A 56292-nucleotide genomic window follows, 5' to 3' on the forward strand; every position below is an offset into this window, starting at 1 on the left:
TGGCGGTGTTTCTGGGCACGGCGGCGCTGCCGGCGCTGGCCCAGCAGGGGCCGCTGGCCCCGGTCGCCTATGTCAACAACTCGGCCGTCACCCGCTATGAGGTGACGCAGCGTGTCCGCTTCATGCAGATCCTGCGGGCGCCCGATGCCGACCCGGATTCGGCGTTGCAGGCGCTGATCGACGACCGGCTCAAGATGCAGGCGGCCGAGCTGATGGGCATCCGCGTGACCGACCAGGGGCTGGACTCGGGGCTGGCCGAATTCGCGGGCCGCGCCGGTCTGGACACCGCCGGCTTTACCGCCGCCTTGGCGGTCGAGGGCGTCGAGCGTCAGGCATGGCGCGATTTCGTCCGCGTCAGCGTGGCGTGGCGCGAAGTGGTGCGCCAGCGCCTCGTCCCCAATATCAGCGTCAGCGACCGCGAGATCGAGCAAGAGCTGAAACAGGAAATCCAGACCCCCATCGTCACCCAGGTGCTGCTGTCGGAACTGGTGATCCCCGCCCCCCCGGGGCAAGAGGCGCAGGCCCAGGCCATCGCGCAGCGCCTGTCGGAAACCGTGCGCAGCGAAGCGCAGTTCGCCGCCGCCGCCCGCCAGTATTCCGCCGTGCCCACTGCGCCTGAGGGCGGGCGCCTGCCCTGGACCTCGATCGACAACCTCGCCCCCGGCCTGCGCGAGATCCTGCTGCGCGTCCCCGAAGATTCGATCAGCGCGCCGCTGAGCGTGCAGGGGGCGGTGGTGCTGTTCTATCTGCGCGACACCCGCGGACGGCTGCGCGCCGGCGCGGGCGATCAGACCGTGGAATATGTGGAACTGGCGCTGCCCTCGGCGGCCGAGGGCGCGCAGATCCTGTCGGTCGCCGACAGCTGCGATCAGGTCTATGTGCAGGCGAACCGCTTTGCCGGCGACGTGATCCAGCGCCACAGCCTGCCGCTGTCCGCGGTGGCCCTGGACGTGGCGCAGCGCCTCGCCTCGCTCGACGCGAACGAGGGCGCGGTGATCGACTACGGGCGCGGCGCGCGGCTGGTGATGCTGTGCAAGCGCACGCCGACGCTGATCGTCGAACCCGAGATGGCCACCACCCTGCCCGGCCTGCCCACGCCCGCGCGGCGCGAGGACATGCAGCCGCCGCCCTCGGCCGCCGATGCCCCCAGCGCCGAAAACGCCGCCAGCGACGCCGCTGCCGCCGCCGGGCTGTCGCGGGGCGAGCCGCCGCTGCGGTCGCGCGACGAGGTGCGGGCCGCAATCTTCAACCGCAAGGTGAACGCCGCCGCCGAGGCCTATCTGGCCGAGCTGCGCGCCGACGCGCTGATGCGCCGCCCGTGAGCGCAGCGCACCGGCCCCCCGCGCCGCTGATCCTGACCTGCGGCGAGCCCGCCGGCATCGGCCCGGAACTCGCGCCCAAGGCACTGGCGGCAGACGTGCCCTTTGTCTGGATGGGCGATCCGCGCCACCTGCCCGCCGGCACCCACTGGGCCGAGGTCAGCACCCCCGCCGACCCCGCCCCCGCGGGCGCGCTGCCGGTGCTGCGCCACGACTTTCCGGCCCCCAACACCCCCGGCCGCCCCGACCTCACCAATGCGCAGGCGGTAGCCGATGTGATCGCCCGCGCCGCCGCCATGGCGATGGCGGGTCAGGCAGGCGGTATCTGCACCCTGCCGATCAGCAAACAGGCGCTGAAACAGGGCGCGGGCTTTGCCTTTCCGGGCCATACCGAATATCTCGCCGATCTGGCCGGCGGGGTGGATGTGGTGATGATGCTGGCCTCGACCAGCGTGACCCCGCCCTGCCGGGTGGTCCCGGCCACCATCCACATCCCGCTTGAGGATGTGCCCCGGACCCTGACCCCGGCGCTGCTGGAACGCACCATCCGCATCACCCATGCCGGGCTGATCCGCGATTTTGGCATCCCCGCACCGCGGATCGCGGTGGCCGGCCTCAACCCCCACGCGGGCGAGGGCGGCACCATGGGCTGGCAGGAAACCGACTGGATCGCGCCGCTTTGCGAACGTCTGCGGGAACAGGGGCTGGCGGTCTCGGGCCCTCATCCCGCCGATACCATGTTCCACGCCCCCGCCCGCGCCCGCTGGGACGCGGCCATCGCCTGCTACCACGATCAGGGGCTGATCCCGATCAAGACGCTGGACTTTGCCGGCGGCGTCAACGTCACGCTGGGCCTGCCCTTCGTGCGGACCTCGCCCGACCACGGCACCGCCTTCGACATCGCGGGCAGCGGCGCGGCGGACCCGTCCAGCACCATCGCGGCGCTGCGCATGGGCTGGGACATGGCGCGCAAAAGAGCCGCTGCATGAACTTTCTTCCTTGCAGAAATATCCCACGGGGGTCTGGGGGTGTGAAACCCCCAGCTGCGGGGGCATGAGCGCGATCGACGGGCTGCCCCCCCTGCGTGAGGTGATCGCCCGCCACGATCTGCGCGCCAAAAAGCAGCTGGGCCAGAATTTCCTGCTGGACCTGAACCTGACCGCCCGCATTGCGCGCGCCGCCGGCGACCTGACGCAATGCGACGTGATCGAGGTCGGACCCGGCCCCGGTGGGCTGACCCGCGGGCTGCTGGCCGAGGGCGCGCGCCATGTCCTCGCCATCGAAAAGGACGCCCGCGCCATCCCGGCATTGCAGGAAATCGCCGCCCATTACCCCGGCCGGCTGACCGTGATTCAGGGCGACGCGCTGCAAATCGACCCGCTGGCGCATGTGACGCCGCCGATCCGCATCGCCGCGAACCTGCCCTACAACATCGGGACGGAACTGCTGGTCGGCTGGCTGACGCCGCCGCAATGGCCGCCCTTCTGGCAGTCGCTGACGCTGATGTTTCAAAAAGAGGTCGCCCAGCGCATCGTGGCCAGGCCGGGGGGCAAGGATTACGGGCGGCTTGCGATCCTCGCGCAGTGGCGCTGCGAGGCGCGGATCGTGCTGACCCTGCCGCCTCAGGCGTTCGTGCCTGCGCCCAAGGTCGAATCGGCGGTGGTGCATCTGACCGCCCTGCCCGAGCCGCGATTTCCCGCCGATGCGCGCGTGCTGGGGGAAATCACCCGCGCTGCCTTCAACCAGCGCCGCAAGATGCTGCGCGCCGCGCTGCGGGGGCTGCACCCACAGGTCGAATCGCTGCTTGAGGCGTCAGGCATCCTGCCCACGGCCCGCGCCGAAGAAATCGACCTGGAACGTTATTGCGCGCTGGCCCGCGCGCTGTCAGCTGCGCGGGCAACGGCTGCGGCCGGGGCGCGGCAGGAATGACGGGGCGCGCGGTCACCCGCGCGCCGTGGCAAAAGCTCAATCCTCGGCTTTTGCGCCGGGGGCGGGTTTCGCCACCGCCTCGGCCTCGGCTTCGCCCTCGGCATCGCTGCGGCGACGGCGCGGGGCGGCGCGCTTGGGCGCTGCGGCGCTGCTGGCTGCCGCCCGCGGCTTGCGCGGACGCGGAGGCGCGGCTGCGGGTTTTTCCGCCGGCGCGGGGGCCTCGGCGGCCTCGGGGGCATCAGCCTCGGGGGCCGCATCGGCCGGCGCGTCGGTTTCCGGCGTAGGGATCCGGTCGGTATCGCCGGCCTGCGGACGAGCCTCGGGCAGCCCCTGCACGCCCCCTTGCACGCCGCCCTGCGCGACCGGGCGCACAAAGCGCGGCAGGTCTTCAAGCTCGGACGGCTCGGCCCCGTTCACCTGCGCCGCCTGTTCATTGTCATGGGCCGCAGGGCCGCCGTCGCGCGGGCGGTCGTCACGCCGGTCGCTGCGGTTATCGCCGCGCTCTTGCCGGTCGCCCCGGTCATCGCGGCGATCGTCGCGCCGGGAATCAGGGCGGGAATCTGAGCGGTTGTCGGAACGGCCGTCCGCGCGCGTGTCGCCACGACCATCGCCGCGGTCCTCGCGGGCATCGCCGCCATGGCCGCCCTGCGGACCGCCGAACTGGGCCTGCCGCTCGGCCTGCTCGCGCTGCGCCTCGCCCAGCAGGCGGGTGTAATGCTCGGCGTGTTGCAGAAAGCTCTGCTCGGCCACCCGGTCGTTGGACAGCTGCGCGTCGCGCGCCAAAGCCAGGTATTTCTCAATGATCTGCTGCGGGGTGCCGCGCACCTTGCCCTCGGGGCCCGAGCTGTCGAAAACGCGATTGATGACGTTGCCCAGCGACCGCGGATTGCGGGACTTGTTGCGCGAACGGGATTTGGAAGATCTCATCGTGCCAATGTTCTGGTCCGGCGCTGCGCGCCTGGATGCGGTTGGGGTCACCATCCTGCAAAGGAATGGGCCTGCAAAGGAAAGGGCCTGCAAATGGCAGGGGCCTGAAAACCGGCCCGGGATTTGGCGGAGCGTTCCTGCAGCAAGCTGTGCGGATGACCCGTGAGGGGCATCATGCCCACATCACGCGGCCTGCTAACCACGCCAGCCGGATCAAGGCAAGCAGAATCGAAAGAATTTTCGACATAATCCGCAGGATGCGTGGCAATCAGGGGCCAAACTGCCCCATTACCACGCGATCCCGGCCGTCCAGATCGGACCGCAGCGCGATTCGGCGAAACCCCGAGGCCGCCATCAGCCCGGTGACCGCCGCGCCCTGCGTGGGGCCGATTTCCACCGCCAGCCAGCCCTTGGGCAGCAGATGCGCGCCGGCACCTGCGACGATGGCGCGATAGGCGCCCAGCCCGTCGCCTTCGTCGGTCAGCGCCGCCCGCGGCTCCCATTCGCGGACCTCGGGCGACAGCGCCGCCATTTCGTCCAGCGCGATATAGGGCGGGTTGGAGACGATCAGCCCGAACCGCCCCTGCACCCCCGAAAACCAGTCCGAGCGCCGGAAATCCGCGGTGATGCCAAGCGCCCGCGCGTTGTCCTGCGCGACATTCAGCGCGGCCTGCGACATGTCCACACCAAGGCCCCGCGCCCCCGGCCGCTCGGCCAGCAGCGACAGCAGGATTGCGCCGGTGCCGGTGCCCAGATCCAGCACCGAATCCCACGGCAGCTTCAACGCCGCCGCCACGAGGGTTTCGGTTTCCGGGCGCGGGTCCAGCGTGTCCGGGGTGACGCGAAAGCGGTGTTTCCAGAACTCGCGCCAGCCGAGGATCTGGCTGACCGGCTGGCGCGCGGCGCGCGACCCGATCGCCGCGGCAAAGGCCAGCTGCGCCTGCGCGGACAGCGGCTGCGACAATTCGCCGCGCACGGAATGCCGCGGCACCCCCAGCGCGAATGACAGCAGCGCCAGCGCATCGCCCGCCGCATCCGGCACGCCCGCCGCGGCCAGTTGCCGCACCGCCTCGGCCAGCGCCTGGTGGCCGGTCTGGCTCACCCCTCGGCCTCGGCCAGCCGCGCGGCCTGATCGTGGGCGACCAGCGCGTCGATGATTTCGGACAGGTCGCCCTCGATCACCCGGTCCAGCGCATACAGCGTCAGGTTGATGCGGTGGTCCGTCACCCGGCCCTGCGGGAAATTATAGGTGCGGATGCGTTCGCTGCGGTCGCCCGACCCGACCTGCGACTTGCGGTCGGCGGCGCGTTCGGCGTCGGTGCGCTGGCGTTCCGCGTCGTAAAGCCGCGCACGCAGCACCGCCATGGCGTTGGCGCGGTTCTGGTGCTGCGATTTCTCGCTGCTGGTCACCACGATGCCGGTGGGCAGGTGGGTGATCCGCACCGCCGAATCGGTGGTGTTCACATGCTGCCCGCCCGCGCCGGATGAGCGCATGGTGTCGATGCGGATATCGCTGGCGGGGATGTCGATATCGACCTCGGCCGCCTCGGGCAGCACGGCGACGGTGGCGGCGCTGGTATGGATGCGCCCGCCCGATTCGGTGTCGGGCACGCGCTGGACGCGGTGAACGCCCGATTCGTATTTCAGCCGCGCGAACACGCCCTCGCCCGCGATATGGGCCACGGCCTCCTTGACGCCGCCCAGTTCGGACTGCGCCAGTTCAAGCAGGCGGAAATCCCAGCCCTGCTGCTCGGCATGGCGCTGATACATGCGCAGCAGGTCGCCGGCGAACAGCGCGGCCTCGTCCCCGCCGGTGCCGGGGCGGATTTCCAGGATGGCGGGGCGGGCGTCGGCGGCGTCGCGGGGCAGCAGAGCCAGCCGCAGCGCCTGTTCCAGTTCGGGCAGGCGTGCGCGCAGTCGGGCGATCTCGTCCTCGGCCAGCTCGCGCATGTCGGGGTCGGACAGCAGCGCCTGCGCCTCGGCCAGCCCGTCGTTTGCCGCGCGCCATTCGTTGATCTGGGCGACGACCGGGCCAAGTTCCGCATATTCGCGGCTGACACGGGCGATTTCATCGGCGGCCGGGCCGGCATTCAGCCGCGCCTCGAGATATTCGAAGCGGCTTGCGATCTGGGCCAGGCGGTCGGCGGGAAACATGAGCGGCAGTTAATCGCCCCATGACGCGGCGGCAAGCCCGGACAGTTTGATCCACATCAGTGACAGGCGTCTTAAGGATTTGGATACTATTGCCTGATAAGCGGTACCGACCCAATGCAAAGGGAAGCAAACATGAGCCTTCGTCCCGTCTTCTTACTCACCACGGCCCTGGCGTTCGCAGCGCCGGCCGTCTTCGCACAGGAAGCGGCGGATCCCGGCGCAACCCCCCAGGCCGGCGTCGCCGCGGCCCCTGATTCGCCCGATGCGGAACTGCGCGCCGAAGCGGCAGAGTGGTTCGAGCCGATCCCCCGCGCAGCCGAGCTGCCCAGCGGCCGGCCGATGACCCAGCCGCGCATCGAGCTGGGCAAGACCCTGTTTTTCGACCCGCGGATGTCGCTGTCGGGCGTGTTCTCGTGCCAGTCCTGCCACAACGTGGGGCTTGGCGGCACCGACATGCTGGAAACCTCGGTCGGCCACGGCTGGCAGATGGGGCCCCGCAACTCGCCCACCATGCTGAACGCGGTGTTCAACGCCGCCCAGTTCTGGGACGGAAGGGCCGAGGACATGGCCGAACAGGCCAAGGGTCCGGTTCAGGCCGGGGTGGAAATGAACAACACCCCCGACAACCTGATCGAGACGCTGGAATCGATGCCGGGCTATGGCGAGCTGTTCGCCGCGGCATTCCCCAGCGAAGAGCAGCCGATCACCTTTGACAACTTTGCCCTGGCCATCGAGGCGTTCGAGGCGACGCTGATCACCCCCAACTCGGCCTTTGACCAGTGGCTGATGGGCATCGACGGCGCGATGAACGAACAGGAAAAGCGCGGCTTGCAGGCATATCTGGATGCCGGTTGCCAAAGCTGCCACGCGGGGGTGAACTTTGGCGGGCAGGAATACTATCCCTTTGGCCTGATCGAGGCGCCCGATGCCGATGTCCGCCCCGAGGGCGACGTGGGCCGCTTTGAAATCACCCAGACCGACGACGACCAGTATGTGTTCCGCGCGGCCCCCCTGCGCAACGTGGCCCTGACCCCGCCCTATTTCCACTCGGGCGTGATCTGGGAACTGGAAGACGCGGTGCGCATCATGTCCTCGGCGCAGCTCGGCACCGAGCTGACGGATGAGCAGGCCATGGACATCACGGCCTTCCTTGGGACGCTGACCGGCGAACAGCCGCAGATCGTCCACCCGATCCTGCCGGTTCGCGGGGCCGAGACGCCGCGGCCGCAGCCGATCACCCTGCCGGCAAACGCCCCGGCGGAATAAGCCGGGGGCGATGCAGGCGGCCCACCCACCCGGGCCGCCCGCAGGCCGCAGACCACAGGGAGGTGGTGCGCAAACCACGCGCACCGCGCGGGGTCGCCGGTTGGCGGCCCCGTTGTCGTTGGCGCGCGCGCAGCAGCCATGCCGGGGGTCGCCCTGCATCCCGGGACATGCGGCGCGCGGGCGGCGCGGTAGGGACATGCCGCGCCCGGGCGGCGCGGCTCAGCCCTTTTGCGCCTCGACGGCAATGCGGATCTTCAGCTCGTCCGACACCGCGGGGGCAAAGCCGCCCATGCCGAAATCGCTGCGCAGGATGCTGGTTTCGATGTCGAAGCCAACCGTCGGCTGCTCGGTCATCGGGCTGGGGCCGGCCTTGTTCAGTTCGACCTCAAGCCGGATCTCGCGCGTGACCCCGTTCAGGGTCAGATCGCCGAACACCTCGGCCTCGTCATCGTCCTTGACCTCGACCCGGGTCGAGCGAAAGCTCACCACGCTTTCGGGGGTCGAGGCATCGGCCAGCCCTTCGCCATAGATGTCCTGATCCAGCGCGGGGGCGATGGTGCGGACCGCGCTCATCGGGAAACTGGCCTCGACGGTCGAGTTTTCGGGGGCTGCCGCGTCCAGCGTCACGCTGCCCTCGATCCCGTTGACGAAGCCGTGGCTGACCGAGAACCCCATGTGTTCATAGGAAAACACGATCTGGCTGTGTTCGGGATCGAACGGATAGGTGCCGCCGATCCCGTCCGGCGAATCCTGCGCGGCGACGGGGGCGGCCAGCAGCGCGGCAAGGGTAAGGGCAAGGGGGGAAAGCTGATGTTTCATCTTCATCTCATCGCTCCGTGGGGGGACAGCACGACAACCGCCACCGCGCCCCGGTCGTTCCCCCGCGCGAGTCGTCGTTCCCCGCGCGGGGCGCTGCGAATCACCTTGCGCCGCGCCGCCCAGACCGTATAAGGCCCCATTCCTTTCCGCAGTTTTTGCGAAACCGGCGAAGCCTCTCGTGGCGGGGCGCGGAAAGGCTGACCCGCCTATGAAGCCCGCCCGAGACGAAAGGGATGCCATGCCGCTTTACGAGCATGTGCTGATCGCCCGCCAGGACCTGTCGAACGCGCAGGCCGAAGGGCTGATCGAACATTTCTCGACCGTGCTGGCCGACAACGGCGGCACCGTCAAGGACAGCGAATACTGGGGCGTGCGCACGCTTGCCTACAAGATCAACAAGAACCGCAAGGGGCATTACGCCTTTCTGCGTTCGGACGCGCCCTCGGCCGCCGTGCAGGAAATGGAACGTCTGGCCCGGCTGCATGACGACGTGATGCGCGTGCTGACCATCCGCGTGGACGAGCACAAGGACGGCCCCTCGGTCCAGATGCAGCGCCGGGACGACCGTGACCGTGGCGATCGTGGCGACCGCCGCGATTCGCGTGGCGATCGTGACCGTGGTGGTGACCGTGACCGCGGCGGCGACCGTGACCGCGACGACCGCGCCCCCCGCAGCGACCGCTAGGAAAGGAACGACACCATGGCGACCAAACCGTTTTTCCGCCGCCGGAAGGTCGATCCGTTCGGGGGCGACAACGCCCCGGCGATCGACTACAAGGACACCCGCCTGCTGCAACGCTATATCAGCGAACGCGGCAAGATCGTGCCGTCGCGCATCACTGCGGTTTCGGCCAAGAACCAGCGCAAGCTGGCGCAGGCGATCAAGCGCGCGCGTTTTCTTGCGCTGCTGCCTTACGCCGTTAAGTGAGGAGCTGACCCATGCAAGTCATTCTGCTGGAACGCGTGGCCAAGCTGGGCCAGATGGGCGAGGTGGTGAACGTCAAGCAGGGGTTCGCCCGCAACTACCTGCTGCCGCAGGGCAAGGCGCTGCGTGCCTCTGACGCCAACATCGCCGCCTTTGAGGCCCGCAAGGCCGAACTGGCCAGCCGCAACGACGATACCCGCGCCGAGGCGCAGAAGATCGCCGAGACGCTGGACGGCAAGAGCTTTGTCATCATCCGCTCGGCGTCGGACGCCGGGGCGCTGTATGGCTCGGTGACGCCGCGCGACGTGGCCGAGGCCGCCGAGGCCGAGGGCTTTGCCGTCGAGCGCCGTTCGGTGGTGCTGGCCGGCCCGATCAAATTTCTGGGCCTGCACGAGGTCAGCATCCACCTGCACCCCGAAGTCGAGGCGCAGGTCACGCTGAACGTCGCACGCTCGCCCGAAGAGGCCGAGTTGCAGGCGTCGGGCAAGTCCATCCAGGAACTCGCCGCCGAAGAGGACGCCGCCGCCGAATTCGAGATCGCCGAACTGTTCGACGACATCGGCTCGGCCGGGCGCGACGACGACGAAGGACCGCTGGGCGAATAAGCCGCGCCCCCCGGACCATCACCTGAAACCGCGCCGCATTCCGGCGCGGTTTCTTTTTGCGTATGCGCCTGGGGTTCGGGCGGGAACGATCCCGGCGGCCCAAGGGTTGAAAGGGCAAGAAACGGCCACAACCATGGCCTCAGCAAGGATTTCTTTCATGGCCGACAGCGACCATCTGCCGCATAATACCCATATTCCCGCGGGTGGCGGGCAGCGCGCCCCGCGTCTGGAATCGCGCCGCATCCCGCCGCATGGCGACGTCTCGCCCGAAGGGGACCGGATCTGGCCGCAGCCGTCGAACACTGCCCGGCTGCTGGTCTATGGCGGCACGGCGCTGGGGGTGGCGGCGGCGACCGCGGCCGGGGTTCTGGCCGTTCGCAAGATTGCGGATCTGGTCTCGGGCAACGACGCCCTTGATCGCGAGGCTGATCGCGCCGCGGAACAGGCGGCAGAACGCGCCCGTGCGCGGGTCTATGCCGCGGCGAAATCCGCGCCCTCTGCCCGCGCCACGGCCGCGCCCCGCTTTTCCGCCATGCCGGAACCCGCCGCTGACGAGCTGCGCGCCCGCCGCCGGATGCGCCAAGATGCCCCCACCCGCCGCCCGCCGCATGAAAAACCCCGCGCACAGGGTGGCCCGCCCCGCCCCGACCCCTCGCCGCGAACCGCGCGCAAACAGGGTTTTCTTGACGAGGTCGAAAGCAACGCCCAGCGGGTGACGCGCACCATAAACGAGGTCGCGGGCGCGGTCGGCGCGGCCATCACCGGGTTTCGGTCGGTCGCCGCACAGGCCGACAGCATCATGCGCGAATTCGGAGGCGCAGCCGACCAGCTGCGCAGCTTTTTGGGCAGCCACGCCGCAGAATCCCCGGAACGCCGCCGGACGGGGACCGCAGGCTTTCGGCCCCGACCCGGACACAACGGGCCGGACGCCCCCATCCCCCAGAACCCCGTCCCTCAGAACCCAGCCCCGCCGGACGATCCCCGAATCCATCGTCTGTGACGGGCCGGACATCATGCCACAGGCCCCCTTTGGTCCCGCCGGTTCCGGGACGGACAAAAGCACCGACATCCTTGGCGCGCTGCTTGGCCCGCTGCCCGAGGGCTGGCGCGAGAGCCGGCCCACGGCCGCAGCCCCCGGGGCGGCCAAAACCCACCCGGCCCCGCCGCCCCGAGCGCCCGGCGCCCCCGAAACCCCATGGCAGCTTGGCCGCGACAGCTGGATGGCGGTGGTCAAGCGCGTGATCCACCAATTCAGCAGCGACCGGGTCACCTCGGTCGCGGGCGGGGTCACGTTTTTCGGCCTGCTCGCGCTGTTTCCCGCGATCACCGCGCTGGTGTCGATTTACGCGCTGCTCGCCGATCCCTCAACCATCGCCGGCAATCTGGAAATGCTGGATCAGGTGCTGCCCGAGGGCGCGATGGAGTTGATCGAGGGACAGGTGAGCGCGATCGCCTCGGCCTCGGGCACCTCGCTGTCGATTGCCGGCGTCGTGGCGATCCTGGCCGCGCTGTGGACCGCCAACGGCGGGATGAAGGCGCTGATCGAGGCGATGAACATCGCCTGGTTCGAGACCGAGAAACGCGGCTTTATCCGCCTGAACCTGATGTCGATGGCGATGACGCTGGGCGCCATTCTGGGTATTGTTGTCATGCTGGCGATGATCGCGGTGCTGCCCATCCTGCTGAACACGGTGCTGGCCGGGGGCTGGGGGGAAACGGTTGTCGGGCTGCTGCGCTGGCCGCTGCTGGTGGGGCTGCTGCTGGTGGGGCTGGCGGTGCTTTATCGCTTTGGCCCCAGCAAGGACGATGCGGTGTGGCAATGGATTTCGCCCGGCGCGCTGCTGGCGACCGCCGGGCTGCTGGTGGCCTCGGCGCTGTTTTCCTTTTACGCGTCGAATTTCGCCAATTATAACGAGACTTACGGCTCGCTCGGCGCGGCCATCGTCACCATGATGTGGCTGTGGATCGCGGCCATGGTGGTGCTGGTCGGGGCAGAGCTGAATTCCGAGATCGAGCGCCAGATCAAGATCGAGAACGGGGTCGAGCCAAAGGACGACGGCGACCTGTCCGGGAACTGAAAAGGGCCGCCCCGATGGGCGGCCCTTTCAGAGGTCGGATGCAGGAATCTCAGATTTCGTCCAGAGATTCCATTGCTTTTTCAAGCTCTTCCTTGGTCACGGCGCGCTCGGTCACCTTGGCGCCGGCGATGATGTGGTCGACAACCTTGTCTTCAAAGATCGGGGCGCGCAGCTGCTGGCGGGCGGCCTCGTTCTGCTGGATGAATTCAAAGAAGGCGCGTTCCTGACCGGGGAAGTTGCGGGCCTGGTTCAGCACCGCCTGGGTCATTTCCTGATCGCTGACGGTGATTTCGGCCTTTTGCCCGACATCGGCCAAAAGCAGCCCCAGACGAACGCGGCGCTCGGCCAGTTTCTTGTGCTCGTCGGTCGCCTCGATCTCGCCGTGGTTGTGGCCCTGTTCCTCGGGGTGATCCTCGTGCCACAGCTGGTGGGCGATCTGCGCGGCCTCGGCCTCGACCAGCGATTCCGGCAGCTCGAAGCTGACCAGCTCGTCCAGACGGTCGAGCAGCGCGCGCTTGACCAGCGCCCGCGCGGCGCCCTGATATTCGGCGCCCAGCCGGTCCGAGATCTGGGTTTTCAGCGCATCGAGGCTTTCGGCGCCGAAACGCTTGGCCAGCTCGTCGTCGATTTCCGCGGCTTTCGGCGATTTGACGGCGTGGATTTTCGTTTCAAAGACCGCAGCCTTGCCCTTGAGATGGGGGGCGCCGTAATCCTCGGGGAAGGTCACGTTGACGTTGATTTCGTCGCCCGGCTTGGCGCCGGTCAGCTGGTCCTCGAAGCCCGGGATGAAGGAACCCGAGCCCAGCACCAGCGGATAACCCTCGGCGGTGCCGCCCTCGAACGCCTCGCCGTCGACCATGCCCTTGAAGTCGATGGTGACCTGATCGCCCGACTGCGCGGGTTCGCCCTCGGCCCGATCCTCGAAGTTCTGGGCGTTTTTCGCCAGATTTTCAAGCGCTTCGGTGACGGCGGATTCTTCCGGTGCGACGGTCAGGCGTTCCAGTTCCACGCCGGACAGGTCGGTTTCGGGGATCTCGGGCAGCAGTTCGTACGAGACGTTGACGACGACATCGTCGCCCTCGGTCCAGTTCTCGCCGTTTTCCATCTCGATCTTGGGCTGCATGGCGGGGCGGACGTTGCCCTCGGCCATGTGAGCGTTGATCGCGTCGTCGATGGTTTTCTGCATCGCGTCGCCCATGACCCGCTGACCATAGGTCTTTTTCAGCAGCGCCATCGGCACCTTGCCCTTGCGGAACCCCTTCATCTCGATCTGGGGCTGGGCCTCGGCCAGCTGGCGGTCCACCTCGGCGGCAAGCTCGGCCGCGGGCAGGGTGAAGCGGTAGCCGCGCTTGAGACCTTGGTTCAGGGTTTCCGTGACCTGCATATCCGTTCCTTCGTTTCCATCCTGGTGCGGGTGGAGGGACTTGAACCCCCACGCCTTGCGGCGCCAGAACCTAAATCTGGTGCGTCTGCCAGTTCCGCCACACCCGCAATTCCTGCCCGGACGGGCCTGAGGGGTCCGCCGGGAAATCCGGGGCGTCTTAGCAAAGCCTGCCGCCGCGTGCGAGGGGATTCTTGCGTCGGGCGCCGGACCGGGGCGCTGCCCCGGACCCCGGGATATTTACGGACAGAAGATATTACAGGCCGAGGTCGCGAAACACCGCGGGCAGCGTGTCGGGCAGGTCGTCGGCGATCAGCCCGGGCCCGAAGCGGCGGGCGGCTGCGGCGTGCAGCCAGGCGCCGGTGCTGGCGGCGTCGAGCGGCGCCAGGCCGCGCGCCAGCAGCCCGGCGATGATGCCCGCCAGCACGTCACCGGTCCCGGCGGTGGCAAGCCAGGGCACATCGAAGGCCGAGTGGATGCGCAGCTGTCCGTCGGGGGCCGCAATCACCGTATCGGGGCCTTTCAGCAGCACGATGGCCCCGCAGCGTTCGGCAGCCTGACCCGCGGCATCGAGCCGGGACAACGCCGGCCGGCCGGCTGGCTGCGGCGCCAGCTGCGCGGCAAGGTCGGGAAAGAGCCGCGCGAACTCTTTGACATGGGGGGTGAGGATGCAGCGATCATGCAGGCGCGCGGGCTTTTCAGCCATTGCCGTCAGGGCATCGGCATCCAGCACGCAGGCGCGCCCCGAGGCGATCAGCGCTGCAAGCAACCCAGCCGCACGTTCCACCCCTGCGCCCGGCCCAAGGCAGACGGCGTTGATCCGCCGGTCCTCGAGGATCGCGTCGAGCGCGGCGGGATCGTCCACGCCCCTTCGCATCAGCGCATCGGGCGGCCCCGAATGTTCCGGCAGCGCCGAGTTCGGCGGCGCCAGCGTCACCAACCCGGCGCCCACGCGCAGCGCGGCGCGGGCGGCAAGCCGCGCCGCGCCGCCGCGGCCGATGCAGCCCGCCACGACCAGCGCGTGGCCGTGGGTAAACTTGTGCCCTTGTCGCTTGCTCAGGGCCGGGATGCAGGGGGTTTCCACCCGGATCGTCCTGCCGATGCCTGCAAGGCCGATATCGATGACTTCGACATCACCGCAGTATTCCGGCCCGTCCCCGATCAGATGCCCGGGCTTGAGGCTATGAAAGGTGACGGTCAATTCAGGCAGCGGAATCGCAGCCGCCCCCATGAACGGCTGCCCCGGCTGCAACGGAAACCCCGTATCGAGATTCAGCCCCGACGGGCAGTCCAGCGACACGATGCCGGGCGCATGTTTCCCCCAGGTGCCGGTGCGCAGAAAGGTGGTTTCCTCAAGCACCGCCGCCAGCTCGCCTTGTGCCGGACGGCTGAGTCCGATGCCGAAAATCGCGTCCACCACGATGTCGGGGGGAAAATCGCGGTCCGTCAGGAATGCGGTATCGAGCGGCTGCACCGGGCCCAGCGCGCGCCAGCGGTCGCACATGGTCCGGGCCGGCTCGGGCAGGGTCTCGGGCGTGCCCCATGCCCCCACCCGCACGGTCAGCCCCATGGCGCCCAGATGGCGCGCCACCACGAACCCGTCGCCGCCGTTATTGCCGGGACCGCAAAGCACCACCGCCGTTCGGGCCTGGGGAAAACGTCGGCGGATGGCATGGGCGGCACCGGCGCCGGCGCGCTCCATCAGCGACTCGGCGCTGACACCGCCGCTGGCGATGGCCTGGGATTCGAGCGCGCGCATCTCGGCGCAGGTCAGGACAGTCGCTCCGAACATCATTTCATTGCCCAATTATTGTGCAGAGTGTTCAATATCGCCCCAAGCCGGCTTGGCGTCGTCCATCTTGCCGGCCGCAGGCCGCAGCTTGCATTTACCCCGGCCATCAAACCAGCCACCACCATCATGATACAACCGCAACCATGGAGCCGACGGATGAAAAAGCTCGAAGCGATCATCAAGCCCTTCAAGCTGGACGACGTGAAAGAGGCGTTGCAGGACGCCGGGGTCCAGGGAATGTCGGTGACCGAGGTCAAGGGTTTCGGCCGTCAAAAGGGCCACACCGAACTGTATCGCGGCGCAGAATATGTCGTGGATTTCCTGCCCAAGGTAAAGCTGGAGATGGTGCTGCCCGACGACATGGTGGACGCCGCGATCGAGGCGATCATCGGCGCCGCCCGCACCGACAAGATCGGCGACGGCAAGATCTTTGTCTCGCCCGTCGAACAGGTGATCCGCATCCGCACCGGCGAGACCGGCGACGACGCGCTGTAAGCCAACCGAACCCGCCGCAAGACGCGGCAAAGGAGACGACACCGATGAAAACCGTCGCCGAAGTGCTGGAACTGCTGGCCGCCGAACAGGTGGCCTATGTCGATATCCGCTTCACCGACCCCCGCGGCACGCTGCATCACGTCACGCTGGACGTGGATCTGGTGGACGAGGATTTCTTTGAGGAAGGGCTGATGTTCGACGGCAGCTCGATCGCGGGATGGAAGTCGATCGACCAGTCGGACATGAAGCTGATGCCCGACCCCTCCAGCGCCTATCTGGATCCGTTCTACGCCGAAAAAACCCTGTGCCTGCATTGCTCTGTGGCCGAGCCCGACACCGGCGAGCCCTATTCCCGCGACCCCCGCGGCACCGCCGTCAAGGCCGAGGCCTGGTTGAAGGCCAGCGGCATCGGCGATGTGGCCTGGTTCGGACCCGAGGCCGAATTCTTTCTGTTCGACGACGTGCGGTTTTCCGTCACTCCGCAAAAGGTGGCCTATCAGGTCGATGCGGTCTCGGCCGCGTGGAACACCGACACAAGTTATGACATGGGCAATCAGGGACATCGCGCGCCCTTCAAGGGCGGCTATGTGCCGGTGAACCCGGTCGATGACGGCCAGGACATCCGCAGCGAGATGCTGTCCACGCTCAAACGGATCGGCATCAAGGTCGACAAGCACCACCACGAGGTCGCCACCTGCCAGCACGAGCTGGGCACCATCTTTGGCGGGCTGGTGGAACAGGCCGACAACCTGCAAAAGCTGAAATACGTCATCCACAACGTGGCCCATGCCTATGGCAAGACCGCGACCTTTATGCCGAAGCCGATCAAGGGCGACAACGGGTCGGGGATGCACGTCAACATGTCGATCTGGAAAAACGGCAAGCCGCTGTTTTCCGGCGACAAATATGCAGACCTGTCGCAAGAGGCGCTGTGGTTCATCGGCGGTATCCTGCGCCACGCCAAGGCGCTGAACGCGCTGACCAACCCCTCGACCAACAGCTACAAGCGGCTGGTTCCGGGGTTCGAGGCGCCGGTGCTGCGGGCCTATTCCGCGCGCAACCGTTCGGGCGCGGTGCGGATTCCGTGGACCGAAAGCCCCAAGGCCAAGCGGGTCGAGGCGCGGTTTCCCGACCCTTCGGCCAACCCCTATCTGGCCTTTTCGGCGCTGCTGATGGCGGGGCTGGACGGGATCCGCAACAAGATCGACCCCGGCCCGGCCTCGGACAAGGATCTGTATGACCTGCCCCCCGAGGAACTGGCCGGCATCCCCACGGTCTGCGGCAGCCTGCGCGAGGCGCTGGACGAGCTGGAAAACGACATGGATTTCCTGCTGGCCGGAGACGTGTTCACCCGCGACCAGCTGGAGGCCTATATCCGGCTGAAACGCGGCGAGGTCGAGGCGTTCGAGCAGACCCCTCACCCCATCGAATACGCGATGTATTTCAGCTGCTAGGCGTCAACGGCAGGCACGCCCCCCGCGTGCCTGCCCCCACCTCATAACCCGCCCAGCTCCTGCGCCAGCAGGTAATACATCACCGCCCGGTGCTTGTTGCGGTTGGCCGAACCATAGGTCTCGACCGCCTTTTTCAGCGCCGCGTCGATCCTGGCCTCATCGGTCGCGCCCAGCTTTTTCTTGCAGAAATTCTCGCGCACCCGCTCCATCTCTTGCGGATCGGATGACGCGACGGTCGAGGCGTCGGCAAGGTAGATCGACGGGCCGCAGGCCTCGGTCGCCTTTTCCAGCAGCGCCATGTCCGGCTGGATCCCCAGATTGCGCAGGTCGCCCGCGTATTTCTCGATCAGTTCCTCACGCCGTCCCATCGCCTACTCCTTTGCTATGCAGGTCACTTGGGATACGGCAGGCGATGGACAAACAAATGTCAAGCGGCAGAACCGCCAGCCTGCAAGAGTTGCGACTTGCCGGGCCGGGGGCTAACAGACCGCAGGTCTTGAAAGGAAACCCCCGGATGATCCCGCGCTATTCCCGCCCCGAGATGGTGGCCATCTGGTCGCCGGAAACGAAATTCCGCATCTGGTACGAGATCGAGGCCCATGCCTGCGACGCGCAGGCCGATCTGGGCGTGATCCCGCGCGAAAACGCGCAGGCCGTGTGGAAGGCAAAGGACGTCGAATTCGACGTGGCCCGCATCGACGAGATCGAGGCGGTGACCAAGCACGACGTGATCGCCTTTCTGACCCATCTGGCCGAGCATGTGGGCGCCGATCAGGCGCGCTTTGTCCATCAGGGGATGACCAGTTCCGACGTGCTGGACACCACGCTGAACGTGCAACTGGTGCGCGCCGCCGACATCCTGCTGGCCGACATGGACCGCGTGCTGGCGGCGCTGAAAACCCGCGCCTTTGAACACAAGGACACGGTGCGCATCGGCCGCAGCCACGGCATCCACGCCGAGCCGACCACCATGGGCCTGACCTTTGCCCGGTTCTACGCCGAGATGGCGCGGGGCCGCGAGCGGCTGGAACGCGCCCGCGAAGAGGTCGCGACCGGCGCGATTTCCGGCGCGGTCGGCACGTTCGCCAATATCGACCCCGCGGTCGAGGAACATGTCTGCAAGATGCTGGGCCTGCGCCCGGAACCGATTTCTACGCAGGTGATCCCGCGCGACCGCCACGCGATGTTCTTTGCCACGCTGGGCGTGATCGCCTCGAGCATGGAAAACATCGCCGTCGAGATCCGCCACATGCAGCGCACCGAAGTGCTAGAGGCCGAGGAATATTTCTCGCCCGGGCAAAAGGGCAGCAGCGCGATGCCGCACAAGCGCAACCCCGTGCTGACCGAAAACCTGACCGGGCTGGCGCGGCTGGTGCGCATGGCGGTGGTGCCGGCGATGGAAAACGTGGCGCTGTGGCACGAACGCGACATCAGCCATTCCTCGGTCGAGCGCGCCATCGGGCCGGATGCGACGATCACGCTGGATTTCGCGCTGAACCGGCTGGCCGGGGTCGTCGAAAAACTGGTGATCTATCCCGACAACATGCTGGCGAACATGAACAAGTTTCGCGGCCTCGTGATGTCGCAGCGGGTGCTGCTGGCGCTGACGCAGGCCGGCGTGTCGCGCGAGGATGCCTATCGGCTGGTCCAGCGCAACGCGATGAAGGTCTGGGAACAGGGCGCCGATTTCCGCGAGGAACTGCTGGCCGATGCCGAGGTGACCGCGGCGCTGTCGCCCGCCGAAATCGACGAGAAATTCGACCTCGGCTATCATACCAAACACGTCGACACGATCTTTCGCCGGGTGTTCGGCGAAGCCTGACCCGTTCACCGAAGATTAAGGGGTCGCGTGCCAGATTGCCCTGACGATGATTCGACGGGGACAGGCATGATCAGGGCAACGCCGGGGCTGACGCCGCGGCAAAAGGCGGCAGTGGTGGTCCGGGTGGTGCTGGCCGACGGCGAAGGGCTGGACCTTTCGCAGCTGCCGCCGGAACTTCAGGCGCTGCTGGCGCAGGAAATGTCGGTGATGGAGCTGGTCGACCGGGAAACCTGCGACCAGATCCTCACGGAATTCTGCGACATGATCGAGGCGGTGGGGGTGACCTTTCCCGGCTCGATCGACGGGACGCTGGATTTCCTGGGCGCGCATCTGTCGCCCGACACCACGCTGCGGCTACAGAAACTGGCGGCGCTGAACGGCGCGGGCGACCCATGGGACCGGATTGCGGCCCTGCCGCCCTCGCAGCTGGCTGAACTCGCCCGGACCGAGGCGATCGAGGTGGCGGCGGTGATGTTCTCGCGCCTGCCAGTCGCGCGGGCGACACAGGTATTCGAGCTGCTGGATGCGGAGCTTGCCCGGCGGATCGCCTATGCAATGTCGCTGACCGCCGGGATCGAGGCGCCGGCGCTGCGCCGGATCGGGCTGGCGCTGATGCGCGCGGTGGAATCGCTGCCCAAGCCCGCGATCGACGCGCAGCCGGTGGAACGGCTGGGCGCGCTGCTGAACCTGGCGCCGGCGCAGACCCGCGACATGGTGCTGGCGGGGTTGGATCAGGACGACGCCGCCTTCGCCGTGCAGGTGCGGCGGACCATCTTTACCTGGGCCAATATCCCCCGCCGGCTGGACCCCCGCGACATTCCCCGCGTCATCCGCGAGGTCGATGCCGCCACCGTCGCCCGCGCAATGGCCGGCGCGACGGGCGACGACGCCCCGACGGTAGAGTTCCTGCTGAACGGGCTTGGTTCGCGGCTGGCCGATTCCATGCGCGAAGAAATCGAGGCAGCCGGCAAGGTGCCGGCCCGCGACGCCGAGACGGCGATGACCGCGGTGGTCTCCGCGATCCGCGAAATGGAACAGGCCGGCGAATTGTTCCTGCTGACCGAAACCGACGAAGAAGGGGACGGAGACGACACCACGGGCACAGCAGCAGCGCCGGACCCATGATGCCCGGACCTGCCCCATTGCCGGCGCAGGCTTGCAACTGCCGGGAACGGCTGTCTATTCAAAGCGCATTTTACGCATTTTCTTCACGAGCCGGGGCTTTCCATGACCAACCTGATCGCGGCGGTGCTGGCGCTGATGATCCTGGCGCTGCTGGCGCTGGACGCCGCCGTGCTGAATTGGGAACTGTCGCTGTTTCTGGGCCGGCAGACGCTCGCGCTGATCGAGCTGGTCAGTTTCTGGCGCTGAGCCTCGGGCCCGGGCGCGATTGCGCGCGCCCACCGGCGCCCGCCCGATCGCGCTTGTTGTCGGCGGCATTTCCCGCGGCCGATTGCAATCCTCCGCCATATTGGGCATTGCCTTGCGCGCGGAACCAGCGGTTGGAGAGGATTACATGGCTGTCAAGGTAGCTATCAACGGCTTCGGCCGGATCGGGCGCAACGTGCTTCGGGCGATCATCGAATCGGGCCGGACCGACATCGAGGTCGTGGCGATCAACGATCTTGGCCCGGTGGAAACCAACGCACATCTGCTGCGCTACGATTCGGTGCACGGGCGTTTCCCGGCCGAGGTCAAGGTTTCGGGCGACACCATCGACGTGGGCCGCGGCCCGATCAAGGTGTCGGCGGAACGCAACCCGGCCGACCTGCCCTGGGGCCATGTCGATGTGGTGATGGAATGCACCGGCATCTTCACCAGCAAGGAAAAGGCGCAGGCGCATCTTCAGAACGGCGCCAAGCGGGTGCTGATCTCGGCGCCCGGCGACAATTCCGACAAGACCATCGTCTATGGCGTCAACCACGACACGCTGACCGCCGCGGACCTGATCGTCTCGAACGCGTCCTGCACCACGAACTGCCTGTCGCCGGTCGCCAAGGTGCTGAACGATACCGTAGGGATCACCCGCGGCTTCATGACCACCATCCACGCCTATACCGGCGACCAGCCCACGCTGGACACGATGCACAAGGATCTGTATCGCGCCCGCGCCGCGGCGCTGTCGATGATCCCGACCTCGACCGGCGCGGCCAAGGCCGTGGGGCTGGTGCTGCCCGAGCTCAAGGGCAAGCTGGACGGGGTGGCGATCCGGGTGCCGACGCCGAACGTCTCGGTCGTGGACCTGACCTTCGAGGCCACGCGCGAGACCTCGGTGGACGAAATCAACAACGCGATCCGCGCTGCGGCCGATGGCCCGCTCAAGGGCATCCTTGGCTATACGGACGAGCCGCTGGTCTCGATCGACTTCAACCACGACCCGCATTCCTCGGTCTTCCATATGGACCAGACCAAGGTGATGGAGGGCCGTCTGGTCCGCATCCTGACCTGGTATGACAACGAATGGGGTTTCTCGAACCGCATGTCGGACACCGCGGTCGCGATGGGCAAGCTGATCTGATCGCCCGCCAGAACGACGAAAGGCCCGGTATCAGCCGGGCCTTTTCGTTTCACCCGCCGGGCCTATTTTCCCGACGAGGACAGCCGGCGCGCATTGGCCTTTGTCCGCTGCCCATAGGGCCGCAGCGCCGCGTTGAGAATCTGGTCCGCCCGCCGCCCCTTGGCCGCCGAGCGGAACGCCGCGGACAGGGATTCGCGATAGGCATCGCCCTTTTCCGTCACCATTCGCAGGCTTTCGCTGGGCCGTTGCGGCACCATTCCCAGCAGCCCGGCGGTGCGCATGGTGATGACGAACTGCGCCTCGATTCCCATGCGACACAGGTTGCCCACCAGCCGCAATGGCAGGACAGGAGGAAACTGAAAGCCGTTCATCATGTGGCCTCTTTCACGGATTCTGCGATCATCACCGTTATTGCTGCGCCCGCACACCAGAAAATGCCAGAAAAATTTTCGGCCGATTGTCACTATTGAGGAAGATTTCCGCAGCGCGTCCCCACTGGATAACGCTGCGCGCTTCGGTATAGACCCAAGGCCATGGACACAAAGCTGCGCATCCGCCGCCCCGACGACTGGCATCTGCATCTTCGCGACCGGGAAATGCTGGCCGCGGTCGCGCCGTGGTCGGCCAATCTGGGCCGGGCGATCATCATGCCGAATCTGGTGCCGCCGGTGGTGACGGGGGCCGAGGCCGCGGCCTATCGCGACCGCATCCTGGCGGCGTTGCCGGAAAATGTGACGTTGCGTCCGCTGATGACGCTGTATCTGACCGAAACCACCGACCCGGCCGACGTGCTGGCCGCCCACGCGCAGGGAATCATCGCCGCAGTCAAGCTGTATCCGGCCGGCGCCACCACCAACTCGGCCAGTGGGGTGCGCGATTTCGACCGCGTGCGCCCGGTGCTGGACGCGATGGCCGAGGCCGGGATTCCGCTGTGTGTGCATGGTGAGGTCACGGACCCGGCAGTCGACATCTTCGACCGCGAGGCCGTGTTCATCGACCGCGTGCTGGACCCGATCCGCCGCGCCACCCCCGGGCTGCGGGTGGTGATGGAACACGTCACCACCGCCGACGGCGTGGCCTATGTGCAATCGGGCGACAATATCGGCGCGACCATCACCACCCATCATCTGGTGATCAACCGCAACCATATCCTCGTCGGCGGCATCCGCCCGCATTACTACTGCCTGCCGGTCGCCAAGCGCGAAAACCACCGGCTGGCGCTGGTCGAGGCCGCGACCTCGGGCGATCCGCGCTTTTTCACCGGCACCGACAGCGCCCCGCACCCCGACCACGCCAAGGAAAGCGCCTGCGGTTGCGCCGGCTGTTTCACCGCCCCGAACTGGTTGCAGATCTGCGCCCATGTGTTCGAGCAGGCGGGCGCGCTGGACCGGCTCGAAGGATTCGCCAGCCTGCATGGCGCCGCCTTCTACGGGCTGGACCCCAACCCCGACCACATCACCCTGACCCGCCGCGACACCCCCGCGCGCTGGCCCGAACGTATCACCGCCGGCGACGAGACCGTCACCGTGTTCGACCCCGGCTTTCCGGTCCACTGGCATATCGAGGACGACGCATGAGCCTGAGCTTTCCCACCGCCGAGGAAATCGCCCGGCTGTCCGCGCGGATGCTGCTGGAAATCAAGGCGGTGCATTTCTCGGCCGACCCGTTCACCTATGCCTCGGGGCTGAAGGGGCCGACCTATATCGACTGCCGCAAGCTGATCTCGCACCCTCGCATCCGCGGCACGCTGATGGATTTCATGGCCGCGACCGTCTGCCGCAATGCCGGGTTCGAGGCATTCGACAACATCGCCGGTGGCGAGACCGCCGGTATCCCCTTTGCCGCCATGGTGGCCGAGCGGCTGGGCCTGCCGATGAGCTATGTGCGCAAGAAGCCCAAGGGCTACGGCCGCAACGCCCGGATCGAGGGCGAGATGCGCGAAGGCCAGCGGGTGCTGCTGGTCGAGGATCTGACCACTGACGGCGGATCAAAACTGTCCTTTGTCGATGCGATCCGCGAGACCGGGGCCAGCTGCGCCCATACGGCGGTGATCTTTTACTACGGGATTTTTCCCGAAACCACGCAGCGGCTGGCCGATCACGGCGTCGCGCTGCACCACCTGTGCAGCTGGTGGGACGTGCTGGCCGAGGCCAAGGCGCAAGGCTCGTTCGACACAGCCACCATCGCCGAGGTCGAGGCATTCCTGCACGACCCCCGCGGCTGGCAGGCAGCGCACCCGTAGGGCCGGCGGCGGCAGCGGCCCGGTCGGACGGGGGCTGTCTGCCCCCGCGCGGCCGTTGGCCGCTTCCCCCGAGGATATTTAAGAACCGCCCGAAGGGCGCGGGGTCTCCACAGCCCACCCACAGCTTATCCACAGGGTTGTGCAGCCGTAGACCGCCGCGCGCAGTCGTGGGATAAGATGGCGCATTCGAATCGGGGACTTGATGATGACCGAGCTTCGCGCGCTCGAACCACGCCGCATGGCGTCGGCCGAGGATTCCGACACGCCCGCCGTGCCCTTTTCCATCGAGGCCGAGCAGCAGCTGCTGGGCGCGCTGCTGACCAACAACGACGTCTATGATTCGATCTCGCGGCTGATCAAGCCGGACCATTTCTACGACCCCGTCCACCGCCGCATCTTCGAGCTGTGCGCCGAGCGCATCGTGCGCAACGCACTGGCCAGCCCGGTCACGATCAAGGCGTTCATGGAACATGACGCGGGTCTGCGCGATCTGGGCGGGCCGGCCTATCTGGCGCGGCTGGCGGGGGCGGCGGTATCGGCCTTTGCGGCGCGCGATTATGCGCGGATGATCCGCGAATTCGCCCTGCGGCGCGAGCTGATCGGGCTGGGCCATGAAATCGCCGGCCGTGCCGCGGTCATGACCGTGGACGACGACGCCGAAGAGCAGATCAAGACCGCCGAACAGACGCTTTACAAGCTGGCCGAGCAGGGCGTGGCCGAACGCGGCTTTCAGTCCTTTTTGCAAGCGGTGACCGGGGCGGTCGATGCGGCGAACGCCGCCTATCAGCGCGGCGGCAAGCTGTCGGGGATCTCCACCGGCCTGACGGACCTGGACCACAAGCTGGGCGGGCTGAACAAGTCGGACCTGCTAATTTTGGCCGGGCGGCCCTCGATGGGCAAGACCTCGCTGGCGACCAACATCGCCTTTAACGTCGCCAAGGCGCATCGGATGGGCGAGCTGCCCGACGGCAGCCGCGGCACGGTCGAGGGCGGCATCGTCGGGTTCTTTTCGCTGGAAATGTCGGCCGACCAGCTGGCCGCGCGGATCCTGTCCGAGGCTTCCGAGGTTCCCAGCGAAATGATCCGCCGCGGCGAGCTGACCGAGGATGAATTCCGCCGCTTTGTCGAGGCCGCGAACGCCTTGCAGAACTGCCCGCTTTACATCGACGACACCCCGGCGTTGCCGATCAACCAGCTGGCCGCGCGGGCCCGCAAGCTCAAGCGCACCATGGGGCTGGACGTGCTGATCGTCGACTACCTGCAACTGCTGCGCGCCGCCACTGCCAAGGACAGCCGCGTCAACGAGGTCAGCGAGATCACCCAGGGGCTCAAGGCCATCGCCAAGGAGCTGAACATCCCCGTCATCGCCCTGAGCCAGCTGTCGCGGCAGGTCGAAAGCCGCGAGGACAAGCGCCCGCAGCTGTCGGACCTGCGCGAATCGGGCAGTATCGAACAGGACGCCGACATCGTGATGTTCGTGTTCCGCGAGGAATATTACCGCGAACGCGAGAAACCTTCGGACCACGATCTGGACAAGATGGCCGACTGGCAGAAGATGATGGAGCAGGTCCACGGCAAGGCCGAGGTCATCATCGGCAAGCAGCGCCACGGCCCCATCGGCACCGTCGAGCTTAGCTTCGAGGGCCGGTTTACCCGCTTTGGCAACCTTGAACGGCACCACGTCCAGCAATGGGGCTGAACCTTCCCGTGCCCGTGGTGACCATCGGGCTGCTGGTGGCGTCGAACCTGTTCATGACGCTGGCGTGGTATGGGCATCTGAAGTTCAAGTCCGTCCCCTTGCTGAGCGTCATTCTGATCAGCTGGGGCATCGCTTTCTTCGAGTATGGTTTGCAAATTCCTGCAAACAGGATCGGGCACGGGTATTTTTCCGCCGCGCAACTGAAGACCATTCAGGAGGTCATCAGCCTGACCGTCTTTGCCGGATTCTCGTGGCTGTATCTGGGCGAGAAGCTGGGCCGGAAGGGGGGGCGGGGTGGTGCGTGCAGAGCACGCACCCTACCTCGCCGGTCCCCGTAGGGTGCGTGCTCTGCACGCACCGCCCCCCTGCACCGCCCCGTAGGGTGCGTGGTCCCCACGCACCATCCCACGCACCGCCCATTCCCCGCCCCGTAGGGTGCGTGGCTCCCACGCACCGCCCCGCGCACCGCCCATTCCCCGCCCCGTAGGGTGCGTGGTCCCCACGCACCATCCCACGCACCGCCCCTTGCGCCCCCCCTTTCCTCGTGCTGCAATGCAGAAAACGCATGGCTGCCCTGCGCCCGGCGGGCTTGCCAAACCCGAGTTTGCAAAGCCTATGCAGCTTTGCAAGCGACCGGAGGAGGCAGCCGATGGCCCGCCACAAGATCTATGCCGGGGCCTCGCTGCGCGAGACCCGCAACCGCCACGGCCTGACGCAGCGGGTCTTTGCCGACCGGCTGGGGGTATCGTTGCCCTATCTCAGCCAGATGGAAAACAACCACCGCCCGGTCTCGGCCGGGGTGCTGCTCAAACTCGCCTCGGAATTTGCGGTGGATGTGGGGGCGATGGCCGCGGGGGACGCCGACCGCATGGTGGTGGACCTGGCCGAGGCGCTGGCCGATCCGCTGTTCGACGGCGCGCCCTCGCTGGCCGACCTGCGGCTGGCGGCCTCGAACACGCCGGGGCTGGTGCGGTCATTCCTGGATCTTTACCGCGCCCATCGCGCCGGGCAGGACCGGCTGGCCGCGCTGGACGAGGCATTTGGCGCCACCGGCCAGAACGCCGCCTGTTCCCCCTGGGAAGAGGTGCGCGATTTCTTCCATTATTGCGACAACTACATCGACGCCGTGGACCGCGCGGCCGAGCGTTTCGCCTGCCCCGACGGCAAGCGGGCCGAGCCGATGGCCCGGGCGCTGGCGGCGCTGGCAGCGCGCGGAATCACCGTGCAGGCGGCCGACCTGCCCTCGGGTTCGGTGTTCCTGCGCGAGGGCAACACGGTGACGCTGAACGCGCTGGCCGACCGCTCGACGCAGGTGTTCCAGCTGTTCAACCTGGTGGCCCGCGAAACCCGCGCCGACCTGCTTGAGGCCACGCTGGATCTGGCCCGTTTCCGCAGCGAGGCCGCCCGCGACATCGCCCGGCTGGGGCTGGCGAATTATTTCGCCGGCGCCGCCCTGCTGCCCTATCGCGCCTTTCTTTCCGCCGCGCGCGCCGAGCGCCACGATCTGGAACGGCTGGCGCATCTGTTCGGGGCCTCGCTGGAACAGGTGGCGCATCGCCTGTCCACGCTGCAACGGTCGGGCGAACGCGGGATTCCGTTCTTTTTCGTCCGCGTCGACCAGGCCGGCACGATTACCAAGCGCCATTCGGCCACGCGGCTGCAATTCGCCCGCTTTGGCGGCGCCTGCCCGCTGTGGAACGTGCATCGCGCCTTTGAAACCCCGGGCCAGTTCCTGCGGCAGCTTGCACAGACCCCGGACGGGGTGCGCTATCTGTGTCTTTCGCGCGAGGTGGCCAAGCCGGGCGGCTCGTTCCGCGCCCCCGTGCGGCGCTTTGCGATCTGTCTGGGCTGCGAGATCACCCATGCGCGGGCGCTGGTCTATGCCGACGACATGGATGTGTCGAACTCTGCCGGCTACGAACAGATCGGGGTCAGCTGCCGCATCTGCCCGCGGCAGGATTGCCACCAGAGATCCGTGCCGCCCATCGACCGCGAGGTGACGATTCCGGGCGACCGGCGCAGCCCCCTGCCCTATGCCATCGCCTGATCCGCAAGACGGCTTTCCGCTGCCGGCGATTTTCCGCGCGTCCGGGTTCCATCACGCCGCTGTTTTTGGCGCATTTCCGCCGATTGCCGGGCAGGAAAATTTCGACCGTTGCACCGTTGCCACGGTTTCCTTTAGGAAAACGCGACTGCGGGGCAAAGCCCTTGGACATCAAGATCGGATCGCCCTGCATGACCGGAACGCCCCCTTCCTCCATCCCGGACACCGCTGCCCTGACAGGTCGCCGCCGGCGGCTTTTGCGTCGGTGCGGCATCGTGCTGGTGGCGGGCTGGGCCGCGGTGGCGACCTCGATTCTGGCGCTGGACACGCTGGGGGCAGCGGGCACCGGCCCGCAGGCCGCCGCGACCACCGCCACACAGGCGCAGCTGGCCGAGCTGGTGGCGCAACGCGATGCCCGCGCGGCCGAGGCCGCCTCGGCGCAGACCCGCTTTACCGCCGCGCTGGACCAGCTTTCCGCGATGCAGACGCAGCTGCTCGCATCCGAGGAAAAGCGCCGCGAACTGGAAAGCGGCATCGGCGCCATCCAGGCATCGTTGCATGATGCGCTGGCCCGCAACGCGGAAACGGACCGGCGGCTGGCCGCAGCGGGCACTCTGGGCACGGCGGATCCTGACGGGGACATGTCGGTGGCGCTGGACATCCTGTCGGGCGAACTGGAATCCATCGCCGCCCGCAGCGCCGAGGCCGACCAGCGCGCGATCGAGGCCGTGCGCACCGCCGAGGCGCTCGAGGTCGAGCGCGACGAGATCCTGCGCCGCAACGAAGAAATCTTTGCCCAGCTTGAGGCCGCGGTCGAACAATCGGTCAAGCCGCTGGACGACATGATGAAAAAAGTCGGCGTCGACAGCGACCGGCTGCTGGCCACGGTCCGCAAGGGCTACGAAGGCACCGGCGGTCCGCTGACGCCCATGGGCTATTCGACCCGCGGCAACGCCGCCATCACCGAAAACGAGGCCCGCGCCCAAGAGGTCATGGTCTCGCTGGGGAACTTCAACAACTATCGCATCGCGGTCAGCAAGTTGCCGCTGGCGATGCCGGTGAAATCGGCGTTCCGTTTCAGCTCGGGGTTCGGGGCGCGCTGGGGCCGGCAGCATCAGGGTGTCGATCTTGCGGCGCCGACCGGCACCTCGGTCTTTGCCACGGGCGATGGCGTGGTGACCTTTGCCGGCTGGCAGCGCGGCTATGGCAACCTCATCAAGATCCAGCACGAGCTGGGCACCGAGACCCGTTACGGGCATCTTTCCAAAATCCGCGTGAAAGCGGGTCAGAAAGTCTCGCGTAACACGCTTATCGGTGATATTGGCAACACCGGCCGATCGACCGGTCCGCATCTGCATTACGAAGTGCGTGTGGACGGGAAGGCCGTGGACCCCATGAGTTTCATTAAGGCCGCACAGAATGTTTTCTAAGACACGCGTCACTGAACCCGGACCCCGCACCCAGACCCCGGAAACGGAGCCGGGCCGCCCCGTCATCGACACCCCCGTGGACTATGCGCCGCCGCCGGCCCGCAGCACCACCCAGCGCTCGGGTCCGTCGGTCCTGTCCAGCGACCTGACGGTCAAGGGCAACATCACCACCCAAGGCGACGTGCAAATCGAAGGCACGGTCGAAGGCGACATCCGCGCCCATCAGCTGACCGTCGGCGACAGCGCCACCATCCGCGGCGAAATCGTCGCCGACGAGATCATCGTGAACGGGCGCGTCGTCGGCCGGGTCCGCGGGCTCAAGGTCCGGCTGTCGGCCACCGCGCGGGTCGAGGGCGACATCGTCCACAAGACCATCGCCATCGAATCGGGCGCGCATTTCGAGGGCTCGGTCCAGCGTCAGGAAGACCCGCTGGGCAGCGGCGTGACGCCGAAACTGGCGCCTCCGGTCGCGCCCAAGGCCAACACGGACGCCTGACCCACGCCACCGGCAGAAATCCAGACGGGCGCCCTTTGCGGCGCCCGTTTTCGTTGTTCCCGGTCTCAGCTGTCGCAACCGCGCGGGAAAGCGCCGGTTATTCGTCCTCGTCCGGCAGCAGGTGGCGATACATGTGCCAGCTGGCGTGGCCCAGCACCGGCAGGGCGACGAACAGCCCCAGAAACAGCGGCAGGATGCCGGCGAACATGATCGCCGCGATCAGCGCCGCCCACAGGACCATGACCAGCGGATTGGCCACCACCGCGCCGACGCTGGCGATAATGGCCGAGATGAAATCGACCTCGCGGTCGAGCAGCAGCGGCAACCCCGCCACGGTCATTGCAAACAGCACCGCCGCGAACCCCGCGCCCACCGCGGTGCCGACCGCCAGCATCGCCAGCCCGCGGCCCTGAAACAGCAATTCGGGCGAGCTGGTGATGTTGGTCAGCGACTGCACCCCCATGAACATGGCGAATATGGTGTGCGCGACGAACACCCAGAACATGAACATCAGCAGGATCACCATCGCCATCGAGGGCACCTGCCGGTCCTTTTGCGCGAAAACCGCGCCCACCACGCTGCGCCAGTCCAGCGGCAGCCCCGATTCGATGCGGCGGCTGACCTCATACAGTCCGACGGCGGCAAAGGGCGCGATCAGCGGAAAGCCGACGACAAAGGGAATCAGCCACCATTCCTGCCCCATGGCCAGCGCGACCGCCGCCAGCACCAGCCCGCCAAGAACATAGAACAGCGAAAAGAACAGCCCGAAGGCCGGGGCGCGGCGAAAATCCCGCCAGCCGGCGCGCAGCGAATCGCCGATCACATCAAGACCGACCAGCGCCGGGTCGGGAATGCGGTCGGCGGCGATGTCATGGCGGACCTCGGCCGGGCGATAGGGCCGGTCGGGATCTCCGGGCCCTTCTCCGGGTGCGGGATCGGGCGCCGGGTCGGGCAGCGGCGGGCGCGTCGGGTCGGGGATCGGCCTCGGGTCCGGGACATCGGTCATCCGGGTTTCGCTCCGTTACTGTCAGGAAACTTGTTCCGAAGTGCGTCGTTGACCGGGGCCGTCACGAACTTGGACACGTCGCCACCCAATCGGGCGATTTCCTTGACCAGTTTCGAGGCGATCGCCTGCCGCTTGGCGTCGGCCATCAGAAAGACTGTCTCGACGCTGTCATCCAGCGCCCGGTTCATGCCGACCATCTGGAATTCATATTCGAAATCGGTCACCGCGCGCAGGCCGCGCACGATCACCCTTGCGCCCACGTCGCGGGCGCAGTCGATCAGCAGATTCTCGAACGGGTGGACGATGATCTCGACCCCGCAGGCGCGGGTGATCGCGGCGCATTCGGCCTCGACCATGGCGACGCGCTGTTCCAGCGTGAACAGCGGCCCCTTGTCGCGGTTGATCGCCACGCCGATCACCAGCCGGTCCACCAGCGTCGTCGCCCGCTGGATGATGTCGACATGGCCCAGGGTGATGGGGTCGAAGGTGCCGGGGTAAAGGCCGATGCGCATGGGATTGCTCCGTTCACGGTTTCGTCATGCTGCAAAACGCAAATAACCGCTGTTTGCAAGCGCCGCGGCGCAGCAATCGCCGTCAGTTGCCCATGATCATTCCGGTCAGCGCCTCTTGCTCGGCCGCCAGCTCGCTGAGCCGGGCGAACACCGCGTCGCCGATCGAGATCACGCCCAGCATCTTTCCGTCGTCGTCCACCACCGGCACATGGCGGAACCGGCCCTTGGTCATCCGCTCCAGCACGGTCAGGGCGTCGTCGCCGCACAGGCAGGTGCTGACGTTGCGGGTCATCAGCTCGCTGGCCTTGCGATCAAGCACGGCGCCGCCGCCGCGGCCCAACTCGCGCACGATGTCGCGTTCCGACAGGATTCCGTCCGGAGTCCTGCCGTCCGAGGATACCACCACCGCCCCGATCCGACGCTCGGCCAGCAGCCGGGTGGCCTCGGCCACAGAGGTATCGGGGGCAATCGTCACGATTTCATCCGGTCCGGCTTTCATGGCTAGGATCTGCTTCACGATCATGGCGCACCCCTTTAGCGGTCGTTTCACAATCCAGCGTTGCCGCGACAGATCGTTTCGTCAAGGGTGCGCTTTTCCTGCATCTGCACCTGGGCTTCCAACCGCCCAAGCTCGCGCCGCAGGCCCTGCGCGATTTCTTCGGCCAGCCGCGCCAGCCGGCCCGACCGCATGTCATCGCCCGGCCGCAGCAGCCAGAACGACCGGCGCAGCGAGATATCGCCGGCCAGCACCCGCTGCACGCCGGGCGCAAAGGGGATGGCGAAATCGTGGACGATCCCCAGCCCCGCCCCCGCCCGTATCGCCTGCAACTGCACGCTGACCGAATTCGAGGTCAGCGCGGCGTGATCCGCCCCCGTTTCGCGCAGATAGTCCAGTTCGCGGTCAAAGATCATGTCGGGGATATAGCCGATCATGCTGTGCCCGCGCAGGTCGGCGCGGCTGCGAATCGGCGGGTGGCGGCGCAGATAGTCCTCATGCGCGGCCAGATGCAGCTGATAATCGACGATCTTCTGCACGGTGGCGCGGCCGGTGCGTGGGCGGCTGACGGCGATGGCCATGTCGGCCTCGCGGCGCGACAGGTTGAAAACGCGCGGCAGGGCGACGATCTGGATTTCCAGCCCCGGATGGTCGCGCATCATCCGCGCTGCCAGCTGCGGCAGCAGATAGTTGGCGCAGCCGTCGGGCGCGCCGATGCGCAGCTGCCCGGTCAGCCCGGCGCCGGTCAGCGCCTCGCCTGCGGCATGGGCGGCGGTTTCAGCCGCCTCGGCATGGGGGATCAGGGCAGTGCCCTCGGGGGTCAGCGCATAGCCTTGCGGGGTCTTGGCAAACAGCACGCGGCCCAGCGCGGTTTCCAGCCGCGCCACCCGCCGCCCCATGGTCGAGGCATCCATCCCCAGCCGCCGCCCGGCCCGCGACAGCGATTCCTCGCGTGCGACGGCCAGAAAGATGCGCAGATCGTCCCAGTCCATCGCCCCACCTTTGCAGAAATGCAAAACCGTTTGGCTGGATCGTCGCTTTACGCAGGCGTTTGCGCAAGGCTAATCTGCGCACGCAATCAGGGGAGATCTGTCATGCGTTCCGTTCATCACTGGATCGACGGCAAGGAAGCGCCCGGCACGTCCGGCCGCACCGCCGATGTCTACAATCCCGCCACCGGCGAAGTTCAGGCCAAGGTCGATCTGGCCAGCAAGGCCGAGGTCGACGCCGCCATCGCCCGCGCAGCCGAAGCGCAGGTCGGCTGGGGCGCCACCAACCCGCAGCGCCGCGCGCGGGTGATGATGAAGATGGTGGACCTGCTGAACCGCGACATGGACAAGATGGCCGAGATGCTGTCGTCCGAGCACGGCAAGACCTTTCCCGACGCCAAGGGCGACATCCAGCGCGGGCTTGAGGTGATCGAGTATTCCATCGGCGCGCCGCAGCTGCTCAAGGGCGAATACATCGACGGCGCCGGCCCCGGCATCGACATGTATTCGATGCGCCAGCCGCTGGGCGTGGTCGCCGCGATCACTCCGTTCAACTTTCCGGCCATGATCCCGCTGTGGAAACTGGGGCCGGCGCTGGCCTCGGGCAACGCGGTGATCCTCAAGCCGTCCGAGCGTGACCCCACCGTCCCGAACATGATCGCGGCGCTGTTCAAAGAGGCCGGGCTGCCCGACGGCGTGTTGCAGGTCATCCATGGCGACAAGGAATCGGTGGATGCGCTGCTGGACAGCGACGTCATCCAGGCGGTCGGGTTTGTCGGCTCGACCCCCATTGCGCAGTATATCTATGAACGCGCGGCGGCGACCGGCAAGCGCGCCCAGTGCTTTGGCGGGGCCAAGAACCACGCCATCATCATGCCCGACGCCGATCTGGACCAGGCCGCCGACGCGCTGGTCGGCGCGGCTTACGGTGCCGCCGGCGAACGCTGCATGGCGCTGTCGGTCGCGGTCCCGGTGGGCGAGGAAACCGCCGACCGCCTGATCGAAAAGCTGGTGCCGCGCATCGAAAAGCTGAAGGTCGGCCCCTATACCGCCGGCGACGACGTGGATTACGGCCCGGTGGTGACTGCCGCCGCCAAGGAAAACATCCTGCGGCTGGTCGAAACCGGCGTCGAGCAGGGCGCGAAACTGGTGGTGGACGGCCGCGATTTCAACCTGCAAGGGTATGAGGACGGGTTCTTTGTCGGGCCGCATCTGTTCGACCACGCCACCCCCGACATGGACATCTACAAGACCGAGATCTTCGGCCCCGTGCTGACCACCATCCGCGCCAAGACCTATGACGAGGCGCTGAAGCTGGCGATGGACCATGAATACGGCAACGGCACCGCGATCTTTACCCGCGACGGCGACACCGCCCGCGACTTTGCCAGCCGCTGCAACATCGGCATGGTGGGGATCAACGTGCCGATTCCGGTGCCGCTGGCCTATTTCACCTTTGGCGGGTGGAAGAAATCCGGTTTTGGCGACCTGAACCAGCACGGGCCGGACGCCTTCCGCTTCTACACCCGCACCAAGACGGTCACCAGCCGCTGGCCCAGCGGCATCAAGGAAGGCTCGGCCTTCAACTTCAAGGCGATGGACTGATCCGCGCCGATTGACCCCGCGCCCCGCAGCTTTCATGTTGCGGGGCGTTTTCCAATCCCGGGCTTTTTGCCATGCTGACCCCCAAGATCGTCACGATGCTCAAGGATTACGACGCGCCGACGCTGCGCGCCGATGTCCTTGCCGGGATCACGGTGGCGATGGTGGCGCTGCCGCTGAGCCTGGCGATCGCCATCGCCTCGGGGGCCCCGCCGGCGACGGGGCCGGTGACCGCGATCGTGGCGGGGCTGCTGATTTCCATCTTCGGCGGCAGCCGGGTGCAGATCGGCGGGCCGACCGGCGCGTTCATCGTCGTCGTCTACAGCGTCATCCAGAACCATGGGCTAGACGGGCTGCTGATCGCCACGCTGATGGCCGGGGCGCTCTTGGTGCTGGCGGCGCTGCTGCGGGTCGGCGGGCTGATCCGCCTGATCCCCGAACCCGTCATCAGCGGCTTTACCATCGGCATCGCGGTGATCATCGCCGCCAGCCAGATCGCCGATTTCTTCGGGCTGGAAACCGGGGCCGTCCCCGCCGCCATGCTGGAAAAGATCCCGGTGCTGTGGCAGGCGCGCGCGTCGGCCGGCTGGGCGGATGTCGGCGTCGGCCTGTTCACGCTGGCGCTGATCGTGGTGCTGCGCCGCGCCGCGCCGCGGCTGCCGGGGCTGATCGTGGCCATCGCCGCGGGCTCGGCGCTGGTCGCGGCCTTTGGCCTGCCGGTGGAAACGCTGGGCTCGCAGTTTGGCGAGCTGCCGCGCACCCTGCCCGCCCCCGCCCTGCCCGCAGGCATCACGCTGGCGCGGATGGGCGCGCTGCTGCCCTCGGCGCTGACCATCGCATTCCTTGCCGGGATCGAATCGTTGCTGTCGGCCATGGTCGCGGACCGGCTGGTCGGCGGCCAGCACCGCCCCAATGCCGAGATCATGGCGCAGGGCATCGCCAATATCGGCTCGGTCTTTTTCGGCGGCCTGCCGGCGACCGGCGCCATCGCCCGGACCGCCACCAACGTGCGCGCGGGCGGGCGCACCCCGGTCGCAGGCGTGGTCCATGCGCTGGCGATCCTGCTGGTGATGCTGCTGGCCGCGCCGCTGGCCGGCTATCTGGCGATGCCGGCGCTGGCCGCGGTGCTGGTGCTGACCGCCTGGAACATGGCCGAACCCGGCCGCTGGGGCGAATATCTGCGCGCCCGCCGCGGCGACCGCGCGGTGCTGCTGCTGACCCTGGCGCTGACCGTGTTCACCGACCTGACCATCGCCATCGCTGCGGGCACCATCGCCGGGCTGCTGGTGCGGATGAACCGCCGCGGCCTGCCGCCCGCCGGCTGGACTCCGCCCCGCCGCTAGACGCCAACACCCTGCAATCATTCTGCAACACTGCCGCAATAGCCCAAAGGCAACACGAGACGACACGTAAAGGGGAGCATTCATGGATTTCGCACTGACCGAGGAACAGCAGGCCATCTTTGACATGGCGCGCGACTTCGGGGCCGAACATATCGCGCCCCATTCGTCGGAATGGGAAACCGCGGGCACCATTCCCAAGGATCTGTGGCCCCGCATCGCCGAGCTTGGCTTTGGCGGGCTGTATGTGTCCGAGGAATACGGCGGCTCGGGGCTGTCGCGGCTTGATGCGACGCTGGTGTTCGAGGCGCTGGCAATGGCCGACCCCTCGGTCGGCTCGTTCCTGTCGATCCACAACATGTGCGGCGGGATGATCGACAAGTTCGGCCGCCCCGAGGACAAGGGACGCTGGCTGCCCGCGCTGTGCAGCATGGAAAAGGTGTTTTCCTACTGCCTGACCGAACCCGGCAGCGGCTCGGACGCCGCCGCGCTGCGCACGCGCGCCGAGCGCACGAACGAAGGCTGGCGCCTGAACGGGGCCAAGGCGTTCATTTCCGGCGGCAGCTATTCGGACGTCTATATCGCCATGGTCCGCACCGGCGAGGACGGCCCCAAGGGCATTTCCGCCGTGGTGATCGAGGATGGCACCCACGGCCTGTCCTTTGGCGCGCTGGAACGCAAGATGGGTTGGCAGGCGCAGCCGACCAGCCTTGTGCAGTTCGACGACTGCGTGATTCCGACCGAAAACCTGCTGGGCGAAGAAGGCCGCGGCTTTACCTATGCCATGGCCGGGCTGGACGGCGGCCGGCTGAACATCGCCGCCGGCGCGCTTGGGGGCGCGCAGGCCGCGCTGGACCGCACCCTGACCTATATGGGCGAACGCAAGGCTTTCGGCAAAACGCTGGATCAGTTCCAGGCGCTGCAATTCCGTCTGGCCGAAATGGAGGTCGCGCTGCAATCCGCCCGCATCTTCCTGCGCCAGGCCGCGTGGAAGCTGGACCAGAACGCGCCCGACGCCACCAAGTTCTGCGCCATGGCCAAGCTTTACGTCACCGACAGCGCCTTTGAGGTCGCGAACCAGTGCCTGCAACTGCATGGCGGTTACGGCTATCTGGCCGACTACGGGGTGGAAAAGATCGTCCGCGACCTGCGGGTCCACCAGATCCTAGAAGGCACCAATGAAATCATGCGGCTGATCGTCAGCCGCGCCATGCTGTCCGAGAGGGGCTGATGAAAGACCTTGATATCCGCCGCGACCGCAATGCCGGCCGCATCACCCTGACCCGCCCGCAGGCGCTGAACGCGCTGACCCACGAGATGGCGAACGCGGTCCACGCGGCGCTGGACGAATGGCGCGACGACCCCGCGGTCAAGCTGGTCATCCTCGACGCCGAGGGCGACCGCGCCTTCTGCGCCGGCGGCGACATCGCCGCAGTCTATCACGGCGGCCGCGAGGGCGACCACGGCGTCGGCCGACGGTTCTTTTCCGACGAATACCAGATGAACGCGGCCATCGCCGATTATCCGAAACCCATCGTCGCCTTCATGCAGGGGTTTGTCATGGGCGGCGGCGTGGGCCTGGGCGGCCATGCCAGCCACCGGGTGGTCGGCGACACGACGCAGGTGGCGATGCCGGAATCGGGCATCGGGCTGATCCCCGACGTGGGAGGGACGTGGCTCTTGGCGCGCGCTCCGGGCCGCATCGGCGAATATCTGGGGCTGACCGGGGCCCGCATGGGGGCGGGCGACGCGATCCACGCGCGCTTTGCCGACCTCTATCTGCCCGAGGCCGAATGGGACGCCGTCAAGGATCGCCTTGCCGACACCGGCGACATGGCGGCGCTGCAAGGGCAGACGCCTCCGCCCGCGCCGCTCGCGACCCGCGACCTGTCGGCCTATGACGCCGAGACGGTGGCCGAAATCACCGCCGCGCTCAAGGACGCGGGCGACGAGGATTCGCTGAAACCCATCGGCCGCAACTCGCCCCAGTCGATGGAGGCGACGCTGGTGATGGTCCGCGCCGCCCGCAATGATGCCAGGGTGCAGGATTCGCTTAGCCGCGAATACCGCTTTACCCATCGCGCCACCGAATCCAGCGATTTCCTTGAGGGCGTGCGCGCCCAGATCATCGACAAGGACCGCAAGCCGAAATGGTCCGCCCCCGCGGACCCGGATGCGGTCGCCGCCATGCTGGCCGATCTCGGCCCCCAAGAGCTGACATGGGAGAACTGAACATGAAGATCGGATTCATCGGCCTGGGCAACATGGGTGGCCCGATGGCCCGCAACCTGGCCGCCGCCGGGCATCAGGTCGCAGGCTTTGACCTGGCGGCCCCGCAGATCGAGGGCGTGACCCCCGCCGCCAGCGCCGCCGAGGCCGCAGCCGGCGCCGAGGTCGTCATCACCATGCTGCCCAACGGGCAGATCCTGCGCGCCGTCGCGGCCGAGGTGATCCCGGCCATGGCTGCGGGCGCGGTGCTGTGCGACTGTTCGACTGTCGATGTGGACAGCGCCCGCGCGGTTGCCGAACAGGCGGTCGCGGCCGGGCTGGGGGCGCTGGACGCGCCGGTCTCGGGCGGGGTCGGCGGCGCGGCCGGCGGCACCCTGACCTTTATGGTCGGCGGCTCGGACGCGGCTTTCGCCACGGTCAGCCCGCTGTTCGACATCATGGGGCAAAAGGCCGTGCATTGCGGCGAATCCGGCGCGGGTCAGGCGGCGAAAATCTGCAACAACATGATCCTGGGCGTGACCATGATCGCTACCTGCGAGGCATTCGCGCTGGCCGACAAGCTGGGGCTGGACCGGCAAAAGATGTTCGACGTGGTGTCCACCTCGTCGGGCTACAGCTGGTCGATGAACGCCTATTGCCCGGCGCCGGGGGTGGGGCCGACCTCGCCCGCCGACAACGGCTACAAGCCCGGTTTCGCGGCCGAGCTGATGCTGAAAGACCTGCGGCTGTCGCAGCAGGCCGCGGAAAGCGCCGATGCCGACACGCCCATGGGGCAGCTGGCCGCCGCGCTTTACACCGAGTTTGTCGAGAATGAGGACGGCCGCGGGCAGGATTTCTCGGCCATGCTGCCGCGGCTGTCGGCGCGCGGCCGCAAGGGCTGACACGGGGCTGACACATCGCCGGGCGGCGCGGGCGTTAGTCCTGCCGCCCGGCCGCCAGCAAGGCCTCGGCCGCCGCCCGCGCGGCCGGGGTGATTTCCTCGCCCGCGAGCATCCGGGCCAGCTCCTCGACCCGTTCGCCCGCATCCAGCGCAGTCACGCGCGAGGTGGTCATCCCGTCCGCCACCGATTTGGCGACGCGGAAATGCTGCTGGCCAAGCGCCGCGACCTGCGGCGAATGGGTGACGACCAGCACCTGCGCGCCGCCTGCCAGCCGTGCCAGCCGCCGGCCCACCGCATCGGCGGTGGCCCCGCCGACGCCGCGGTCGATTTCGTCAAAGATCATCACCAGCGGCTCGCCCCCACGCGCAAGACAAACCTTGAGCGCCAGCAAAAACCGCGACAGCTCGCCGCCTGATGCGATGCGGTCCAGCGGCCCGGACGGCGCCCCGGGGTTGGTCGCGACGGTGAAGCTGACCACATCGCGCCCCTCGGGGCCGGGCTCGCCGTCGCTGATGCGGGTCTGGAACACCGCGCGCTCCATCTTCAGCGGCGCCAGTTCGGCCGCCATCGCGGCATCGAGCCGCTTGGCCGCCGCGCGTCGGGCTACGCCCAATGCGTCAGCCGCCGCACCATAGGCGGCATCAGCATCCGCCACGGCGCGTTGCAGATCGCCCAGCCGCGCCTCGCCCGCGTCCAGCGCCGACAGCCGCGCCGACAGATCACCGGCCAGCGTGGCAAGATCGTCGGGCAGCACGTCGTGCTTGCGGGCCAGCGCGCGCAGGGCGAACAGCCGTTCCTCGGTCGCGTCCAGCGTGGCGGGGTCGAACTCCATCGCGGCCAGCGCGTCCTCGATGGCGCGCGTGGCCTCGCCCAGCTCGATCGAGGCGCGCGACAGCGCCGCCAGCGGCTCGTCCAGCCCTTCGGCGGAATTGTCGCCCATCTTGTCCGCGGCGCCTTCCAGCCAGCGCGCAGCCTCGACGATCAGCCCCTCGGCGCCGGGCTGCGAGGGCTCGCCCGCCAGCATCTGCAAGGCGCGGGCCACGTCGCCGCGCACCCGCTCGGCCGCCTGCATCCCGCGCCGCGCGATGTCGAGCGTTTCTTCCTCGCCGGGCTGCGGGTCCAGCTTTTCCAGCTCGGCCACGGCGTGGCGCAGGAAATCTTCCTCTGCGCGGGCTGCCTCCAGCGCGGCCTCGGCGTCGGCCAGCGCCGCTGCGGCCTGTCGGCGCTGGCCCCATGCGGCGCGCAGCGGGGCAAGGTCCAGCCCGCCGAACGCATCCAGCAGCTGCCGGTGCCCGCGGGGGTTCAAAAGCCCGCGGTCGTCATGCTGGCCGTGCAGTTCTACCAGCGCATCCGACAGCGCCCGCAGCACCTCGCCAGAGACGCGGCGGTCGTTGACCCAGCCGGTCTTGCGCCCGTCGGTGGCGTTCACGCGGCGCAGGATCAGCTCGTCCCCGGCCTCGATCCCGGCATCATCCAGAACCGCCCGCGCGGGGTGGTCGGCGGGCAGGTCGAACACCGCCGTCACCTCGCCCTGCGCGGCACCGGCGCGCACCAGCTCGGCCCGGCCGCGCCAGCCCAGCACGAAACCCAGACAATCCAGCAGGATCGACTTGCCCGCGCCGGTTTCCCCGGTCAGCACGTTCAGCCCGGGGGCAAAATCCAGCGACAGCCGGTCGATCAGCAGCATGTCGCGTATGTCCAGCGTCCGAAGCATCCGCGCCCTCGCCCAGTCGCACCCGGCCTGCGGCTAGAGCCACTTGCCCTGAATGACCTGCCGATAAACCTGCGTCAGCCAGCTGTCGCCCTTGGCCGTCGCCTCAAGCCCGCGGCCGCGCAGCTGCGCATAGGCGTCCTGATAGAACGGCGAGGACCGGAAGTTGTGGCCCAGAATCGCGCCCGCGGTCTGCGCCTCGTCGGTCAGCCCCAGCGCCAGATAGGCCTCGGTCAGCCGCATCAGCGCCTCGGGGGTGTGGGTGGTGGTCTGGAATTCCTCGACCACCACGCGAAAGCGGTTGATCGCGGCGGTGTAATGGCCGCGCTTGAGGTAATAGCGCCCGATCTCCATTTCCTTGGCCGCCAGATGGTCAAAGGCCAGGTCGAATTTCAGCACCGACGAGCGGGCGTATTCGGTGTCGGGATAGCGTTCGATCACGTCGCGCAGGCCCTGCAACGCCTGGAATGTCAGGCCCTGATCGCGGCCGATGTCGTCGATCTGGTCGTAATAGGACAGCGCCAGCAGATATTGCGCATAGGCCGCGTCCTCGTCGCCCGGATAATTGTCCAGGAAACGCTGGGCGGCGCCGCGCGCCTCTTCGTATTGGCGGGCGCGGTGATAGGAATAGGCCTGCATGATCAGCGCGCGCTTGGCCCATTCCGAATAGGGATAGAGCCGCTCGACCTCGCTGAAATAATGGACGGCATCCTTGGGCTTGCGCTCGTTTTCCAGCGCGTATTCGCCGCGCTTGTAGATCTCTTCGGCGGTGAAATTGTCCAGCGCCTCGCCCTTGCTGGCCGGGGTGCCCCCCCCGCCGCAGGCCGCAAGCGAAAGGGACACCGCGACTGCCATGAGCACGAGGCGCGTCTTGCTGAATGCCATGTTCGTTCTGTCCGTCCCGTCGAGATGCGGCCCTGTCGCCCGCGCAAAGCTGGCGACAGGCCCTCGTATCACACAACATGGAGGCGCGCAAAAGGGCAAGTCGCAGTGAAAGTCCCGCGTCGGACGGTGCCGGCGCGGGACGGTCAAGGCGGGCTAAGCCACGGCGCAGGCGCGCGATTCGGTCTTGGCGGGGGCGGGTTCATGACCCTGCACCCCGGCGCCCAGCATCCGGCCCTGCGCCTCGGGCGACAGCACGGTCCATTCCCAGGCGCCCCGGGTCGCAAACAGCTTGCGCAGCAGGCGGTTGGTCATCGCGTGGCCGGCGCGGTTGCCGGTATAGCGCGCCAGCAGCGGTGCGCCGGCCAGCGCCAGGTCGCCCACCGCATCCAGCATCTTGTGGCGCACGGGTTCATCGCGGTGGCGCAGCCCGCCGGGCGACAGCACCCGGTCGCCGTCCACCACCACGGCGTTGAAATAGGTGCCGCCCAGCGCCAGCCCGCTGGCCTGCATCGAATCGACATCGGCCTGCCGGCAGAAGGTGCGCGAATCCATCAGCTCGCGGACAAAGGCGCCGTTGGCCAGGTCCAGCCGCTTTTCCTGCCGGCCGATGGCTGCGTCGGTAAAGTCGATGGCGAATTCCATGCCGAAGCGTTCGGCCGGGTCCAGCCGCGCAAAGCCCTCGCCCTGGCGCACCTCGACCGGGCGCAGCACGCGGATCGCGCGCAGCGGCTCGGGCGATAACCGCAGCCCCGCTTGCAGGATCCCCTGCACAAAGGGCGCGGCCGAGCCGTCCAGAATCGGAACCTCGGGGCCGTCGATGTCGATCAGTGCGTTATGCACGCCGGTGCCGGCCAGCGCCGCCATCACATGTTCCACCGTGGACACGCTGGCCCCACCCTTGCCGCGCAGCAGGGTGCACAGCACCGACGGTTCGACATGATCCCACAGCGCCGGAATCCGCACGTCCCCAAGGTCGGTGCGGCGGAACACGATGCCATGCCCGGCCGGGGCCGGGTTGATGACCAGCCGCGCGGGTTTCCCCGAGTGGAGACCGACGCCCGTGAACCGGGCCGGGGTTGCAAGAGTGGCCTGCATAGTTCTGTCCATTCCTTCAACGGGATCAGTTGTCTGCATCCCGATGATCCTCAGTTAGGAAGCTGCCGCCCAACCCTCAATTAACGAATTATGACTCTTTGAAACATCCGCGGCCGGGGCCGTGCGGGAATGTAGGTTTTTACCTCTATCCCCTTCATCTGAAAGAGAAAGGGGCCGCAACAGCGGCCCCTTGGGGTTGTGATCACGGTCACGGTCAAGTGACGGCCTGCGGCCTCAGTTTGCCTGTCGGCGCAGAAAGGCCGGGATCTCGACATTGTCCTGCGCCGCGTCGGGCGAGGCGAGATTGTCGAAATCGGTTTCGGCCTGCCGCGCGCGGGCCATGCGGTCGCTGACCCGTTCGGCGATGGTTTCCGGGCGCGGCGGCTCGGCCTCGGTCGAGGCACCGGCAACCCGGTTCAGCATCCGGCCCAGCCCCGACATGCGGCCCTGCGCGGACGGCGCTTCGGCAGCGGCCGGACGACGCGGGGCGGACAGGCCCTCGCGCGCGGGTTCACGGTTGATCGCACGGTCCAGACGCTCGCGCACGGCCTGGCCCGGCTCGCCGCGCGGGGCCTGCGGGCGGGTCGGGGCGGTGAACTCGCTGGCCGGATCGCTCAGCCGTTGGTCGATGCTGCGCGTGTCCAGCGCGGCGCGCGGGGGCTGGCGCTCGGCCATCGGCTCGGGCGCGCGCTCGGCTGCGGGGCGATAGGCCGGTTCGGGCAGGTCTTCGGCAACCGGGGCCGGGCGCGCGGCGGGGCTTTCCATGACCGGAGTGCGACGCGGCGGCACGTCGTGGTCCTCGGGCGCGGACGCAACGGCGGGGGCGCGACCCATGGTCGGGTTCTGGGTCAGGGGTTCCTTCATGCCGCGGCGCGGGGCCGGAGCTTCGGCCGCAGCCGCCGAATCGATACCGGTGGCCACAACCGAGACGCGCACCGCGCCCTGCATGTTGGGATCCAGCGTCGAGCCGACGATGATGTTGGCGTCGGGATCGACCTTTTCGCGGATCTTCTCGGCAGCCTCGTCCATCTCGAACAGGGTCAGGTCGTCGCCGCCGGTGATGTTGATCAGCACGCCCTTGGCGCCGTGCAGGCTGATTTCGTCCAGCAGCGGGTTGGCGATGGCCTTTTCGGCGGCCTCGACCGCGCGGTTTTCGCCGGTCGCCTCGCCGGCGCCCATCATCGCCTTGCCCATCTCGTCCATCACCGCGCGCACGTCGGCAAAGTCGAGGTTGATCAGGCCGGGGCGCACCATCAGGTCGGTCACGCCCTTGACGCCCTGATACAGAACGTCGTCGGCCATGGCGAAGGCTTCGGTGAAGGTGGTCTTTTCGTTGGCGATCCGGAACAGGTTCTGGTTCGGGATGATGATGAGGGTATCGACGACCTTTTGCAGGGTCTCGACCCCTTCATCGGCCTGCCGCATCCGCTTCGATCCCTCGAACTGGAACGGCTTGGTCACCACGCCGACGGTCAGGATGCCCATTTCACGGGCGGCCTGCGCGATGATCGGGGCCGCGCCGGTGCCGGTGCCGCCGCCCATTCCGGCGGTGATGAAGCACATATGCGCGCCCATCAGGTGATCGACGATGTCCTCGATCGTTTCCTCGGCGGCCTGCGCGCCGATGGCGGGCTTGGCGCCGGCGCCCAGACCTTCGGTCACATTGGGGCCCAGCTGGACGCGGCTTTCGGCATGGCTTTGCGACAGCGCCTGAGCGTCGGTGTTGGCGACGACAAAGGTCACGCCGTCCAGCTGTTTTTCGATCATGTTGTTGACGGCGTTGCCCCCCGCGCCGCCGACGCCAAAGACGGTGATCCGCGGGCGCAGTTCTTCGTCGTCGTTCATCATCAGGTTGAGATTCATCGCCGCCTGCCCTTTTCGTGTTTCCTGCCGGGTCGTGGGCGCCCGGTCGATTCCCCTGTGCTGCCTGCGCAGGGTAACAGATTCCGCCCGGTCGTCACTTCCGAATCAGCACATATCCACAAGATATGGGCCATCAAATGCGCCTTCTGGCGGTATATCGCCTATCGCGCAAGCTGTGGTGGGCGCCTGCGCAATCATGTTCACCAGTTGTTGCGGAACCACCGATACGCCCGGCGCAGGCCCACAACCCCCGCCCGTTCGACCGGCATCTCGAAATCCCACCATTCGTCCTGCGGGTTGGCTGCATGCAGCGCCAGCCCGACCGTCGCCGCGTGGCACGGCGCGGTATGCTGCTGGGCCAGCCCGTGGATGCGCAGCGGTCGCCCGATGCGCACATTCTGCCCCAGGATCCGCATGGCCAGCCCGTCCAGCCCCGGAATCTGGCTGGCGCCACCCGTCAGCACCACCTGCCGCGACGGCATCTGGTCGAAACCCGCCACCTCCAGCACCTCGCGCACCCCGTCGAGGATTTCCTCGACCCGCGGGCGCATGATGCCGATCAGGTCGGCGCGGCTGACGGTGCGGCGCTCGCCGTCCCAGTGCTCGTCGCGCTCGGGCGTCACGTCGATCATCTCGCGGTCGTCGCGATTGGTGGCCTCAAGCCCGCCGTGGCGGGTCTTGAGCCACTCGGCCGTCGCCAGGGGCACCCGCAGACCGGCGCTGATGTCGCGGGTCACCAGATCGCCGCCCATCCGCACTGCATCCGCAAACAGCATGTGCTTTTTCAAGAACAGCGACACCCCGGTGACCCCGCCGCCCATGTCCACGCAGGCCGCGCCCAGTTCCTGTTCGTCCTCGACCAGTGCCGCCCGTCCCGCCGCATAGGCGGCCGAGCCGACCCCGGCCAGTTCCAGATCGCAGCGCTGCACGCATTGCACCAGATTCGAGGCCGCAAAGCCGTCGATGGTCAGCACATGCATGTCGACCGCCAGCCGGTCGCCCACGATGTCGCGCGGGTCGGACAGGCCGGACCGCGCATCGACGGCGAAATTCACCGGCTGCGCATGCAGCACGTCGCGATTGCGGCCGAAATCGGGCACCTCGCAAGCGGCCAGCGCCGCGGCCACGTCCTCTTCGGTGACCTTGCCGGACCGCAGCGCGATTTCCCCCGCCAGCCCGTAGGACGCAGGGCGCGCGCCGGAAATCGTGGCGATGACGTGATCGACGCGGACACCCGCCTGTTTCTGCGCACCCTGCACCGCGTGGCGCACGCAGTGCTCTGTCTCGGCCATGGTCTCGATCTCGCCATAGCGGACGCCGCGCGACTGGGTGGTGAACTGGCCGATCACCCGGAACGAGGACTGCCCGGCCATCGGCCCCACCCCGTCGGATTCGCGGAACTGGCCGGGACCGTCGAATTGCAGCACGATGCAGGTGACTTTCGAGGTGCCGATATCCAGCACCGCCAGCACACCGCGGGCCATCGCGGCGCGGCGCGCCTGCCGCATCGCCCGTTGAGCTTCGTAAAGATCGCGCATCCCTTGCCCCCCGTTTCCTGTCGCCCTAGCCGCCCCGGCGGGCCGCATTGCCGGCCGCGGCGGTCTTGGCGCCGCCCTCTTCCGGCTCGATCAGATTTCCGTCCGCGTCGATTTCCGGCAGCCCGGCCGCGCGGCGCAGGGTGTTCTGCGCGGCCAGCCCCATGCGCAGCACCGGCCGCGAGGGGTCGCGCAGGTCGATCACGGTCACGTCGCGCGCCAGCAGCGCGTCCTCGCGGTCCATCGCCAGCGCCCGGCGCAGCGCCGGCAGCGGGCGTTCGGTCGGCAGCATGATGCGCTGGCCGCGGTCCAGCACCACGTCCCAGCGCCGCTCACCCACCCGTTCCAGCCCGCGCAGCCGCGGCAGGATCGGGCCGGCGGCGTCGATCAGGGCCAGCGCCTCGCCCGTATGGCGGGCCGCGCCCTCGCCCGCGATCAGCGGCAGGTCGCGGCGCACCTCGCGCGAGGTGACCGAGGCGACCCGGTGCCCCTGCGCATCCAGCAGGTCCAGCCCGCGGGCATGGCGCCACAAGATCGCGGGCTCACGCTCGACCACCACGGCGGACAGGATCCCGCCGGGACGGATGCGGAATTCGACCTTTTCGATGGCGTCCAGCCGCTCGACCGCCTGGCGCAGGTCGCGCAGCTCGATGTCGAAACTCGACGCCGGCAAGTTCACCGGCAGCATGGCGCGCAGCGCGCGGTCCACGGCGGGCGAGGCGCCCTCGATCTCCATCTTGCGCACCATGAAAGCCTCGCGCGACTGGATGTTCTCGACCAGCGCCGCGACGCCGCCGGTCAGGTTGGCGCGGCGGGTTTCATCCGACAGCCACAGCCCGGTGACGGCCGCAACCAGCAGCAGCGGCAGGCCGATGCGCAAGAGCCGCCGATAGAACGGGGTCAGCCACAGCCGGTTCAGCCGATAGGCCAGCCGCGACGGCCCCGGCTCGCGCCGCGCGGTGCGGGCGGCGGGCGGCGGGCGGGCACCGGGGCGGCGCGCGGGTGCAGGCGGGGCCGCGGCGCTGAAGGCGGCGGTCAGATGCTTCAATCCCGACACAGCGCGTCCTCGACCATCCAGCGGCACAGTTCGGGAAAGGTGATGCCCAGCTGCCGGGCCTGTTCGGGCGACAGCGAGGTCGGGGTCATCCCCGGCTGGGTGTTGGTTTCCAGCAGCACCAGCCCGTCCAGCCCCCGCGATTCGTCCCAGCGAAAATCGGTGCGCGACAGCCCGGCGCAGCCCAGCGCCCGATGCGCGCGCACGGCGTAGTCAAGGCAGGCGGCCGTGATCTCGGCCGGGATCTCGGCCGGGATGATGTGGCGCGAGCCGCCGACGGTGTATTTCGCGGCGTAATCATACCAGTCTTCGGTGACGATCTCGGTCACCCCCAGCGCCCGGTCGCCCATGACCGAGGTGGTCAGCTCGCGCCCCGGCGCATAGGTTTCCACCATCACCTGCGCGGGCATGTCGTCCGAAAGCGCAGGCGGCGCGTCGCCCGGATGCACGATATAGACCCCGACGGACGAGCCTTCGTCGTTGGGCTTGACCACATAGGGCGGCGGCAGCACATGGCGCGCGCGCACCTCGGCCGCGTCGGCGATCACGCTGTCGACCACCGGCAGCCCGGCTTCGCGATAGACCTGCTTGGTGCGGGTCTTGTCCATGGCCAGCGCCGAGGACAGCACCCCCGAATGCGTATAGCGATAGCCCAGCCATTCCAGCAGGCCCTGGACGCGGCCGTCCTCGCCCATGCGGCCGTGCAGGGCGTTGAACACGACATCGGGGCGCGCCTCGGCCAGGCGCGCCGGCAGCGTTGCCGATTCGTCCGGGCCAAGAGCAATCTCGACCACCTGAAACCCTGCCACCCGCAGCGCATCCGCGCATTCGCGCCCCGACGACAGCGACACCTCGCGTTCTGCCGAGGGGCCGCCCATCAGGACCGCTACGGTGTGGGCTGTCCTGCTCGACCTGCCCGCCACATCTGCCTTTCGCCCGGTTGGCCGGGCTGTGTTCATGGGCGCACGTTCACGCCCCGGTTGCGGCACCTTTGCGGCACCTTGCCGGGAATCATACGGGCAAAGCGGCGGGGCGTGAAGGGGGTTTCTGCGATGTCGCGCGCAACTTTGCGGCGAACGTCGGCCGGCTACGGGTCAGGCAGCGGGTCGCCGATGCGCACGACCTCCCACAACAGCTCATGGCCCGAGGTTTCGCGCACCCGGGCGCGCACCAGTTCGCCCAGCGATTCAAGGTCGGCGGCGGTGGCGGTGCCGGTGTTGATCAGGAAATTGGGGTGTTTTTCGCTCATCTGCGCGCCGCCAAGCCGGTGGCCGCGCAGCCCGGCATCCTCGATCAGCTTCCACGCCTTCAGCTCGTGGCTGTCATCCTCGCGCCCGGTCGAGCTGAAGCCGGCGGGGTTGCGAAAGGTCGAGCCGGCGCTGCGCTCGCGGGTGGGCTGGGTGGCGTCGCGGCGTGCAAGCTGGTCCTCCATCCGGGCGGCAAGCGCCTGGGGGTCGCCGGGATCGGCGCGGAAGATGGCGCGGGTCAGCACCCAGCCCGGTGGCAGGGTCGAGGAACGATAGCCCAGTTGCAGATCGGCCGCGGGCAGGGTCACGGCGCGGCCGTCGCGGGTGATCGCCTGAACCTCGACCAGATGATCGGCGACATAGGTGCCATAGCAGCCGGCGTTCATGCGCACGGCGCCGCCGATGCTGCCGGGGATGGTGCGCAGAAAGGTCAGGTCCAGCCCCGACTCGGCCGCGCGGCGCGCGACATGGGCGTCCAGCGCCGCGGCCCCGGCGATCACCCGGTCGCCGTCGCATTCGATGCTGTTGAAGCCCCGGCCCAGCCGGATCACCACCCCGCGGATGCCGCCGTCCCGCACGATCAGGTTCGAGCCGACACCCATCGGGAACACCGGGACGCCGGGGGCGAGTTCGCGCAGAAACAGCGCCAGGTCGTCGGGATCGGCGGGTTGATACAGCCAGTCCGCCGGGCCGCCCACCCGCAGCCAGGTCAGATCGGCAAGCGAGCGGGTTTGCGTCAGCGTGCCGCGCAGGTCGGGAATTGTGTTCATGGCTGTCTTTTGCACATATCTGCGGGGGCGGGCCAGATGGCGCGGCTGCGACCGGGGGTTTTCCACCCCCGGACCCCCGGAGGATATTTCCAACCGCCCGAAGCCCTTGGCCCCGCAGGGCGTCAGCGGCGGCGGTTGGCCTCCCAAAAGCCGAAGACGGCGCCCAGGATCAGCGACACGATGCCCGGCACGATCACGAAAAAGATCATGCCGGCGCGGCGGACCTGCGAATCTCCGGTCAGGACGTCGCGGGTGATGATCCAGCTGGGGACGGCGATTATGGCAAGCAGCGCCAGCGCGCCCAACAGCCCGGCCAGCCCAAAGCGACGGCCGGCCAGCCATGCGGCAAGCCCCGGCAAGGTGACGGCGATTGCGGCGATCAGTGCAAATTCCTGCGGCATTTCACGCAGCCCTTTCGGTCAGACGTTCCGGCAGGGCATTGGCCCAGGCCGAGATCGTGCCCGCACCAAGGCAGACCACCATGTCGCCCGGCCGCGCCTGTTCGCGCACCAGCCGTTCAAGATCGCCCTCGTCCATCACCGCGCGGGCGTGGCGGTGGCCATGCGCGATCAGCCCGGCCACCAGATCGTCGCGTTCGGCGCCGGGGATCGGGTCTTCGCCCGCGCCGTAGACCTCGGCGATGGCGACCACGTCGGCCTCGTTGAAGCAGGTGCAGAAATCGTCGAAAAGCGAGGCGAGCCGCGAATAGCGGTGCGGCTGGTGGACGGCGATCACCCGCCCCCTGGTCGCCTGCCGCGCGGCTTTCAGCACGGCGGCGATTTCCACCGGGTGGTGGCCGTAATCGTCGATAATGGTGATGCCGCCGACCTCGCCCACCTTGGTAAAGCGACGCCCGACCCCGGCGAATCCGGCCAGCGCCTCGCGGATCTGGGCCTGTTTCATCCCCAGATGCCGGGCCACCGCGACGGCAGCCAGCGCGTTCGAGACATTGTGGTCGCCCGGCATCGGCAGGGTGCAGCCCTCGATCACCGGAAACTCGCCGTCCTCGGCCCGTTCGCCCTGCAATGCCACGTCGAAATGCGCGATGCCGTTCTCATACCGCAGGTTGACCGCGCGCACATCCGCCTGCGCGTTGAAGCCAAAGGTGACGACGCGGCGGTCGGTCAGGCGGCCGACCAGCCCCTGCACCTCGGGGTGGTCGGTGCAGCAGACCGCCAGCCCGTAAAACGGGATGTTCGACACGAAATCGGTGAAGCCCTTGCGCAGCGCGTCGAAATTGCCCCAGTGCTCCATATGCTCGGGGTCGATGTTGGTCACGATGGCGATGTCGGCGGGCAGGCGGTTGAAGCTGCCGTCGGATTCGTCGGCCTCGACCACCATCCATTCGCCGGCGCCCGCGCGCGCGTTCGAGCCGTAAGCGTGGATCACGCCGCCGTTGATGACCGTCGGGTCCAGCCCACCCGCGTCCAGCAGCGTCGCCACCATGGTGGTGGTCGTGGTCTTGCCGTGGGTGCCGGCGATGGCGATGTTCGATTTCAGTCGCATCAGCTCGGCCAGCATCTCGGCCCGGCGCACGACGGGCAGGCCGCGGCGGCGCGCCTCTTCCAGCTCGGGATTGCCGGGGCGGATCGCGGTCGAGATCACCACCACCCCGGCCTCGCCCAGATTTTCGGGGCGCTGGCCCTCGAACACGGTGGCGCCCAGCCGCTCCAGCCGGTCGGTGATCTTGGAGCGTTTCGCGTCCGACCCCTGCACGCTGTAGCCCAGCGTCAGCAGCACCTCGGCGATGCCGGACATCCCGATGCCGCCGATGCCGACGAAATGGATCGGGCCGAGTTCTCCGGGAAGTTTGGTGGCTGCGTTCATGGGCTGAGTTCCGTCACAAGGTCATGCAGTCGGGCCGCCGCATCGGGGCGACCCAGCGAAAGCGCGGCCTGGGCCATGGTGCAGGCGCGCTGGCTGTCCGTCAGGATCGCCCGCAGATCGCGCGTCAGGCTTTCGGTGTCCAGCACCGATTCCGGCAAAAGCACCGCTGCGCCGGATTCCGCCAATGCGCGGGCGTTGGCCGACTGGTGGTTCCCGGCGGCCGAAGGGTAAGGGATGAGGATCGCCGGCCGCCCGATCACCGTCAGATCCGCCAGCGACGAGGCGCCGGCCCGGCTGACCACCAGCTGCGCGCGGGCCATGCGTTCGGGGACATCGGCGAAAAAGGGCTGCACCTCGGCCGTGATGCCGGCATCGGCATAGGCGCGGGTGACGCGGTCGGCGTCCTCGGCGCGGGCCTGATGGCTGACGGTCAGCCGCGCGCGCAGGTCCGGCGGCAGGGCGGCAACGGCGGCGGGCACCACGTCGGACAGGCGGCGCGCGCCCTGGCTGCCGCCGATCACCAGCAGATGCAGCGGGCCGTCGCCCGGCGGCTGATAGGGCGCGGCGGCATGGTCCAGCACCGCCTGACGCACGGGGTTGCCGACATGGGTGCCGCCGACCCCCTCGGGCAGCTCGGTCGGCCAGATGCCGCAGGCCACGCGGTCCACGCGGCGGGCAAAGATCCGGTTCACCCGCCCCATGATGCCGTTCTGTTCATGGATCATCCGCGGCACCCCCAGCAGCGAGGCCGCCCCCAGCGCCGGGATCGAGGGGTAGCCCCCGAAACCCACAACCACCGCGGGCCGGTCGCGGCGCATGGTCCGGACGGCGGCCGCCAGCCCCTGCCCGATGCGGAATGGCGCGGCAAGCTTGCCCAGCGCGCCGCCCCGCGCCGGCGTGGCCGAGCGCACGATCTCGCGCACCACCTGCGGCGGGAAACCCGCGGCATAGCGCGCGCCCCGGTCGTCGGTGGACAGCTTGACCCGCCAGCCCTCGGCCAGCAGCCGCTCGGCCAGCGCCTGCGCGGGAAACATGTGGCCGCCGGTGCCCCCGGCTGCGATCAGCGCCAGACGCCCCCCGCTCATCTGCCTGCCCGCCCCAGCACGTCGGACAGCACGTTCTGGGGGCGCGCGCGGGTCAGCGCCAGCAGCATCCCCAGCGTGATCCCCGAGGCGATCACCGACGAGCCGCCGTAGCTGACAAAGGGCAGCGTCATCCCCTTGGCCGGCAGCAGCCGCACCGCGACGCCCATGTTGATCAGCGCCTGCACGCCAAAGGCGCAGGCCAGCCCCACCCCGGCGATGCGGGCAAAGGGGTCGCGTTCCCCCACCAGCCGCAAGAGCGAGCGGATGACCACGGCTCCGTATAGCGCGATGATGGTCATCACCATGACAAAGCCGAACTCTTCGGCGGCGACGGCGATGATGAAATCGGTATGGGCGTCGGGCAGCGACCACTTTACCGTGCCCTCGCCCACGCCGACGCCGAAAAATCCGCCCTCTTGAATGGCGTTGGTAGCATAGCCGATCTGGGTGCGCGGATCGACCTCGGCCGACAGAAACCCGTTGATGCGGCGGGCGAAATGCTCGCTGTTGGCATAGGCGAACATGCCGCCAAGGCCCGCCAGCCCGATGGTGCCGGAAATCAGCACCACCGGCGCCCCGGCGACGAAGAACATCACCAGCCAGGCGAACAGCACGAGCGAGGCCTGGCCAAAGTCCGGCTGCATCGCCAAGAGCCCGATCACCACCGCGGCGACGAAAAAGGAATAGAGCCGCCCGGGCGGCCCGCCCACCGCCTGCGACGAGGCCATGAACCAGGCACACAGCGCGATGAACCCGGGCTTGAGGAACTCGGACGGCTGCACCGAGGCAAAGCCGAGGCTGAGCCAGCGCGTCGCCCCCTTGCCGAAATCGGTGCCGATGACCGGCAGCGCCAGCACCGCCAGGAACGCGCCGGCGAACAGCAGCACCCCCAGCCGGCGCACCATCTGCGGCGACAGCATGGAAATCACCAGCATCACCGCCAGCGCCACGCCACCGAACACCGCCTGCCGGGTGACGTAATAGAACGAGGGCAGGTTGTTGCGTTCCGCCAGCGGCACCGAGGCGGCAAGCCCCAGGAGCAGCCCCAGCGCGAACAGCGCCACCACGCAGCCCAGCGACCATTTGTCCACCGTGCGCCACCAGCGCGGAAGAATCGGATCGCCCACCCGCACGGGCGTGGCGCCAAAGACCATCTCGGTCATGGGTTCACCGCTGTCACTGCCTCTGCTCTGTGCCCGGTTTGGCCCGGGTCTGGGCGGCAGGATAGCGCGGATGCTCGGATGGCGCTAGGAATGATTGCGTGAGGCGCTGCCGTCCCGCGCCGCGGTCTCGCAACGTCGCTGCCGCAGCGGGGGCCAGCCCCCGCACCCCCGGGATATTTTCACACCAAAGACGAGGCCGGCCGCCGCTTGCTCTTCGGGCGGTCCCAAATATCCCGGGGGAGGCACGAAGTGCCGGGGGCAGCGCCCCCATTGCCGGATCAGCCCGGCGTGTCTTCGCCCGTTGCCAGCGCCTGCACCAGTGCGGTGAAATGCTCGCCGCGCTTCTCGAAGTTCGGGTATTGGTCGAAGCTGGCCGAGGCGGGGGCCAGCAGCACCGTGTCGCCCGGCTCAGACTCGGCGCTGGCGCGGGCGACGGCTTCCTCCATCGTACCGACGACCTCGTGCGGGGTGTCGGATAGCTGCAGGGCAAAGTCGCGGGCCGAGTGGCCGATCAGATAGGCCTTGCGGATGCGCGGGAACAGCGGGGCAAGCGCGGCGATGCCGCCCTCTTTCCCCATGCCGCCGGCGATCCAGCGGATATTCTCGAACGCCCCCAGCGCCTTTTGCGCCGAATCGAGGTTGGTCGCCTTGGAATCGTTGACCCAGCGCACGCCGCCGATTTCAGCCACGGTCTGGCTGCGATGCGGCAACCCGGCGAAACTGTGGAACGCGGCCTCGATATCGCGCGGGGCCAACCCGACGCTGCGGCAGGCGGCCCAGGCGGCGCAGGCGTTCTGGTGGTTATGCGCCCCCGGCAGCCCGGTGATGCCGCGCAGGTCGACCGAGGCGATCTGCCGCCCCTTGCGCCATTCGGCCAGAAACCCCTTGCGAGAGGAAACCGACCAGCCGAACCCGTCCAGCTTTTGCTCGACCGAGATGCGGATCACCCGGTCGTCCTGCGGCGACTGCCCCATCTGGTTGGCCAGATAGCGGCCCTCGTCCTCGTCCACGCCGATGATGCAGCGGTCGGGACCGCCCTCGGCGAACAGCCGGCGCTTGGCGGCGAAATAGCCGCCCATGCCGGCATGGCGGTCCAGATGATCGGGCGACAGGTTGGTGAAAACGGCCACGTCCGGGGTCAGCGCCCGGGCAAGCTCGGTCTGATAGGACGAGAGTTCCAGCACCAGCACCTCGGCATCGACGGGCGGCTCCAGCGCCAGCACCCCGGTGCCGATATTGCCGCCCATCTGGGTCGGCCGGCCGGTTTCGCGCAGGATGTGGTGGATCAGCGCCGTGGTGGTGGATTTCCCGTTCGAGCCGGTGACGCAGATCACCCGCGGGGCCGTGTCGAACGCCGCCCAGTCCGCCGCGCCGAAGCTGCGGAAGAACAGGCCGATGTCGTTGTCGACCGGCACCCCGCGGCGCAGCGCCTGCGCGATCGCTGGGTGCGGCTGCGGATAAAGATGCGGGATCCCGGGCGAGGTGATCAGCGCATCCACCGGATCGCGCCAACCCGCGTCGCGGGTCAGGTCGGCCAGCGCCAACCCCTCGGCCTCGGCCTGGGCGCGGGTCTCGGCGCTGTCGTCCCAAGCGATGACGCGGGCGCCGCCCTCGCGCAGCGCCGCCGCGGTGGCGCGGCCCGAGCGGCCGAGGCCGAGAACGGCGATGGTCTGGTTCTGGACGCCCTGGACGGGGATCATGGTCTGGTCCTTGCGGAGAGAAAGGAACCCGGGGCCCGCCCCCGGGCCACTACCATGGCCTTGTTCGCTGAAAACAATCCACCGGATTGTTTTCCGGGCGCTCACAAGCCCAGGATATTTGTGGACAGAAGATCAGCGCAGCTTCAGCGTGGACAGCCCGATCAGCGCCAGGATCACCGCGATGATCCAGAAGCGGATGACGATCTGCGGCTCGGCCCAGCCCTTTTTCTCGAAATGATGGTGGATCGGGGCCATCAGGAACACGCGGCGGCCGGTGCGCTTGAAATAGGCGACCTGAATGATGACCGACAGCGCCTCGACCACGAACAGCCCGCCGACGATGGCCAGCACGATTTCATGCTTGATGCAGACCGCGATGGCACCCAGCGCGCCGCCAAGGGCAAGGCTGCCGGTGTCGCCCATGAACACCGCCGCGGGGGGGGCGTTATACCACAGGAACCCCAGCCCTCCGCCGATCAGGGCCGCGATGAAGACCGCGATCTCGCCGGTGCCGGGGACGAAATGCACGCCCAGGTAGTTGGCGAAATTGGCGTGGCCGACCAGATAGGCGATGATGCCGAAGGTTGCGGCGGCAACCATCACCGGGCCGATGGCCAGCCCGTCCAGCCCGTCGGTCAGGTTCACCGCATTGGCCGCGCCGACGATGACGATCATCGTAAAGGGGACGTAGAAGATCCCGAGGTTGATCAGCACGTTCTTGAGAAACGGCAGCGCCAGTTGCCCCGACAGCGCCGGCGTCTGCAACCACATCACCGCCAGCCCCGCCAGCGCGCCCACCAGCAGCCCCAGCCCCATGCGGATACGCCCCGACACGCCGTCGTGGTGATGCTTGGTCACCTTGGCGAAGTCGTCGGCAAAGCCGATGGCGGCGAATGCGGCCGTGACCAGCAGCACGATCCAGACATAGGCGTTGTCCAGCCGCGCCCACAGCAGGGTCGAGATGAACAGCGCCGACAGGATCAGGAAACCGCCCATGGTCGGCGTGCCCGCCTTGGCGAAATGGTCGGGGCCGACGTCGCGCAGCGGCTGGCCCTTTTTCTGCTTGACCCGCAGCCAGTCGATGATCGGCCGTCCAAAGACGAACCCGAACAGCAGCGCCGTAAAGAACGCCGCCCCCGAGCGAAAGGTGATATAGCGAAACAGGTTGAACAGGCCGCCATCGTCGGACAGGTCCGCCAGCCAATACAGCATGATTTCAGCCCTCGTTACTTGGTTTCTGCGGCGTCTGACGCGCCTTGCGGATCGCGTCAACCACGCTGGCGACGCGCGAGCCCTTGGACCCTTTCACGAACACGACATCGCCGTCCTGGACCAGTTCCCCCGCGCGGGCACAAAGCTCGGCGGCATCCTCGGCCCAGATCCCGCGGCGGGTTTCCGGCAGCGCCTGGAACAGGTGGCGCATTCGCGGGCCGCAGGCATGGACCAGCGCAACCTGCTGCATCTGCGGGAAATCGGCGACGGCGCGGTGCAGGGCGTTTTCGTCCGCGCCCAGTTCCAGCATGTCGCCGAGGATCGCGACCCGGCGGCCCGCGGGCATCGCGGCCAGCGTCGCCAGCCCGGCGGCAAGGCTGGTCGGGTTGGCGTTGTAGCTGTCGTCGATCAGGGTGATCCCGCCGATCTGTTCGACCCCGCCGCGGCCCTTGTAGGGGCGCCAGTCCGACAGGCCCCGCGCCGCGGCCGCGGGATCGGCGCCCAGCGCGGCGGCGGCGGCCAGCACGCCCACCGCGTTGCCGGTGAAATGCGCGCCGGTGGTGGCGAGGGTGAAATCAACCTCGCCATCACCGATCCGGGCGCGGACATTCGTGCGGCCATCCTCGACCTGCGCGGACAGGGCGTGGGCCTCGGCCCCCGCGCCAAAGCCGGTGACGGTGGCGCCTGCCGCCTGC

General features: G+C 68.1%; 54 protein-coding genes and 1 tRNA gene (2 of these 55 only partly in view). 27 read left to right on the forward strand and 28 right to left on the reverse strand.

The genetic code is table 11. From position 1 onward, the window contains the following. The 3 genes from BLW83_RS03720 to rsmA all read left to right on the forward strand — a co-directional run. On the forward strand, nt 1-1322 hold the 3' portion of the coding sequence (locus BLW83_RS03720) for a peptidylprolyl isomerase (protein ID WP_245728603.1). It extends 28 nt beyond the left edge of the window; 1322 of the gene's 1350 nt are visible here — the last part of the coding sequence; its start codon lies beyond the left edge, outside the window; it ends in the stop codon at nt 1320-1322. Beyond that, nucleotides 1319-2308, forward strand: coding sequence for a 4-hydroxythreonine-4-phosphate dehydrogenase PdxA (gene pdxA, locus BLW83_RS03725; RefSeq protein WP_090845590.1), 990 nt, complete (start codon nt 1319-1321; stop codon nt 2306-2308). The genes BLW83_RS03720 and pdxA overlap by 4 nt, the downstream gene beginning before the upstream one ends. 64 nt (nt 2309-2372) lie before the next feature. Beyond that, a complete protein-coding gene (gene rsmA / locus BLW83_RS03730; protein WP_090845592.1) occupies nt 2373-3248 on the forward strand; it encodes a 16S rRNA (adenine(1518)-N(6)/adenine(1519)-N(6))-dimethyltransferase RsmA in 876 nt (291 codons plus the stop codon). Nucleotides 3249-3284: 36 nt separating this feature from the next. Here the strand turns inward: rsmA and BLW83_RS03735 are convergent, their stop codons facing one another. The 3 genes from BLW83_RS03735 to prfA all read right to left on the reverse strand — a co-directional run bounded on the left by BLW83_RS03735 (nt 3285) and on the right by prfA (nt 6329). Then, on the reverse strand, nt 3285-4175 hold the full coding sequence (locus BLW83_RS03735) for a DUF4167 domain-containing protein (protein ID WP_090845594.1): 891 nt from the start codon (nt 4173-4175) through the stop codon (nt 3285-3287). Between the two features lie 268 nt (nt 4176-4443). Continuing rightward, nucleotides 4444-5277: a peptide chain release factor N(5)-glutamine methyltransferase gene (prmC, locus tag BLW83_RS03740; RefSeq protein WP_090845596.1), complete on the reverse strand. Its 834-nt coding sequence runs from the start codon at nt 5275-5277 to the stop codon at nt 4444-4446. Continuing rightward, nucleotides 5274-6329 carry a peptide chain release factor 1 gene (gene prfA / locus BLW83_RS03745; RefSeq protein ID WP_090845598.1) on the reverse strand — a complete coding sequence of 352 codons (1056 nt, stop codon included), beginning with the start codon at nt 6327-6329 and terminating at the stop codon, nt 5274-5276. The genes prmC and prfA overlap by 4 nt, the downstream gene beginning before the upstream one ends. Nucleotides 6330-6461: 132 nt before the next feature. Between prfA and BLW83_RS03750 the strand changes: the two genes are divergently transcribed. Beyond that, the gene (locus BLW83_RS03750) at nt 6462-7595 is read left to right on the forward strand and encodes a cytochrome-c peroxidase (RefSeq protein WP_090845599.1); all 1134 of its coding nucleotides are present in this window, start codon (nt 6462-6464) and stop codon (nt 7593-7595) included. 219 nt (nt 7596-7814) lie between these two features. Here the strand turns inward: BLW83_RS03750 and BLW83_RS03755 are convergent, their stop codons facing one another. Then, complete coding sequence (locus BLW83_RS03755) at nt 7815-8420, reverse strand: YceI family protein (protein ID WP_177172476.1); 606 nt, start codon at nt 8418-8420, stop codon at nt 7815-7817. A gap of 232 nt (nt 8421-8652) precedes the next feature. Here BLW83_RS03755 and rpsF point away from each other — a divergent pair, with 232 nt between their 5' ends. From rpsF to BLW83_RS03780, 5 genes are all read left to right on the forward strand, one after another. Further along, nucleotides 8653-9099, forward strand: a complete 447-nt coding sequence (gene rpsF, locus BLW83_RS03760) for a 30S ribosomal protein S6 (RefSeq protein WP_090845603.1) — start codon at nt 8653-8655, stop codon at nt 9097-9099. Nucleotides 9100-9114: 15 nt separating this feature from the next. Further along, complete coding sequence (gene rpsR / locus BLW83_RS03765; RefSeq protein ID WP_073060981.1) at nt 9115-9342, forward strand: 30S ribosomal protein S18; 228 nt, start codon at nt 9115-9117, stop codon at nt 9340-9342. Between the two features lie 11 nt (nt 9343-9353). Next, entirely contained in the window at nt 9354-9944 is a 591-nt protein-coding gene (gene rplI / locus BLW83_RS03770; protein WP_090845605.1) for a 50S ribosomal protein L9, read from the forward strand. Between the two features lie 157 nt (nt 9945-10101). Further along, nucleotides 10102-10944 carry a hypothetical protein gene (locus BLW83_RS03775; RefSeq protein ID WP_090845607.1) on the forward strand — a complete coding sequence of 281 codons (843 nt, stop codon included), beginning with the start codon at nt 10102-10104 and terminating at the stop codon, nt 10942-10944. A 13-nt stretch (nt 10945-10957) separates the two neighbouring features. After that, nucleotides 10958-12022, forward strand: coding sequence for a YihY/virulence factor BrkB family protein (locus BLW83_RS03780; protein WP_090845609.1), 1065 nt, complete (start codon nt 10958-10960; stop codon nt 12020-12022). A gap of 49 nt (nt 12023-12071) precedes the next feature. Here BLW83_RS03780 and tig read toward each other — a convergent pair whose 3' ends face one another. The 3 genes from tig to BLW83_RS03795 all read right to left on the reverse strand — a co-directional run bounded on the left by tig (nt 12072) and on the right by BLW83_RS03795 (nt 15195). Further along, nucleotides 12072-13406, reverse strand: coding sequence for a trigger factor (gene tig / locus BLW83_RS03785; protein WP_090845611.1), 1335 nt, complete (start codon nt 13404-13406; stop codon nt 12072-12074). Between the two features lie 22 nt (nt 13407-13428). Beyond that, nucleotides 13429-13513: transfer RNA gene (locus tag BLW83_RS03790), tRNA-Leu, on the reverse strand. 146 nt (nt 13514-13659) lie between these two features. Further along, the gene (locus BLW83_RS03795) at nt 13660-15195 is read right to left on the reverse strand and encodes an NAD(P)H-hydrate dehydratase (RefSeq protein ID WP_342707489.1); all 1536 of its coding nucleotides are present in this window, start codon (nt 15193-15195) and stop codon (nt 13660-13662) included. A 156-nt stretch (nt 15196-15351) separates the two neighbouring features. Here BLW83_RS03795 and BLW83_RS03800 point away from each other — a divergent pair, with 156 nt between their 5' ends. Together BLW83_RS03800 and glnA are read left to right on the forward strand one after the other, a co-directional pair. Beyond that, nucleotides 15352-15690 carry a P-II family nitrogen regulator gene (locus tag BLW83_RS03800; RefSeq protein WP_090845615.1) on the forward strand — a complete coding sequence of 113 codons (339 nt, stop codon included), beginning with the start codon at nt 15352-15354 and terminating at the stop codon, nt 15688-15690. Nucleotides 15691-15734: 44 nt separating this feature from the next. Then, nucleotides 15735-17144, forward strand: coding sequence for a type I glutamate--ammonia ligase (gene glnA, locus BLW83_RS03805; RefSeq protein ID WP_090845617.1), 1410 nt, complete (start codon nt 15735-15737; stop codon nt 17142-17144). A gap of 41 nt (nt 17145-17185) precedes the next feature. Here the strand turns inward: glnA and BLW83_RS03810 are convergent, their stop codons facing one another. Further along, nucleotides 17186-17512 (reverse strand): DUF2853 family protein, encoded by a 327-nt coding sequence (locus BLW83_RS03810; RefSeq protein ID WP_090845619.1) that lies wholly within the window; start codon nt 17510-17512, stop codon nt 17186-17188. Nucleotides 17513-17658: 146 nt separating this feature from the next. On the opposite strand from BLW83_RS03810, the gene purB reads away from it, so the two are divergent. The 4 genes from purB (at nt 17659) to gap (ending at nt 21484) form a co-directional block, all read left to right on the forward strand. Beyond that, complete coding sequence (gene purB, locus BLW83_RS03815) at nt 17659-18966, forward strand: adenylosuccinate lyase (RefSeq protein WP_090845621.1); 1308 nt, start codon at nt 17659-17661, stop codon at nt 18964-18966. A gap of 66 nt (nt 18967-19032) precedes the next feature. Beyond that, a complete protein-coding gene (locus BLW83_RS03820; protein WP_090845623.1) occupies nt 19033-20091 on the forward strand; it encodes a FliG C-terminal domain-containing protein in 1059 nt (352 codons plus the stop codon). 102 nt (nt 20092-20193) lie between these two features. After that, nucleotides 20194-20337 carry a hypothetical protein gene (locus BLW83_RS15665; RefSeq protein WP_177172477.1) on the forward strand — a complete coding sequence of 48 codons (144 nt, stop codon included), beginning with the start codon at nt 20194-20196 and terminating at the stop codon, nt 20335-20337. Nucleotides 20338-20482: 145 nt separating this feature from the next. After that, nucleotides 20483-21484, forward strand: coding sequence for a type I glyceraldehyde-3-phosphate dehydrogenase (gene gap, locus BLW83_RS03825; RefSeq protein ID WP_090845625.1), 1002 nt, complete (start codon nt 20483-20485; stop codon nt 21482-21484). Nucleotides 21485-21546: 62 nt separating this feature from the next. Here gap and BLW83_RS03830 read toward each other — a convergent pair whose 3' ends face one another. After that, complete coding sequence (locus tag BLW83_RS03830; RefSeq protein ID WP_245728604.1) at nt 21547-21855, reverse strand: antibiotic ABC transporter; 309 nt, start codon at nt 21853-21855, stop codon at nt 21547-21549. A 162-nt stretch (nt 21856-22017) separates the two neighbouring features. Here BLW83_RS03830 and pyrC point away from each other — a divergent pair, with 162 nt between their 5' ends. From pyrC to BLW83_RS03865, 7 genes are all read left to right on the forward strand, one after another. After that, nucleotides 22018-23061: a dihydroorotase gene (gene pyrC, locus BLW83_RS03835; RefSeq protein ID WP_090845629.1), complete on the forward strand. Its 1044-nt coding sequence runs from the start codon at nt 22018-22020 to the stop codon at nt 23059-23061. Further along, nucleotides 23058-23726, forward strand: coding sequence for an orotate phosphoribosyltransferase (locus BLW83_RS03840; protein ID WP_090845631.1), 669 nt, complete (start codon nt 23058-23060; stop codon nt 23724-23726). Before pyrC ends, BLW83_RS03840 begins: the two co-directional genes overlap by 4 nt. 205 nt (nt 23727-23931) lie before the next feature. Further along, a complete protein-coding gene (locus BLW83_RS03845) occupies nt 23932-25425 on the forward strand; it encodes a replicative DNA helicase (RefSeq protein ID WP_090845965.1) in 1494 nt (497 codons plus the stop codon). Beyond that, nucleotides 25416-25763 (forward strand): DMT family protein, encoded by a 348-nt coding sequence (locus BLW83_RS03850; RefSeq protein WP_090845634.1) that lies wholly within the window; start codon nt 25416-25418, stop codon nt 25761-25763. The genes BLW83_RS03845 and BLW83_RS03850 overlap by 10 nt, the downstream gene beginning before the upstream one ends. Before the next feature lie 311 nt (nt 25764-26074). Further along, nucleotides 26075-27472, forward strand: a complete 1398-nt coding sequence (locus BLW83_RS03855; protein ID WP_090845636.1) for a helix-turn-helix domain-containing protein — start codon at nt 26075-26077, stop codon at nt 27470-27472. Nucleotides 27473-27633: 161 nt separating this feature from the next. Beyond that, nucleotides 27634-28899: a DUF5930 domain-containing protein gene (locus BLW83_RS03860; protein WP_245728605.1), complete on the forward strand. Its 1266-nt coding sequence runs from the start codon at nt 27634-27636 to the stop codon at nt 28897-28899. After that, nucleotides 28889-29395 (forward strand): bactofilin family protein, encoded by a 507-nt coding sequence (locus tag BLW83_RS03865; protein WP_090845638.1) that lies wholly within the window; start codon nt 28889-28891, stop codon nt 29393-29395. The genes BLW83_RS03860 and BLW83_RS03865 overlap by 11 nt, the downstream gene beginning before the upstream one ends. Nucleotides 29396-29492: 97 nt before the next feature. Here the strand turns inward: BLW83_RS03865 and BLW83_RS03870 are convergent, their stop codons facing one another. The 4 genes from BLW83_RS03870 to BLW83_RS03885 all read right to left on the reverse strand — a co-directional run bounded on the left by BLW83_RS03870 (nt 29493) and on the right by BLW83_RS03885 (nt 32401). Continuing rightward, nucleotides 29493-30401, reverse strand: coding sequence for a DUF2189 domain-containing protein (locus BLW83_RS03870; protein ID WP_090845640.1), 909 nt, complete (start codon nt 30399-30401; stop codon nt 29493-29495). Then, on the reverse strand, nt 30398-30913 hold the full coding sequence (gene coaD, locus BLW83_RS03875) for a pantetheine-phosphate adenylyltransferase (protein ID WP_090845642.1): 516 nt from the start codon (nt 30911-30913) through the stop codon (nt 30398-30400). Before coaD ends, BLW83_RS03870 begins: the two co-directional genes overlap by 4 nt. Nucleotides 30914-30995: 82 nt before the next feature. Then, nucleotides 30996-31436 (reverse strand): CBS domain-containing protein, encoded by a 441-nt coding sequence (locus BLW83_RS03880; RefSeq protein WP_090845644.1) that lies wholly within the window; start codon nt 31434-31436, stop codon nt 30996-30998. A gap of 23 nt (nt 31437-31459) precedes the next feature. After that, the gene (locus BLW83_RS03885) at nt 31460-32401 is read right to left on the reverse strand and encodes a LysR family transcriptional regulator (RefSeq protein WP_090845646.1); all 942 of its coding nucleotides are present in this window, start codon (nt 32399-32401) and stop codon (nt 31460-31462) included. Between the two features lie 102 nt (nt 32402-32503). Here BLW83_RS03885 and BLW83_RS03890 point away from each other — a divergent pair, with 102 nt between their 5' ends. The 5 genes from BLW83_RS03890 to mmsB all read left to right on the forward strand — a co-directional run bounded on the left by BLW83_RS03890 (nt 32504) and on the right by mmsB (nt 38450). Next, nucleotides 32504-34003, forward strand: coding sequence for a CoA-acylating methylmalonate-semialdehyde dehydrogenase (locus tag BLW83_RS03890; RefSeq protein WP_090845649.1), 1500 nt, complete (start codon nt 32504-32506; stop codon nt 34001-34003). A gap of 71 nt (nt 34004-34074) precedes the next feature. Further along, on the forward strand, nt 34075-35343 hold the full coding sequence (locus BLW83_RS03895; RefSeq protein ID WP_090845651.1) for a SulP family inorganic anion transporter: 1269 nt from the start codon (nt 34075-34077) through the stop codon (nt 35341-35343). A gap of 82 nt (nt 35344-35425) precedes the next feature. After that, nucleotides 35426-36571: an acyl-CoA dehydrogenase family protein gene (locus BLW83_RS03900; RefSeq protein ID WP_090845653.1), complete on the forward strand. Its 1146-nt coding sequence runs from the start codon at nt 35426-35428 to the stop codon at nt 36569-36571. Beyond that, nucleotides 36571-37572, forward strand: a complete 1002-nt coding sequence (locus BLW83_RS03905; protein WP_090845655.1) for an enoyl-CoA hydratase/isomerase family protein — start codon at nt 36571-36573, stop codon at nt 37570-37572. The genes BLW83_RS03900 and BLW83_RS03905 overlap by 1 nt, the downstream gene beginning before the upstream one ends. 2 nt (nt 37573-37574) lie before the next feature. Further along, nucleotides 37575-38450, forward strand: a complete 876-nt coding sequence (gene mmsB / locus BLW83_RS03910; protein ID WP_090845657.1) for a 3-hydroxyisobutyrate dehydrogenase — start codon at nt 37575-37577, stop codon at nt 38448-38450. A 34-nt stretch (nt 38451-38484) separates the two neighbouring features. Here the strand turns inward: mmsB and recN are convergent, their stop codons facing one another. The 15 genes from recN to BLW83_RS03985 form a co-directional block, all read right to left on the reverse strand. Further along, a complete protein-coding gene (gene recN / locus BLW83_RS03915) occupies nt 38485-40164 on the reverse strand; it encodes a DNA repair protein RecN (RefSeq protein ID WP_090845659.1) in 1680 nt (559 codons plus the stop codon). A 33-nt stretch (nt 40165-40197) separates the two neighbouring features. Next, nucleotides 40198-41046 carry an outer membrane protein assembly factor BamD gene (locus BLW83_RS03920; RefSeq protein ID WP_090845661.1) on the reverse strand — a complete coding sequence of 283 codons (849 nt, stop codon included), beginning with the start codon at nt 41044-41046 and terminating at the stop codon, nt 40198-40200. A 153-nt stretch (nt 41047-41199) separates the two neighbouring features. Beyond that, nucleotides 41200-42141: a UDP-3-O-acyl-N-acetylglucosamine deacetylase gene (lpxC, locus tag BLW83_RS03925; RefSeq protein WP_090845663.1), complete on the reverse strand. Its 942-nt coding sequence runs from the start codon at nt 42139-42141 to the stop codon at nt 41200-41202. Nucleotides 42142-42375: 234 nt separating this feature from the next. After that, entirely contained in the window at nt 42376-44004 is a 1629-nt protein-coding gene (gene ftsZ, locus BLW83_RS03930; protein ID WP_090845665.1) for a cell division protein FtsZ, read from the reverse strand. A 200-nt stretch (nt 44005-44204) separates the two neighbouring features. Continuing rightward, nucleotides 44205-45542, reverse strand: a complete 1338-nt coding sequence (gene ftsA, locus BLW83_RS03935; protein ID WP_090845667.1) for a cell division protein FtsA — start codon at nt 45540-45542, stop codon at nt 44205-44207. A 25-nt stretch (nt 45543-45567) separates the two neighbouring features. Then, nucleotides 45568-46596 carry a cell division protein FtsQ/DivIB gene (locus BLW83_RS03940; protein WP_245728606.1) on the reverse strand — a complete coding sequence of 343 codons (1029 nt, stop codon included), beginning with the start codon at nt 46594-46596 and terminating at the stop codon, nt 45568-45570. Continuing rightward, nucleotides 46584-47471, reverse strand: a complete 888-nt coding sequence (locus BLW83_RS03945; RefSeq protein ID WP_245728607.1) for a D-alanine--D-alanine ligase — start codon at nt 47469-47471, stop codon at nt 46584-46586. The genes BLW83_RS03940 and BLW83_RS03945 overlap by 13 nt, the downstream gene beginning before the upstream one ends. A gap of 209 nt (nt 47472-47680) precedes the next feature. After that, nucleotides 47681-48610, reverse strand: coding sequence for a UDP-N-acetylmuramate dehydrogenase (gene murB / locus BLW83_RS03950; protein WP_090845969.1), 930 nt, complete (start codon nt 48608-48610; stop codon nt 47681-47683). Between the two features lie 122 nt (nt 48611-48732). Then, nucleotides 48733-49011: a hypothetical protein gene (locus BLW83_RS03955; protein ID WP_090845673.1), complete on the reverse strand. Its 279-nt coding sequence runs from the start codon at nt 49009-49011 to the stop codon at nt 48733-48735. 1 nt (nt 49012) lies between these two features. Continuing rightward, nucleotides 49013-50437, reverse strand: a complete 1425-nt coding sequence (murC, locus tag BLW83_RS03960) for a UDP-N-acetylmuramate--L-alanine ligase (protein ID WP_090845675.1) — start codon at nt 50435-50437, stop codon at nt 49013-49015. Beyond that, nucleotides 50434-51522: an undecaprenyldiphospho-muramoylpentapeptide beta-N-acetylglucosaminyltransferase gene (gene murG, locus BLW83_RS03965; RefSeq protein WP_090845677.1), complete on the reverse strand. Its 1089-nt coding sequence runs from the start codon at nt 51520-51522 to the stop codon at nt 50434-50436. Before murG ends, murC begins: the two co-directional genes overlap by 4 nt. Continuing rightward, the gene (locus tag BLW83_RS03970; protein WP_090845679.1) at nt 51519-52685 is read right to left on the reverse strand and encodes a peptidoglycan glycosyltransferase FtsW; all 1167 of its coding nucleotides are present in this window, start codon (nt 52683-52685) and stop codon (nt 51519-51521) included. Before BLW83_RS03970 ends, murG begins: the two co-directional genes overlap by 4 nt. Before the next feature lie 278 nt (nt 52686-52963). Beyond that, nucleotides 52964-54385, reverse strand: a complete 1422-nt coding sequence (murD, locus tag BLW83_RS03975) for a UDP-N-acetylmuramoyl-L-alanine--D-glutamate ligase (RefSeq protein ID WP_090845681.1) — start codon at nt 54383-54385, stop codon at nt 52964-52966. A 132-nt stretch (nt 54386-54517) separates the two neighbouring features. Next, a complete protein-coding gene (mraY, locus tag BLW83_RS03980; RefSeq protein ID WP_090845683.1) occupies nt 54518-55597 on the reverse strand; it encodes a phospho-N-acetylmuramoyl-pentapeptide-transferase in 1080 nt (359 codons plus the stop codon). 4 nt (nt 55598-55601) lie between these two features. After that, nucleotides 55602-56292, reverse strand: the 3' end of a protein-coding gene (locus tag BLW83_RS03985; protein WP_090845685.1) for a UDP-N-acetylmuramoyl-tripeptide--D-alanyl-D-alanine ligase. The gene runs 695 nt beyond the window's last position; only the last 691 of its 1386 coding nucleotides appear in the window; its start codon lies beyond the right edge, outside the window; the stop codon is at nt 55602-55604.

This window comes from Paracoccus alkenifer, assembly GCF_900108405.1.
In the GTDB taxonomy this organism is placed as follows: domain Bacteria; phylum Pseudomonadota; class Alphaproteobacteria; order Rhodobacterales; family Rhodobacteraceae; genus Paracoccus; species Paracoccus alkenifer.

Coding starts and splice junctions, on each gene's coding strand:
- rsmA (WP_090845592.1), top strand. CDS start 2,373: ATGAGCGCGATCGACGGGCTGCCCCCCCTGCGTGAGGTGATCGCCCGC.
- BLW83_RS03735 (WP_090845594.1), bottom strand. CDS start 4,175: ATGAGATCTTCCAAATCCCGTTCGCGCAACAAGTCCCGCAATCCGCGG.
- prfA (WP_090845598.1), bottom strand. CDS start 6,329: ATGTTTCCCGCCGACCGCCTGGCCCAGATCGCAAGCCGCTTCGAATAT.
- BLW83_RS03750 (WP_090845599.1), top strand. CDS start 6,462: ATGAGCCTTCGTCCCGTCTTCTTACTCACCACGGCCCTGGCGTTCGCA.
- BLW83_RS03755 (WP_177172476.1), bottom strand. CDS start 8,420: ATGAAGATGAAACATCAGCTTTCCCCCCTTGCCCTTACCCTTGCCGCG.
- rpsF (WP_090845603.1), top strand. CDS start 8,653: ATGCCGCTTTACGAGCATGTGCTGATCGCCCGCCAGGACCTGTCGAAC.
- rpsR (WP_073060981.1), top strand. CDS start 9,115: ATGGCGACCAAACCGTTTTTCCGCCGCCGGAAGGTCGATCCGTTCGGG.
- rplI (WP_090845605.1), top strand. CDS start 9,354: ATGCAAGTCATTCTGCTGGAACGCGTGGCCAAGCTGGGCCAGATGGGC.
- BLW83_RS03775 (WP_090845607.1), top strand. CDS start 10,102: ATGGCCGACAGCGACCATCTGCCGCATAATACCCATATTCCCGCGGGT.
- BLW83_RS03780 (WP_090845609.1), top strand. CDS start 10,958: ATGCCACAGGCCCCCTTTGGTCCCGCCGGTTCCGGGACGGACAAAAGC.
- tig (WP_090845611.1), bottom strand. CDS start 13,406: ATGCAGGTCACGGAAACCCTGAACCAAGGTCTCAAGCGCGGCTACCGC.
- BLW83_RS03795 (WP_342707489.1), bottom strand. CDS start 15,195: ATGTTCGGAGCGACTGTCCTGACCTGCGCCGAGATGCGCGCGCTCGAA.
- BLW83_RS03800 (WP_090845615.1), top strand. CDS start 15,352: ATGAAAAAGCTCGAAGCGATCATCAAGCCCTTCAAGCTGGACGACGTG.
- glnA (WP_090845617.1), top strand. CDS start 15,735: ATGAAAACCGTCGCCGAAGTGCTGGAACTGCTGGCCGCCGAACAGGTG.
- BLW83_RS03810 (WP_090845619.1), bottom strand. CDS start 17,512: ATGGGACGGCGTGAGGAACTGATCGAGAAATACGCGGGCGACCTGCGC.
- purB (WP_090845621.1), top strand. CDS start 17,659: ATGATCCCGCGCTATTCCCGCCCCGAGATGGTGGCCATCTGGTCGCCG.
- BLW83_RS03820 (WP_090845623.1), top strand. CDS start 19,033: ATGATCAGGGCAACGCCGGGGCTGACGCCGCGGCAAAAGGCGGCAGTG.
- BLW83_RS15665 (WP_177172477.1), top strand. CDS start 20,194: ATGACCAACCTGATCGCGGCGGTGCTGGCGCTGATGATCCTGGCGCTG.
- gap (WP_090845625.1), top strand. CDS start 20,483: ATGGCTGTCAAGGTAGCTATCAACGGCTTCGGCCGGATCGGGCGCAAC.
- BLW83_RS03830 (WP_245728604.1), bottom strand. CDS start 21,855: ATGAACGGCTTTCAGTTTCCTCCTGTCCTGCCATTGCGGCTGGTGGGC.
- pyrC (WP_090845629.1), top strand. CDS start 22,018: ATGGACACAAAGCTGCGCATCCGCCGCCCCGACGACTGGCATCTGCAT.
- BLW83_RS03840 (WP_090845631.1), top strand. CDS start 23,058: ATGAGCCTGAGCTTTCCCACCGCCGAGGAAATCGCCCGGCTGTCCGCG.
- BLW83_RS03845 (WP_090845965.1), top strand. CDS start 23,932: ATGACCGAGCTTCGCGCGCTCGAACCACGCCGCATGGCGTCGGCCGAG.
- BLW83_RS03850 (WP_090845634.1), top strand. CDS start 25,416: ATGGGGCTGAACCTTCCCGTGCCCGTGGTGACCATCGGGCTGCTGGTG.
- BLW83_RS03855 (WP_090845636.1), top strand. CDS start 26,075: ATGGCCCGCCACAAGATCTATGCCGGGGCCTCGCTGCGCGAGACCCGC.
- BLW83_RS03865 (WP_090845638.1), top strand. CDS start 28,889: ATGTTTTCTAAGACACGCGTCACTGAACCCGGACCCCGCACCCAGACC.
- BLW83_RS03870 (WP_090845640.1), bottom strand. CDS start 30,401: ATGACCGATGTCCCGGACCCGAGGCCGATCCCCGACCCGACGCGCCCG.
- coaD (WP_090845642.1), bottom strand. CDS start 30,913: ATGCGCATCGGCCTTTACCCCGGCACCTTCGACCCCATCACCCTGGGC.
- BLW83_RS03880 (WP_090845644.1), bottom strand. CDS start 31,436: ATGATCGTGAAGCAGATCCTAGCCATGAAAGCCGGACCGGATGAAATC.
- BLW83_RS03885 (WP_090845646.1), bottom strand. CDS start 32,401: ATGGACTGGGACGATCTGCGCATCTTTCTGGCCGTCGCACGCGAGGAA.
- BLW83_RS03890 (WP_090845649.1), top strand. CDS start 32,504: ATGCGTTCCGTTCATCACTGGATCGACGGCAAGGAAGCGCCCGGCACG.
- BLW83_RS03895 (WP_090845651.1), top strand. CDS start 34,075: ATGCTGACCCCCAAGATCGTCACGATGCTCAAGGATTACGACGCGCCG.
- BLW83_RS03900 (WP_090845653.1), top strand. CDS start 35,426: ATGGATTTCGCACTGACCGAGGAACAGCAGGCCATCTTTGACATGGCG.
- BLW83_RS03905 (WP_090845655.1), top strand. CDS start 36,571: ATGAAAGACCTTGATATCCGCCGCGACCGCAATGCCGGCCGCATCACC.
- mmsB (WP_090845657.1), top strand. CDS start 37,575: ATGAAGATCGGATTCATCGGCCTGGGCAACATGGGTGGCCCGATGGCC.
- recN (WP_090845659.1), bottom strand. CDS start 40,164: ATGCTTCGGACGCTGGACATACGCGACATGCTGCTGATCGACCGGCTG.
- BLW83_RS03920 (WP_090845661.1), bottom strand. CDS start 41,046: ATGGCATTCAGCAAGACGCGCCTCGTGCTCATGGCAGTCGCGGTGTCC.
- lpxC (WP_090845663.1), bottom strand. CDS start 42,141: ATGCAGGCCACTCTTGCAACCCCGGCCCGGTTCACGGGCGTCGGTCTC.
- ftsZ (WP_090845665.1), bottom strand. CDS start 44,004: ATGAATCTCAACCTGATGATGAACGACGACGAAGAACTGCGCCCGCGG.
- ftsA (WP_090845667.1), bottom strand. CDS start 45,542: ATGCGCGATCTTTACGAAGCTCAACGGGCGATGCGGCAGGCGCGCCGC.
- BLW83_RS03945 (WP_245728607.1), bottom strand. CDS start 47,471: ATGGGCGGCCCCTCGGCAGAACGCGAGGTGTCGCTGTCGTCGGGGCGC.
- murB (WP_090845969.1), bottom strand. CDS start 48,610: ATGAACACAATTCCCGACCTGCGCGGCACGCTGACGCAAACCCGCTCG.
- BLW83_RS03955 (WP_090845673.1), bottom strand. CDS start 49,011: ATGCCGCAGGAATTTGCACTGATCGCCGCAATCGCCGTCACCTTGCCG.
- murC (WP_090845675.1), bottom strand. CDS start 50,437: ATGAACGCAGCCACCAAACTTCCCGGAGAACTCGGCCCGATCCATTTC.
- murG (WP_090845677.1), bottom strand. CDS start 51,522: ATGAGCGGGGGGCGTCTGGCGCTGATCGCAGCCGGGGGCACCGGCGGC.
- BLW83_RS03970 (WP_090845679.1), bottom strand. CDS start 52,685: ATGACCGAGATGGTCTTTGGCGCCACGCCCGTGCGGGTGGGCGATCCG.
- murD (WP_090845681.1), bottom strand. CDS start 54,385: ATGATCCCCGTCCAGGGCGTCCAGAACCAGACCATCGCCGTTCTCGGC.
- mraY (WP_090845683.1), bottom strand. CDS start 55,597: ATGCTGTATTGGCTGGCGGACCTGTCCGACGATGGCGGCCTGTTCAAC.